At 31.0% G+C, this 40687-nt stretch carries 35 protein-coding genes (1 of these 35 running past the window's edge); 13 read left to right on the top strand and 22 right to left on the bottom strand.

All coding sequences use genetic code 11. From position 1 onward, the window contains the following. Nucleotides 1–242, bottom strand: the start of a protein-coding gene (locus ACWVCY_RS07415) for a methyltransferase (protein ID WP_455141636.1). 397 nt of this gene lie to the left of the window's left edge; 242 of the gene's 639 nt are visible here — the first part of the coding sequence; the start codon lies at nucleotides 240–242; the stop codon falls past the left edge of the window. Nucleotides 243–318: 76 nt separating this feature from the next. Then, nucleotides 319–3186, bottom strand: a complete 2868-nt coding sequence (locus ACWVCY_RS07420; RefSeq protein ID WP_455141638.1) for a hypothetical protein — start codon at nucleotides 3184–3186, stop codon at nucleotides 319–321. Nucleotides 3187–4122: 936 nt separating this feature from the next. Between ACWVCY_RS07420 and ACWVCY_RS07425 the strand changes: the two genes are divergently transcribed. Continuing rightward, the gene (locus tag ACWVCY_RS07425; RefSeq protein WP_455141639.1) at nucleotides 4123–4524 is read left to right on the top strand and encodes a hypothetical protein; all 402 of its coding nucleotides are present in this window, start codon (nucleotides 4123–4125) and stop codon (nucleotides 4522–4524) included. Between the two features lie 17 nt (nucleotides 4525–4541). Here the strand turns inward: ACWVCY_RS07425 and ACWVCY_RS07430 are convergent, their stop codons facing one another. Together ACWVCY_RS07430 and ACWVCY_RS07435 are read right to left on the bottom strand one after the other, a co-directional pair. Further along, the gene (locus ACWVCY_RS07430) at nucleotides 4542–5063 is read right to left on the bottom strand and encodes a GTP-binding protein (RefSeq protein WP_455141641.1); all 522 of its coding nucleotides are present in this window, start codon (nucleotides 5061–5063) and stop codon (nucleotides 4542–4544) included. An 18-nt stretch (nucleotides 5064–5081) separates the two neighbouring features. After that, nucleotides 5082–6086: a hypothetical protein gene (locus ACWVCY_RS07435; RefSeq protein WP_455141642.1), complete on the bottom strand. Its 1005-nt coding sequence runs from the start codon at nucleotides 6084–6086 to the stop codon at nucleotides 5082–5084. A 232-nt stretch (nucleotides 6087–6318) separates the two neighbouring features. On the opposite strand from ACWVCY_RS07435, the gene ACWVCY_RS07440 reads away from it, so the two are divergent. Together ACWVCY_RS07440 and ACWVCY_RS07445 are read left to right on the top strand one after the other, a co-directional pair. Further along, the gene (locus ACWVCY_RS07440; protein WP_455141644.1) at nucleotides 6319–6756 is read left to right on the top strand and encodes a PPC domain-containing DNA-binding protein; all 438 of its coding nucleotides are present in this window, start codon (nucleotides 6319–6321) and stop codon (nucleotides 6754–6756) included. Nucleotides 6757–6772: 16 nt separating this feature from the next. Then, on the top strand, nucleotides 6773–7132 hold the full coding sequence (locus ACWVCY_RS07445; RefSeq protein WP_455141647.1) for a RidA family protein: 360 nt from the start codon (nucleotides 6773–6775) through the stop codon (nucleotides 7130–7132). A gap of 8 nt (nucleotides 7133–7140) precedes the next feature. On the opposite strand, the gene ACWVCY_RS07450 is transcribed toward ACWVCY_RS07445, so the two are convergent. Both ACWVCY_RS07450 and ACWVCY_RS07455 read right to left on the bottom strand, forming a co-directional pair. Next, on the bottom strand, nucleotides 7141–8973 hold the full coding sequence (locus tag ACWVCY_RS07450) for an archaea-specific SMC-related protein (RefSeq protein ID WP_455141648.1): 1833 nt from the start codon (nucleotides 8971–8973) through the stop codon (nucleotides 7141–7143). Beyond that, a complete protein-coding gene (locus ACWVCY_RS07455) occupies nucleotides 8973–9215 on the bottom strand; it encodes a hypothetical protein (RefSeq protein ID WP_455141650.1) in 243 nt (80 codons plus the stop codon). The genes ACWVCY_RS07450 and ACWVCY_RS07455 overlap by 1 nt, the downstream gene beginning before the upstream one ends. 349 nt (nucleotides 9216–9564) lie before the next feature. Here ACWVCY_RS07455 and ACWVCY_RS07460 point away from each other — a divergent pair, with 349 nt between their 5' ends. Beyond that, nucleotides 9565–10116, top strand: coding sequence for a CYTH domain-containing protein (locus ACWVCY_RS07460; RefSeq protein WP_455141651.1), 552 nt, complete (start codon nucleotides 9565–9567; stop codon nucleotides 10114–10116). On the opposite strand, the gene ACWVCY_RS07465 is transcribed toward ACWVCY_RS07460, so the two are convergent. Beyond that, nucleotides 10068–10367 carry an RNA repair domain-containing protein gene (locus ACWVCY_RS07465; protein ID WP_455141653.1) on the bottom strand — a complete coding sequence of 100 codons (300 nt, stop codon included), beginning with the start codon at nucleotides 10365–10367 and terminating at the stop codon, nucleotides 10068–10070. The two genes, ACWVCY_RS07460 and ACWVCY_RS07465, sit on opposite strands and share 49 nt — an antisense overlap. A gap of 694 nt (nucleotides 10368–11061) precedes the next feature. Between ACWVCY_RS07465 and ACWVCY_RS07470 the strand changes: the two genes are divergently transcribed. Next, a complete protein-coding gene (locus ACWVCY_RS07470) occupies nucleotides 11062–12459 on the top strand; it encodes an ASKHA domain-containing protein (RefSeq protein ID WP_455141655.1) in 1398 nt (465 codons plus the stop codon). A gap of 20 nt (nucleotides 12460–12479) precedes the next feature. On the opposite strand, the gene ACWVCY_RS07475 is transcribed toward ACWVCY_RS07470, so the two are convergent. Further along, nucleotides 12480–13838: an FAD-dependent oxidoreductase gene (locus ACWVCY_RS07475; protein ID WP_455141657.1), complete on the bottom strand. Its 1359-nt coding sequence runs from the start codon at nucleotides 13836–13838 to the stop codon at nucleotides 12480–12482. A gap of 117 nt (nucleotides 13839–13955) precedes the next feature. Here ACWVCY_RS07475 and ACWVCY_RS07480 point away from each other — a divergent pair, with 117 nt between their 5' ends. From ACWVCY_RS07480 to ACWVCY_RS07495, 4 genes are all read left to right on the top strand, one after another. After that, nucleotides 13956–14678: an SDR family oxidoreductase gene (locus ACWVCY_RS07480; RefSeq protein ID WP_455141659.1), complete on the top strand. Its 723-nt coding sequence runs from the start codon at nucleotides 13956–13958 to the stop codon at nucleotides 14676–14678. Nucleotides 14679–14819: 141 nt separating this feature from the next. Further along, on the top strand, nucleotides 14820–16640 hold the full coding sequence (locus tag ACWVCY_RS07485) for an ABC transporter ATP-binding protein (RefSeq protein WP_455141661.1): 1821 nt from the start codon (nucleotides 14820–14822) through the stop codon (nucleotides 16638–16640). A 4-nt stretch (nucleotides 16641–16644) separates the two neighbouring features. Then, nucleotides 16645–18483, top strand: a complete 1839-nt coding sequence (locus tag ACWVCY_RS07490; protein ID WP_455141663.1) for an ABC transporter ATP-binding protein — start codon at nucleotides 16645–16647, stop codon at nucleotides 18481–18483. Between the two features lie 225 nt (nucleotides 18484–18708). After that, nucleotides 18709–18999 carry a hypothetical protein gene (locus ACWVCY_RS07495; protein ID WP_455141665.1) on the top strand — a complete coding sequence of 97 codons (291 nt, stop codon included), beginning with the start codon at nucleotides 18709–18711 and terminating at the stop codon, nucleotides 18997–18999. A 75-nt stretch (nucleotides 19000–19074) separates the two neighbouring features. Here the strand turns inward: ACWVCY_RS07495 and ACWVCY_RS07500 are convergent, their stop codons facing one another. From ACWVCY_RS07500 to ACWVCY_RS07515, 4 genes are all read right to left on the bottom strand, one after another. Next, nucleotides 19075–19788 (bottom strand): alanine--tRNA ligase-related protein, encoded by a 714-nt coding sequence (locus ACWVCY_RS07500; RefSeq protein WP_455141667.1) that lies wholly within the window; start codon nucleotides 19786–19788, stop codon nucleotides 19075–19077. 89 nt (nucleotides 19789–19877) lie between these two features. After that, the gene (locus ACWVCY_RS07505; RefSeq protein WP_455141669.1) at nucleotides 19878–20399 is read right to left on the bottom strand and encodes a hypothetical protein; all 522 of its coding nucleotides are present in this window, start codon (nucleotides 20397–20399) and stop codon (nucleotides 19878–19880) included. 117 nt (nucleotides 20400–20516) lie between these two features. After that, nucleotides 20517–20978: a metal-dependent hydrolase gene (locus tag ACWVCY_RS07510; protein ID WP_455141670.1), complete on the bottom strand. Its 462-nt coding sequence runs from the start codon at nucleotides 20976–20978 to the stop codon at nucleotides 20517–20519. 262 nt (nucleotides 20979–21240) lie between these two features. Continuing rightward, nucleotides 21241–22329: a CAP domain-containing protein gene (locus ACWVCY_RS07515; protein ID WP_455141672.1), complete on the bottom strand. Its 1089-nt coding sequence runs from the start codon at nucleotides 22327–22329 to the stop codon at nucleotides 21241–21243. A gap of 528 nt (nucleotides 22330–22857) precedes the next feature. On the opposite strand from ACWVCY_RS07515, the gene ACWVCY_RS07520 reads away from it, so the two are divergent. Next, a complete protein-coding gene (locus ACWVCY_RS07520) occupies nucleotides 22858–24600 on the top strand; it encodes an Eco57I restriction-modification methylase domain-containing protein (RefSeq protein ID WP_455141674.1) in 1743 nt (580 codons plus the stop codon). 4 nt (nucleotides 24601–24604) lie between these two features. On the opposite strand, the gene ACWVCY_RS07525 is transcribed toward ACWVCY_RS07520, so the two are convergent. From ACWVCY_RS07525 to ACWVCY_RS07540, 4 genes are read right to left on the bottom strand one after another with little or no spacing between them, the layout of a single operon-like run. Continuing rightward, nucleotides 24605–24943, bottom strand: a complete 339-nt coding sequence (locus tag ACWVCY_RS07525) for a cupin domain-containing protein (RefSeq protein ID WP_455141676.1) — start codon at nucleotides 24941–24943, stop codon at nucleotides 24605–24607. A 25-nt stretch (nucleotides 24944–24968) separates the two neighbouring features. After that, nucleotides 24969–25730, bottom strand: coding sequence for a DNA-methyltransferase (locus ACWVCY_RS07530; RefSeq protein WP_455141678.1), 762 nt, complete (start codon nucleotides 25728–25730; stop codon nucleotides 24969–24971). 21 nt (nucleotides 25731–25751) lie between these two features. Beyond that, a complete protein-coding gene (locus ACWVCY_RS07535; protein ID WP_455141680.1) occupies nucleotides 25752–27878 on the bottom strand; it encodes a hypothetical protein in 2127 nt (708 codons plus the stop codon). Nucleotides 27879–27890: 12 nt separating this feature from the next. Beyond that, entirely contained in the window at nucleotides 27891–28526 is a 636-nt protein-coding gene (locus tag ACWVCY_RS07540) for an HAD family hydrolase (RefSeq protein ID WP_455141682.1), read from the bottom strand. A gap of 81 nt (nucleotides 28527–28607) precedes the next feature. Here ACWVCY_RS07540 and ACWVCY_RS07545 point away from each other — a divergent pair, with 81 nt between their 5' ends. Next, on the top strand, nucleotides 28608–29408 hold the full coding sequence (locus ACWVCY_RS07545) for a DNA methyltransferase (protein ID WP_455141684.1): 801 nt from the start codon (nucleotides 28608–28610) through the stop codon (nucleotides 29406–29408). Between the two features lie 42 nt (nucleotides 29409–29450). Here ACWVCY_RS07545 and ACWVCY_RS07550 read toward each other — a convergent pair whose 3' ends face one another. Beyond that, nucleotides 29451–30638 carry a hypothetical protein gene (locus ACWVCY_RS07550; RefSeq protein WP_455141686.1) on the bottom strand — a complete coding sequence of 396 codons (1188 nt, stop codon included), beginning with the start codon at nucleotides 30636–30638 and terminating at the stop codon, nucleotides 29451–29453. A gap of 437 nt (nucleotides 30639–31075) precedes the next feature. On the opposite strand from ACWVCY_RS07550, the gene ACWVCY_RS07555 reads away from it, so the two are divergent. Continuing rightward, nucleotides 31076–32278, top strand: coding sequence for a hypothetical protein (locus ACWVCY_RS07555; protein ID WP_455141687.1), 1203 nt, complete (start codon nucleotides 31076–31078; stop codon nucleotides 32276–32278). A 16-nt stretch (nucleotides 32279–32294) separates the two neighbouring features. On the opposite strand, the gene ACWVCY_RS07560 is transcribed toward ACWVCY_RS07555, so the two are convergent. Both ACWVCY_RS07560 and ACWVCY_RS07565 read right to left on the bottom strand, forming a co-directional pair. Continuing rightward, on the bottom strand, nucleotides 32295–33281 hold the full coding sequence (locus ACWVCY_RS07560) for a PEP/pyruvate-binding domain-containing protein (RefSeq protein ID WP_455141689.1): 987 nt from the start codon (nucleotides 33279–33281) through the stop codon (nucleotides 32295–32297). A gap of 282 nt (nucleotides 33282–33563) precedes the next feature. Continuing rightward, the gene (locus ACWVCY_RS07565) at nucleotides 33564–36374 is read right to left on the bottom strand and encodes a heavy metal translocating P-type ATPase (RefSeq protein ID WP_455141691.1); all 2811 of its coding nucleotides are present in this window, start codon (nucleotides 36372–36374) and stop codon (nucleotides 33564–33566) included. Between the two features lie 379 nt (nucleotides 36375–36753). Here ACWVCY_RS07565 and ACWVCY_RS07570 point away from each other — a divergent pair, with 379 nt between their 5' ends. Further along, entirely contained in the window at nucleotides 36754–37362 is a 609-nt protein-coding gene (locus ACWVCY_RS07570; protein WP_455141692.1) for an AsnC family transcriptional regulator, read from the top strand. A 4-nt stretch (nucleotides 37363–37366) separates the two neighbouring features. Here ACWVCY_RS07570 and metK read toward each other — a convergent pair whose 3' ends face one another. The 3 genes from metK to ACWVCY_RS07585 form a co-directional block, all read right to left on the bottom strand. Then, nucleotides 37367–38530, bottom strand: a complete 1164-nt coding sequence (metK, locus tag ACWVCY_RS07575; RefSeq protein WP_455141694.1) for a methionine adenosyltransferase — start codon at nucleotides 38528–38530, stop codon at nucleotides 37367–37369. 126 nt (nucleotides 38531–38656) lie between these two features. Next, nucleotides 38657–39460, bottom strand: a complete 804-nt coding sequence (locus ACWVCY_RS07580; RefSeq protein WP_455141696.1) for an MTAP family purine nucleoside phosphorylase — start codon at nucleotides 39458–39460, stop codon at nucleotides 38657–38659. Nucleotides 39461–39464: 4 nt separating this feature from the next. Further along, nucleotides 39465–40643: a BMP family ABC transporter substrate-binding protein gene (locus ACWVCY_RS07585; RefSeq protein WP_455141698.1), complete on the bottom strand. Its 1179-nt coding sequence runs from the start codon at nucleotides 40641–40643 to the stop codon at nucleotides 39465–39467. Nucleotides 40644–40687: the final 44 nt, after the last annotated feature.

Here is a 40687-nt window from a genome sequence, read left to right on the forward strand (position 1 = left end):
GAGCTTAGAAAAATAGCTGTTTGGGAGATATCAATTCCAATAAAATGAAAATGAGGGAATTTTATGCTCAAAGCTATTGAAATATATCCTGTACCAACTCCTAATTCACACACTAATGAAGATAATTTTGAGGGACTAATACATTTTTGACAAAAATCTATTAAAGTATCTGAGAGGAACCAAGTATCCTCTCCTGGAGGATAAACATTCTGTCTTTCTTTCACCTTGATTGGGATGTTCATAACCCTTAACATTCGTTTTATACTTATAATATTATGGAAGGACTATTAAAGGTAATTTTTTTCTTTATTAAAACTTTTAATTCATGATTAATCGTTTTTCAATCTGAATAAGTATATCTTCAAATGATTCTTTGACCCGATTTGAATACAATCCTGCTGAATACTGCAATAAATTAACGAAGAATGAATTAGAATTTAAGAGTGAATTCCATGACAAAAAAATTAATACCTGTTTTAAATTCCATTCTTTGTTTTTCCAAACCTTTTGAAACTCTTTATAATCACAACCAAAGCTTGGGATAATAATAGATACCCGAAAAACCTCTTCTTCATCAATTTTCTCAGAATCAACATAGATTTCATCTATTAAAAGATTTTTAATTGCTTTGACTGCGTTTTCATTCTTCAAAAATCCAAGTTCCAAGGTAGGTGTCACAATTCCATTTAAACGGACTATTCTAATATCAGGAGCCATTTGTAAGTAATTATTTGCAATTGAATTTCCAATTCCATTAAAAAGTGAATCCACTAGATTTTTCGCATAAATATCTAGAACCTGTGCATAACTTGAATAAATATCAAGATTAGGATTTTCAGTCATATTATCAAGCGCGTTTTTCAGCAGTGGGAAATTTTTACGACCAACGAGGGAAGAAGATAAATCTTTTGTTAAATTAGAGGGTAAATTTCTATTTTTTGAGTAAAAATAGTAATTACCGATTTTATCCCAAGTTAATAGTTGTTCTTTAGCCATTATTGAATAAATTTTTTCATTTAATCGTTTAATAGTCTTACTAGAATCGGGTAAGAATTCTTTTCCCTTTTTTAAAAGATTTTTTCTATTTATATTCAAAAAGGAACATGCTTGGGTATATTGGTTGGTTATATCTTTTTGAAGATTCAATATCTGTTTTTCTACTGATCCCTCTAGCTGTTTATACTTTTTCTCAATGTTTTTCTCTAGATCCTGTATCAATTTATTAAACTCATCTCTCCCTTTTCTAAGAAATCCATGATTTACGGTAACATCATTCAACTTCTTTTCATCAATCTTACCATCAAGATAATCCTTGGCGAAATCTTGAATTTTCTTCATTTCATCTATAATTTTGTCTATTATTTTTTGATAATCTTGTATACCATCATCCATACAAGATCTAATGTCTTTAGCTGGACCAATCGATAATTGCAATAATTTTGAATCATTAGAGGGAAAAGAATAACCTTTAGCTATATCAGAAGGATTTTTCATTAGAAAATCTTCGATTTTAGCTATTTTCTTATTAAAGGCTTCCTCAAAATCTTTTATTCTTTTAAAGATCAACTGTTGTTCTTTGGGTAGATATTCTATATTTACAGAAATTATTGCTGCTAAAAATGTTTGAATATCAAATGAGTTAATATTATCGATCTTAGAAGGAAAATCAACCGTAAAATCAAGCTTTGATTTGATAGAATCAAGATATGAATAAACTGAAAAAATAAAATACATCTGATGAATCATAATACTAAAGTCATTAAATCTCTCGATTGTCCAATTTATTAGATTATTTGGGTTGTCTTTGTCTAATGCGATGTTATATAAAATCATGTTGACTCCTAAAGCGAGGTTTGAAAATAAGGCACGATAAAAGGGAAGAACATCACTAGCTTGATTGACATTAAAAGAAATGGGTTGAATTTTAGTTAATTTATACCTTGTCATATGTTTTTCAAGAGTTATAAAGTGGCTAGGTGGAATCTGATCCCGAAAAGATGGCAAAATATCAGTTATATCAACCAAGCTTATTTCAGATGCCAATTTGAAAACTACCTGTAAATATTTCCACGCTGTTCCTGTTAATCCAGTAGAAAAATGTTCACAAAAATTTCGAAGAAAAGGGATTAACATTTTTTCTTCGTGGGGATGCTTTGGTAATATGGCAGAACCAATACGTGTCAAAGTTCCTGCAAGATCATATTGTTCATTAATTTTTGTTGTTAATGCTTCGATCCTATTCTGAAAATCGCTTAAACGTGGATCAGTTAGAAGTAATAAAGGAACTTCACGTAAAAATTTATGAAACACCTCAGTTTCAATTCTAGATGTGAGATTTTGCTTTGTTACTTCGTGAAGTGCATAATCTTCTAAAATGTTATTTAGATCATTTGTTTCAAAATCAGAGATTATTTGAGTCAAAAATTCGTCAACTTTTAATTTTTTTATTTCATCATTTAAGAAGTTAAGAATATCCTTCTTTATTGTCTTTAATTTAGGTAACATGACTAAGGAATGAGGGTTTTCACTTGCAAGAAATTCTAATAGATCTTCCGCTAGCTCAGCGATTAAATCTCCCGATTCCTTTTTTATACTCTCAGAAACTTCCTTAAATTTTCCTTTCTCCTCTGCAATCTTCACTAATGTTGTAGAATATTCATAATCATGTATAGACTCATCTACCGTTTGTTTCAAGGCAGAAGAAAACAGCTTTTCATTTAAAGGAAGTGAATGGTTTTTCCTGGTCTTTTTTATACTCTCAAAGAAAATATCGATGACATCACTAATGCTAAAAGATGTAAATTCTCGTTCAGCACGATCATATAGATCAGTTTTCATTACTTCTTCTGCAAATGTTATCACAAGTTCTTCATAGAAATCTAGAAGAGCAGGAGCTACAGTAATATTTTGGGCAGAGATAAGAAGAAATTGGCCAATTAATTCCTTATCTCCACTTTTAGTAGTAAATCGGCCAGTTTTATTACTATGGCTCCCACCAACAAATCTCCTAGTATCTCCACCAACTTCACCTCCTAACATTTGCTGGACTGCTGTTAATCCTCCTGTATAGACTTGTTCATCCAAATCAGAACGCAAACCAGGTCTTCCTAGGCTAACCAAACTTAATCCAGCAACGGAGGCTAAACTTACCCATACAACTGGATTGAAATCTACATCACTTGGCATTCGTTCCTACACCATTTGCTATTCATAATGAATGATTATGATTTTGTCGGATTTAGTATTTAATATGTTAAAAATAATTTGAAAAAGCAGTGCATTAGAAAGAGAATGTCTCGAAGTTGTTGAAAATGAAAGTATAAAGTTTATTTAAAAGGACACCCGAACAAATGGTGAATAAGATGTATTAGATAAATTGAAAATCTAACATTCTATTTGAATATATTTCGGTTCAATATCTTATTCAATTGTTTAATGGAAATTATAATCCGTAAAAAGGTCGTTTATTTACATAAAATAACTTCTGAATGAGATAATTATAAATTATTTTGATAAATTTTAGAACGCGAAAAAAGCTCATATTAACAGCTACTTTGTTTTAATCCTTCTCTCAATTCTTTGGTTTCAACAATTAATACTAATAGTATTTTTACTAACTCTATTGACTATATACATAAATTTAAGTGAGTATTTAATTATAAAATCCCGACATTATCCAAAAACTGAAATAGATAATAGCCAAGAATTCAACGAATCCCAGAAATGGGATGAATATGTTGCAAAAACAGCTATGAGACGGACTAGAGGTGTATGAATCACCAGAAAAGAACATTATTACTGCAATAAAGATAATTTTTAATTTCGTTTTGGTATCAATAAAACCCTACATTTTCACGAATCCATTATTTAGGTGTAGAACTTAAAGAAAACGAAAAATCTTTATCCAATCATGTAAAAAAACTTGATTAAAAAGAACCTAGATCTAGGTTGGGGTACATTATCACCAATATGTATTTCAATAATCAATTATGAATTAATAAAAAAGGTATCCTTCACCTAAAAAAATACCTATATAATGGAAGGTTGAATAAACCATTCAAAGATAGTTTTAATACCAATTAGATTAAAAGATTTAATGTTTCAAAAAGTAGTGTAAACATTATGTTTCGTAAGAGAATTAAAGATATGTTGGAAATGATGGGAATTTCTGAGAATGTTGATGAAGAAATTTTAGATTCATTACAGCGTCAACTCTTCCAATTCTTAGAGTTTGATGACTCTTTAGCAGGTGGTATTACCTTTAAAACAGGTTCATTGGTCACAACTATACATGCACAAAATTATCAAGAAGTTCGAGATGAAATTTCTGAAGCTCTACAAAGAGGTGAGCCTTTAAGACGATTAAATCTAAAATTATCCTTAAGTAGTCTTTGTTTGTATCTAACGGAGGAAAAAATGTGTCAAGTGACAAATGAATCATGTCCTTTTCAAAAAAATTCAACCTGGTTTCAATGTGAGATTGTTCAAGATTCGTGTAAACCAACTAATGAGGAATGGAAATAAATCATCTTTAATGTAGCTTATATTTTATCAATAGTTTTGATAATGCTTTGTAAAATAAGTTGAATTCCTTTATTCTCTTTTACTGATATTGGATATATTTGAAAATTATTCTTTGAAATAAATGATATTAGTTGCTTTGGAATCTCTTTCTTTTCCTTTTCAAACTTATTTCCTATAATAAATATTCTCTCTGGAGGAAGATTATCTTTTACAATTTCGAATAACTGTTTAATTCTTTCCTGAGATTCTTCATTCTTATAATCAAAAATTAATAATACAATTGTAGCTGATTTTAAAATTGATGATAATAACTCTAAATATATCGAATTACCTGAAACATCACAGAATTGGAGATAATATTTCTTTTCATTTTGGGTAAAATCTAGATTTTCATAACGTAAACCACTTGTAGGGGAATAATCGTCTTCACTGAATGGTAGCTCAAACATTCGTCGTATTAATGATGTTTTACCCGTTTCCCGATCTCCCAAGAAAACTATTTTATAATAGGCAGCTTTTTTTACTTTTTGAGTACTCATTCAAACACCTATAAGCTTCTAGAGTACAATATTCTCAAAAATTATATCATATTTACTCATCGATGTCTTTTCTTGCCATAAATCAAAAAGTATAGTTCTCCTACTCTCCTCTAATTCATTTTCAACATTCTCTGATTCACTAACTACAATTCCTTTGTATTTTTTTAAAATCTGTTTTGTTACCCATGAAAACCCTTGAGTTACAAGAAAAATCTTAGAAACACCATAAAAGTTATCTGGATCTTGATTTAATAATGGCCCAACTATTTTTTCTATATCTATGGAATCAATTACTCCTGGTATACAGAACACCCAAATTCTCATGCCTTGAGAATCATATGCGATTAAATCAAAAGGCCCTGCTTCAACTATTTTTTGTGCTGGTTGAATAAAGATAAGTCCTGGAATATTATTTGCAAAAACAGAAAAACGTAAGGCCAAAGCTGATGCAGAATTATCTCCTCCTAAGAGATTAGAATGTAGAACTTCAATAAACTTTGGAGCAATGGTAGCTAGTGTTATAAGAATGGTTTCACTATCCCCTGATAGGTTATTGATTATATTTTCACTTACTCCAAACTCTCGTGCAAAATTACTGATCACTTGTGGAGTCAAGCCCGAAATACGTGACATTTCAGTGATAAGAGATCTATTAAACGCACTAATTGATTTAGTTTCATAAAGGAGTGATAACGATTCTGTGGCTCGAGGTTGTTCTTTTATGGGAAGAAGAGAAGCCCTAAATTTTCCACTTTTGCTTAATTTTGTATTATCCATTAGGAATTTAGCTTGTTCGAGTGCTACTTCATCGAGAGGTTTTCTTATTAATTGAGCTCCACAATCGATACATGAATGGAAGTTTATCTCATTGCTTATAGAAAAGTGTCTTACTACTCCGACTTCACAGAAAAATGCTGATCGACACGTAGGACAGAAGAACGCAATAAAATTATCAGTAATATCCCTACTTGGTCCTCCTTCAAGAACACAAGGACGACAATTACTATCACAATGTATTTTCAATGAAAAAACCTCTCATTCTCTTAAATAAACCTTGGGATACTACTCCTTTTTAAGGATATTTTTCTTTTTAGAATTATTCTGGTTTTATAAAAATATCTGAATATTTAACTGAATGGACACTAAAAAATATTTTATTGATATTTAGTTTATCTTGTTGAAAACAATAATTTAAATACAGTATTTTTAATAGACGACAAAGTTCAGTTTTCTAATTTTAGTCATGGTGAGAAAAATGGAATATATTGAACAAAATCTTCAAAAAATTTATTTAATACGTTTAATAAAAGGAGAAGATATTTTCAATTCAATTGAAACCTTTTGCAAACATGTATCTACAATTGAATCAGGTTTAATCCAAGGAATTGGAGCGGTATCCGAAATCCATATTGGATATTATAATGGTATGGAATATCAAAGAATAAACCTTATAGAAAATTTTGAAATATTATCTTTAACTGGTAATGTCGTTACTAACAATATAGTTCATATTCATGGCATATTTGGAAGATCTGATGGTTCAACTCTTGGTGGGCATATTTTTCCTGGATGTATAGTCTCCTTTACCTGTGAAATTCTAATATTTGAACTAAATCCTCCAGTTATCAGAAAAATGGACAAAGAAATAAGATTAAATTTACTTGACCTACCAAATAAAATAACATCTAATTAAATGGAAAAGGATTATTATGAAGAAAAGTATTGAATTTGGAAAAGTAGTTGGGCCATATAGTCCAGCTATTATTTCTTCGGGTAAAAATCTGATTTTTATATCAGGACAGCTAGCTTCTGATCTTCAAGCAGATATTAGAACTCAAACAAATCAAATAATGGGAAAAATAAAAGACATTTTAGCAAAAGTTGAAGTAAACATGGAAAATATTGTTAAAACTACTATTTTCTTGACTGACATGAGTGATTTTACTAGGGTAAATGAAGAGTATGCTAAATACTTTTCAGAAAACCCTCCAGCTCGTGCTACTGTACAGGTCGCCGGTTTACCTTTAAACGCTAAAATTGAAATAGAAGCAATCGCAATTATAAATTAGTTATAAATTTAAGCTAAGTATTCCACTTGAAGCTGTCCACTTCCCTCTTCAATGCTTTGAGCTAAAGTTACAATAATATACGGGACTTCACGTTGTGTGAGATAATCTAAAATCATTTCAAATCGCGTAGGATCATAATCAAGAGTAACCTTATCTAAAACGAATAAAGGATAATCTTCAATGTATTCCTCACGCCCAGCAAGCATAACAATTAAGGAAATGGTGATTCGCTCTGAATCACTTAATGATTGGATAGGTTGGTCAATAGTAACTCCACTTCGTTTTCGTTTAACAATAAGATTGAATTGAGGATCGATACGAATACTTTCAAAATCACGATAACTCATTAATTGATAAACTTTCTTGATTTGAGTGTTGAAGTTTTCAATTACTCCTAATTTTACCGCATTTTCACGATCTTGTAAATAGGGAAGAAAAACACTGTAAAATTCGTGTTCTGTTTGAATCATCTCTATTTGGCTCATACGTTCAGTTTTTTCTTTTATTTGCTTATCAATCTGTTCAATCTTTCCTTCTATTCTCTGAATTTTTGCATCTAATTGAGTGATTAGTTTAATAGAATCAGCTCGTTCTTGATCAATTGATTTTTCAAGTATTTTAAGTTCAACTTCTGTCTGTTTCAACTCTTTTTCTAGTGATTCTATCTCATTTGTTTTGTCAGAGATTTCCCGCTGTAATCTCCTGAGTTCTTGCTTTGACTTATTTATCTTAATTTCATTATCATTCTTAATCTTATGAATTAATCCTTCAGTATCCTCTTTTCGTCTTTCAAGGTCATCTATTTCAAATTCAATTTCTCGTAATCTTTTACTCAAATGTGAATCATCGACTAATAATTTATCCTCACGAGCCTTAGCATGTTTTTCTGTATAAGGTCGACCACAAATAGTACATTTAGATAAATCTTTCATCGTGTAACGTAAATTAATCCAATTTCGGACCTCTTTTATTGATTTTTCGACTTCATTCTTTTCATTTTTTACCTCTTGTAAAAATTTTCGATTTTCCTTAATTCGATCAACGATCTGTGCTATTTCTTGATCAACTTGTGGATGTTCTTGCATAAAATTCTTGATTTCTTCTTCTAACGCCTTGATTTGGTTTTCTGACTCAATAATTCGATCTTTATCTAATTTTATTGTATCATTAGCTTGTTCTATCCTATTATGGAGAGAGAGAACTGTTTTTGACAATTTATGATATCGAGATTCAATCTCAGAGTATGATTGGATCTCTTCTAAATTTATTTCAGGTAGAGTTTCTCGTTCAATACGCGATTCATCCAAATCATTATTCAACTTAACCTGTTCTATTTTCAAACTCTCGATATCACTTTCATACATTAAATAAATGCGAAGGTCCTTTTTTAGATTTGATAAACGATTTTGAACGTTTGAAATGAGAAATGAATAATATTTTACATCAGAATATTGAGTAATTAAACTTTCCAACCTCTTTCCGCTTGTGATAGCATTTATTAATTCATTTTGGGGAGTTGCAAGAGTGAATAGATTAACTTTAGAACCTTCAGGATGAAAAGCAGCTCCTTCAACTATAAGTCTGTTTCCTTTTACTGTTAAAGTCCTTTTACAACCTATTTTTCCATTTTCCTGTATCTCAACTTCACCTGATGATTTAAATAAATTTATATAGTGTCTTCGTTGTTCTATATCTGATTTAGACATGTTAAGAAGTTCAATACCCTTAACAAATGAAGATTTACCTGTTGCATTAGGAGCTTTTATCAAATTTTTTCCTTTTTTAAAAGTTAGGGCTATTTCATCAATTCCACCAATATTATAGAGCTTAACATGAAGCATTATTTCTCAGCTCCTCTTTTCCATTGATGTGCATATTTTTGAAGCATTATTGTAAGAGGATCAGATTCTTTAATTGAGGAGGAAGGAATAGTTCCTAACTCCTTGAGATACCCTATTATTGCAGATTCAGCTGAACTGAAAATCTCTTTCTCTCGAGTTGCTCTATTTTTTCCTGCAATTCCCTCTGGAGCGATTCCTTCTCGGTCTTCAGTATCTGGTGCCCTTCTTTTTCTTGGAGCCATGAAGCAATCTCCTTTATTCTATCATCAACTGTAACTTGTTCAATTCTTAGCGGTTCTGATATATATACTTCAATGTTTCCTTGCTCTATTTCCATCTCTGCTAAAACTAATGCAATCCCCTTTCCACAATTTTTAACAAGATAGACGCTTTCGAGTTTTCCTATAAACAATTCTGGGTATTGTTTTAAATAACGGTTAAATTTCCGTTTTACATTTGTTGAACGCGGATATACCATAAGCATTACTATGGTCAGAACCACCTATAAATCGATTAGTGAATAAACATATTTAATAGATAATGACTAAATTTATTTTAAAGAAAACCTAAAAACTATATTGATTGATAAAAATGAGTCATATTAATATCGAATTTAAAGCAAAGTGTCCAAACTCTAAAAAACACGAAGAAATCAGACACTATCTTGAAATGAAAGGTGCTGAATTTAAGGGGATAGATCATCAAAGAGATATATATTTCAAAGTCCGAAAAGGAAGATTAAAATTAAGAAGAGGAAATATTGAATCATCTTTAATATATTATGAACGAGAGAATATTAAAGATCCAAAATCATCAAATATTATTCTCTACCATGTTGATAAAAGTTCACAGGATACGTTAGAGAAATTATTATTAAAAATATTTGATGTTCTTGTAGTAGTGGAGAAGAAACGAGCCATTTATTTTCTAGAGAATGTAAAATTCCATATTGATTCAGTAAATAATCTTGGGTTATTCATTGAAGTTGAAGCTATTGATATTGATGGATCATTGGGAGTAGAAAAAATTCGTGAACAGTGTGATCAATATCTAGAATTGTTCAATATTGATCCAAGTAATTTAATTAAGGTTTCCTATTCTGATCTCTTATTAGCGAAAGATTCAATAAATTTGCACGAATGATTTTTTGAATCCTTTGGATATCCACAGTTTGAGCAAAAATTTGGTCGTGTATATACTACTTTACCTTTTTGTTTAATTTGTGAAATTCGATGAAGAGGAATATGATCCTCTTGTTGTTTTACTAGGAATTCTGTAAAGGAGATTTCGATATAATTTGATATCTCACGGTATACTAAAGAATATTCATGTGGATTTTCATTTCCATGAATTATCTTCGAGAACCATTCACGGATTTCACCTTTTTTAGGCATATGTATTCAATGAGAAAAGGAAATTTTAAATCTTTTTGGAGAATAGAAGGGGATGATGGCAGGTCTTTTCATCCCCTTTGATGTATAGCACTAGCAATCTTGGGTATTGAAATGAATATGAGAAAATTGATCAGCATACTTTGATTTCAATGCCTTGATTGCTAAGCTCAAACGGGATTTTGATGCTTATATATGCTCGGAATGAGGCAAGCCTAGGTATCAATATTTTGATAAATCTATTATATGACCTTAAGAGACACAGAAGGGATATACTATACCGTATGTTTTTATTAAAAATCTGAATAAAGAGATTAAATTTGAGCTCACAGGAAGGAATCTACTTCAGATTCTAAATCAGAATGAAGATAAACCTCTAATCACATCATTATGCAATGGAAAAGGAATTTGTGGGAAATGCCGAGTAGAATTCTTAAAGCCAGTTGAATTAGCTCCCTTTACTGAACAAGAAAGAAAAATTATAATTCCAGAGAATCTAGGCAAGATTAGATTAGCTTGTCAAATAATTTTAAAAAGTAACGCAGAGCTTTTAATTCTGGATTTAATAAATCAAAAAGATAGTTTATTTAAAAGTATTGACAGTTATAAAAATTTCTTGCTCAAATATCATTTTAATCCAAGAATGATACAAATTGAAGTTAATCCTCAGATTTATAATGAAAAAGAGGATTCTTCTTTGTTTTTTTCAACAAATTTATCGAAAACGGTAAAACAAACTATTTTAAACAGGTTAAAAACTATTAGAGATAAACAATTAATAGAAAAATTATTTTTTATAATTGATCAAGAAAACGACAAGATAATAGACATTTCTCCAAAAAAATACTTCCTAGCTGGAGTAGTTATTGATTTAGGTACCACATCAATTGTTTTAACATTAATAAATCTTGATAATGGTCAAATTATTAGTTCTGAATCAATCTTAAACCCCCAAACTAAGTATGGAAGAGACATAATCTCACGGATGTCATATTCAATGCTTAGTCTCCAACATCAGTCAGAATTGCAAAATTTAGTACTTGATGAAATATTCGAATTATTGAAACATCGCGTTAAAAAAGAAAAACTTAATCCAGATAACATACTAGAAATAATAGTCGTAGGAAATACTGTAATGCATCACATCATTAATTCTCTTCCACTATTTAAATTAGCAAAATCACCATTTTTGCCTGTAACTGTAGATATGATCTCAAAACAACTTGAAAACTTTACTGAAAACATTAAATGGAAAATTTTTAAGAATACTGTTATCACTTTTCCTCCATTAATAGGAGGGTTCATTGGATCAGATGCTGTGGCTGATATTCTGTATCTAGACCTAAGAAACTTAGGTGGAATACATCTCCTGATAGACTTTGGTACAAATTCAGAAATTATTCTTGTAAAAGATAGAAAAATCTATGTTGCTTCAGTTGCTGCAGGAGGAGCTTTTGAAGGACAGCACATTTCTTGTGGAATGAGAGGAATAGATGGAGCTATTGAAAGGTTCACAATTCATGATTCTAAATTTTATTTTCAGACTATTAAATCAGAGAAACCCAAAGGAATTTGTGGTTCAGGAATTATAGATGTTTTAGCTCAACTATTAATCTATGGTTATTTAGATGAACGAGGACGACTATTTGACCAATCTTCAAATAAGATCGAAAGATTAGTTCTTGTAGATAAAGAAGACAGTTATGCAAAAAAAGAGATTTTTTTATCTCGAAAAGATATTGAAGAAATCCAAAAGGCCAAAGCAGCAACGATGACAGCAATTCGTATATTATTAGATTATCTTCATATAAAATTAAAGGATTTGACCAATATCCATATCGCTGGGGTTTTTGGTTCAAACCTAAACCTTGGAAATGCAAAAAGAATTGGATTACTTCCAAACATCATGACTGAAAAAATGATAATTCATGGCAATATCGCTGAAAAAGGAGCTAGGTCTTATTTATTGTCATTGAGGGCTAGGCAGGAAGCTGAAACTATTGTCAGATGTGTAGAAAAGATAGAACTAACTAATTTCCCAAATTTCCAGGTCTATTTTGCTGAAGAACTCTTTTTTCCTAATTATAAAGATTAAATTAATGATAAATCCATAGTTCACGTACATTTTTTTCTGGCAATGTTAGCAGCAATTAAAATTGGATCCCAAACAGAACTAAAAGGAGGAGCATAGGCAAGATCTAGTTTTTGAAGATCTCTGATAGTCATTTTACATGCTAGGGCAGTAGCTAATGTATCTATCTTTTTAGCACCCATGGGACTTGGCGCGGTTATCTCAGCACCAAGTAATCGATGTGTTTTAGTACAAAAAACTAAAAGAACTGACATCTTAGTTGCACCAGGGTAATAATGAGCAATCTCATTATTCTCAATTAAAACATAATCCGCTTGGTATCCTAATTCTTTTGCTTCTTCCAAAGTGATTCCTGTTCTTCCACAATACAAATCTAATACTTTAAATATGGCCGTTCCGTACACTCCACTAAATGGATCTAGATCAGGAGTCCCAGCAATATGTGAACCTGCGATTCTTCCTTGCTTGTTTGCTGTTGGGGCTAAAGGTATAAATACAGGTTTTTCCAGAATGTTATGATATGAAGCAACACAGTCGCCTGCTGCATATACATTAGGAATATTAGTACGCATAAATTCATCCGTAATTATTGCTCCATTAGGTAGTAATTTTAACTGAGAATTTTTGAAAATATCAGTATTCGGGACAACTCCAATAGAAATTTGAACAAGATCAGTATTCATGCTTTTCCCATCTTGGAAATTAACTTTTATCTTTTCTTCTGAGATCCTATCTAAAGATTTTACCCGTTGATTTAGCATTAAGTTAATTCTATATTTTTCAGCGACATTTATGATGTAATCCTGTGATTCTGAATTAAAGACAAGCTGTGGGCTAATTACTGTTATATTTGATCCTTCTATGCTATTAGCTAGATAAGCTTCTAACATCTCTAATCCAATATATCCTCCACCAATAATTACCACAGATTTTATTTGGTGCGATTTTAGAAAATTCTTCAACCTTTTAGCGTCATATAGCGTATGTACTTTAAATACTCTAGGATGATCAATATCTAATCCTTTAACTAGTTTAGCTATGGCACCCGTTGCTATAACTAAATAATCGTACTTACTATAAAAACTCTTATCTGAATCCTTGTCATAAATCGCACACTTTTTTTTCTGAAAATCAACTGAAATTACTTCATGATTAATAAATACAGGAATTTTTCTTTTTTTCTCTAAATCATCCTTTGTGAGAGTTATTAAGTTATCTAGAGATTTCACTTTATCTGAAACATAGTAAGGAATCCCACAGGCCCCGTAAGAAACAAATTTATCCTTTTCATAAACACAAATTTCCCAATCTGCATGCTCACGACGAATTGCACTAGCTGCGGAGAGCGCAGCAGGATTTCCACCTATTAACAAAACTTTCATTCTCTACTTCATCCATATTTTGAAAACGATATTTATAGGAGTAAGCTTTTCTTACATTTAAAAATTTCGTTTAAATATTGAACGAGGAATAATTTTATAACAAATGGTGAAATTAAATTGAATCTTCAAGATAAAGTAGCAATCATTACTGGAGCATCAAAAGGAATTGGAAAAGAAATTAGCTTGAAGTTTGGAGAAAGTGGTATCAAACTTGTATTAGCTGCTCGTAATAAAGCATTACTTACTAACTTAAAAAATGAAATTGAATCGAAATTTACTACAGAAGTGTTAATAATTCCTACTGATATTACAAAAGAAAATCAAGTCACCAATATGGTGAATAAAACTATTGAAAAATTCAAAAAGATAGATATTTTAATAAATAATGCTGGAGTAGGTCGATTTTCACGAATTGATCAGTTTTCCATTGAGGATTATAATTTTATAATGGATGTCAATGTAAAAGGTGTTTTTTTAACCACTAAGTATGTAGTTCCTCATATGATTAGAAGAGAATCAGGTCACATTATAAACATTAGTAGTATAGCTGGAAAAAATGGTTTCAAGACAGGTACCCTCTACTCAGCATCTAAACATGCCATTCAAGGATTCACTTGGTCTTTACGTGAAGATTTGAAAGAATATAAAATTAAGGTGACGGCAATCTGTCCTGGTAGTGTTTTAACAAGTTTTGGAGGAAAAAGTCCAGATTATGTTGAATGGAGTATACAACCCGAGGACATTGCTCATGCATGTCATTATCTTGTAACCGAATCTGACTTTGTAAATACAGCAGAATTAATTATTAAACCTCGATTTAATCCTAGGAAAATCCAATAGTTTTAACCCCCCTTTTTTTCAATAATTGATTTAATTATTTTTAAGAAAAAGCAGATTCGTATTAATTCTATCGAATTTTTCAATATATAAGAAATTTTTCGCTTTCTATCTAGAAATAATGGCAGTAGGAAGAATTATTAGATGTATAATGTCCAGAATAGAAAAAAAGAATATTCAGCTGAAGCTTATGACGAATTTTCTGATGTTAGAAGTAAGGGTTCTAAGTATTGGATTATTTTTCATTTATTACATGGCTCAAATAAAATTATTGTTCTTTGGATATTTATAGGAACCATTCTTAATTCTATTCTATCTTCAAGTCTGATGGTAGTTATTGGTTATACTATTGACAACTTAAATAAAGGAATAATCTCAAATCTTTTCAGAAACACCTTATTGGTACTCGTAATAGGATTAGGATCACCTATACTGAGTTTAATTAATAGTTTAATTCGAGAAACACTCGCTCAACGAATGGAAAGGGATACTCGACATGAATTTTACTCCAATTTATTGGGAAAAAGCCAAAGTTTTCACGATAGGCAACAAATAGGAGACATTATGGCAAGAACCACTAATGATGTTCGAATGCTTAATTTCTTGGTTTCTCCTGCGATTTCGTTAATATTTGAGTCATTTACTGGTCTGATAACACCATTATTATTTATTTTTTTCCTTTACCCTAAAGAACTCCTCTTTGCACCAATACTATTCATTATTTTATTCATAATTACCTTAAGACGATATTTAAAGCAACTTGGTCCAGTTACAGATAAATTACGTAATGAATTTGGCAAAATGAATGCACATCTTAATGAAACCTTAACAGGAATCGAGGTTGTTAAAGGATCCTCCACTGAGGAAGGAGAAATTAAGAAATATCTGAAGAATGCTATAGGATATCGAGATGCCTTTGTAGAGCAGGGGTTGATTCAAGCAAAATATATTCCACTTTTACTAGTCGCTTTGGTAGTAACTATAGGATTAGGCCATTCTATTCGCCTAAATATGCTAGGAATTATGGAAATCGGTCAAATAATCGCATATGTAGGATTATTAGGAAATTTTCGCTTTCCCACATTTATCTCACTTTGGTCCTTTGCACTAGTAAGATTAGCTATTTCAGGAGCTGATCGTTTATTAGAAATCATGAATGATGAATCTGATATTGATGAGAATTTATCAGGCATTGAAAAGGAAATTTCTGGTGAAATTAGATTTAATAATGTTAACTTCACTTATCCAGGAGCTTCCCAACCAATTCTCCGTAATATTAATTTCTCAATAAAAGCAGGTCAAACAATTGCAATTTGTGGTACAACAGGATCTGGAAAGACAACTTTAACAAAGCTTATTTCACGACTATATGATGTAGAAATAGGAGAAATCATAATTGATGGAATTAATATTAAGAATTTTAATTTACAAAGCCTGAGATCCCAAATTTCATATATTGAACAAGATATCTTTTTATTTTCATCTTCAATATTAGATAATATTACATTTGGAAAAACTAGCTCCTTAGAAGATGTAATAGATGTTGCTAAAGAAGCACAAGCGCATGAATTTATTTCTAAACTCCCAAATGGCTATTATTCAGAGATAGGGGAGAGAGGTGTTCAACTTAGTGGAGGAGAACGACAACGAATAGCAATAGCTCGTGCTTTTCTTTCTGATCCAAAAATTCTAATTTTAGATGATAGTACGAGTGCTATTGACTCAGAAACAGAAGATAAAATACAAAATGCTATTTCAAATATTTTAAAAGGACGAACAACTTTTTTAATAACTCATCGTCTATCCCAAATTCGATGGGCAGACCTAATTCTAGTAATGAAGCGAGGAGAGGTTATTGCTCAAGGTTCTCACGAATATCTTATTAGAAATTGTGAAGAATATCGCAAAATTTTTGTAAAACGTTTTGATTTAACCGAAGAACAGATTATCAGAAATACAAGGTGATTTTATGGGTTTTGGATTAGGTTTAGCTGCTGAAGAGTACGATAGAAAATACAAAGATATCGACCTTTTAAGGCGGATAACAGTTTATTTCAAGGGATATCACAAAGAAATGGTAATCGTTATTGCTTTTTTAACCTTATACTCGCTATCGAATTCATTTGTCCCTGTTTTAACTCGTGAAGTACTTAATTACATTGAAGACTCATCTGGAAATGTTATTTGGATTGCATTTTCAATTTTACTCATATTTTTAATGAATTTTATTGCTTGGATTTCTAATTATTTTCGTCAAAAATATTCAGCTATTGTAATTGGAGACGTTGTACTAAATATCCGTCAAGATGTAAATAGAGCAGTTCTAAAACATGACTTATCATTCTTTGACAAATATCCAACAGGAAAAATCGTTTCTAGAATTAACACAGATAGTCGTGACTTTGGTCAGACAGCTTCTTTACTTGTTCAGACATTTGGGTCTTTTTTAGTTGTTATAATAATGTTATTATTTTTAATCATCTTAAACATCCAATTAACATTAATAATTTTTGGAATGGTTCCATTTATATTTCTAGTTGCTTTATCTTTTCGAAAAATCGCACGAAAAAGAACTTTAGAAGGTCAAAGAGCTCTTGCCACTGTGAATAGCTATGTTCAAGAGACAATATCTGGAATACAGATAGCTAAAACTTTTAGACAAGAAAAAAAGCTTTATACCGGATTTATAGGAGTAAATGATCAATCCTATCTAGCTAATTTGAAGCGAGCATATGTTTTTAATTTTATTTTTCCAACTTTAAGTATTATTCAAGGTATAGCATTTGGATTAATAATCTGGTTCGGTGGAATGACCACTTATAATAGTGAAATTAAAATTGGAGATTTATACTTATTTCTTCAAAGTTTAATTCTCTTTTTCTTCCCTCTATTCTCAATTGCTTCTTTTTGGCCTTCTTTTCAGGCAGGGTTAGCTGCTTCAGAACGAATTTTCGCTCTTATTGATACTCCTCCTCTAGTTTTACAAGAAAATAACCGAATTAATAAATTAAAAGGAGAAATCGACATTAAGAATCTAGATTTCTCATATACAGAAGGAACTTCATTTGATAAGACACGAATAAATGTTTTTAAAGATTTTTCCTTGAAGATAGCACCTGGAGAATCAATCGCTATTGTTGGTCATACTGGGGCTGGTAAGTCGAGTATTGCTAAATTATTAGCTAGATTTTACGAGTTTCAAGATGGGGAAATATTAATTGATGGGATCTCTATACGTGATTTCGATCTAAAGAAGTATCGTATGCAAATAGGTATTATCCCTCAAATTCCTTTTCTCTGGAATGATACATTGGAGAATAATATCAAATATGGCAGACCGAACGCCACTGAAAAAGAAGTATTATGGGCTTTGGAAAATGCAGGTGGATCCGATTGGATGGAGGACTTACCTCACGGTATTAAAACTAATATTCGTGAAAGAGGTTCTTTACTTTCCATGGGTCAACGACAATTGGTTGTTTTTGCTAGAACTTTACTTGAAAATCCCTCAATATTAATACTCGATGAAGCCACAGCATCAGTTGATCCTTTTACTGAGACACGAATACAAGAAGCATTGGAAAAAACAATCAAAGGAAGAACATCTATTATTATTGCGCATAGATTATGGACTGTCAGACATGTTGACCGAATTGTTGTTCTTGATAAAGGGAAAATTGTTGAACAAGGAAATCATGATGATTTAATGGCTAAAAAAGGATATTATTCAACGTTATATGATACATATTTTCGTCATCAATCTTTAGACTACATCTATCAAATTCGGGAAGAAGTTCCGGATAATTGAATTAGTAAATATCAACATCCCAAACGAATAAAAATTTTGTTTGTATGTTCAATGATTTTACCATTATCTCTCATATAAAAAAGCAATAAGTTGCATTTATATTCATTTTTTTATAGTTTAATACTAGTATTTCATTTATATTTCTGAAGATATGAAAGAATTGAAAATTAAGCCACACAATTGGAGTAAAGGAACTATTAGAGCTATTAGTGAACAAATAAAGAAATGATCCTTCATCCTTATTGCGCTCCAGATAATTATTCTAATACTATGAGATCGATAGGTAATGGCCTAATTAAAGGTACAATAAACGGAATTCTGAGTGCTGAGGAGCAATTAGTCATGTTACGGCTTATTACTACTGTTGATTCATATAGTGAACACAATCTCAATATTACCATAATAGACAATCGTTCACTATTCACTAGATTAAAAACTTGGTATAAACATCGAACTACAGACACACCATTCGTGGTCATTGGAAATCAGTGTATCAAAGGAACTCCGTCTATATAAGAACTCAGAAAAGTTATTAATAGCTATAATTAGAGTCTATTATTAATTGAACGAATTATTATGGATAACTTCAAGTTAAATTGCTTCTAGGTTGAAATAAAGACGACGGTTATCTTTCCCTTTATTAACTAATTTACGGATGGAGATTCTACCAATCTCTTTAAGCGATTTCACATGGCACCCACCATCGGGTTGACGGTCAAAGTTTTTAATATCAACAATCCTTACATTTTTGATCTGCTTAGGAAGCCCCATGCTAAGCTTAAGAAGGTCCGGATCATTATCAACCTGAGAGCGATCAAGATAATAAACCTCAACAGGATAATCTTTTTGAATAATTCGATTACTTAGATTCACTTGTTCTTCAATTAATGACCGATCAAAATTTACAAGATTGAAATCGATTCTACCATGGTCAATATTAATTTCATTTCCAGTTATTTTTGCATTTAGATTCTTGTAAAATGCTCCACTTATGACATGAGCTGCTGTATGATAACGCATTAATTTGTACCGACGTTCCCAATCAAGAACTCCAGTAACCTTATCACCTGCATTTAAACCTTCTTTATCCACTTCATGAGAAATTTTTCCGCCAAATTTACCTGCATAGACAACTGCATAACTATCCGAGCCTCGAATGATTTTTCCTTCATCATTTGCTACTCCACCTGATTTGGGGTAAAAAGCAGTCCGATTAAGAACAATAAATTTTCCCTCTTTTACTGATACCACTTCTGCTTCAAAATTTTTTAGAAACATATCATCTAGATATAATTCATCCGCCATAAGAAACCTCACCAGAATGATTTGAACTTATTAAACCAAATACATAAAATTACTCCTTAAGGATCATATAATCAAAATTCTGTAATCTATTAACGTGGCTTAATATGAAATGGTGAGAAACCAGGACACTCCCATGATGGAGAAAAGGAACAATCATTACATTCATCCATAACATTCTTACCAAAAACCCTTTTTAACCCAATACCTGTATATAATCCTATTCCCAACAGAAATTGTAACAATCCGATAAAAATATTTGAAGCCTTGAAAATAGAAATCAATCCTACCACAACTCCAACTCCTAAAAAAAAACGATAAAGAAAACGTAAACCTTTTTGAGTTGTATTGAAAATGGGAAATCGAAATAATCGAAATATAGTTGGTAAATATAATATTATTGCTATAATAACTAATTCCTCCCAGTTAAATCTGTTTAAGTATATAAAGATGATCAAAAGAAACCCGATAAAAAATGCAAAGTAAAATGCAGTACAACCTAGACAGAAAGAAAACCCTCTAATACGAATGGTATGATTTCTATATTGCCAGCATAATGGATGGTGAGAAAGGGAGAGCTTTAGAAATCCTTTTAGCCTTAACTTACTCAGCAACATTGTTCATCTTAATTTCTATGATTCATTACTTTAATAAAACGAATAAATTTCTATATAATTATTATTCTCTGATCTATTATTATCCATTATTATTTAAGCTTAATCTTTGGTTTTTTAGACAAATTGAGGTACAGGTAATAGAATTAAGACTACACCTAGGATTCTAAAGATTAAATTTCCCCAAAAAGAATCCCATTTTAGAAAACCCTTTATTTTTATACCTAATATATAAATCCCCGCATAATTAAAGGAATCAACAAAAGAATGGGCAAATAAAGCCCCGAATACAGATCCTATTAGGAAAATGAGAATAGTTTCGAATATTCCTATAGTTGTCAAGAAAAAAAGAGGAATTAAAGGTAATCCAATCAATAAATTATGGCTTAGCTTCCCACGATGAGGATCAATTTGATTAAAGGTTACATTAGCTATTGTTTGATCTTTATCTGGTAATCGTGAAAAGAATGGAGAAACTATAAAAACTCCTAAAAACCATAAGATAAAAGGAACCTTGAAAAAATAAAAAAAAATACTTACAAATCCCATTCCGAAAAGAACATGAGTAAGACCTTTCATTATTAAATCTGAGCTACTAATGGAACACTAGTTGAAAAGTCTATCGATTAACAAACTACTAAAGTCATCAAATCCTACATCTGATAATTTAATCAGAATAGAAAAAACTACGAAATAATTGAAAAATATTTTATTGAAAAGAACCATTGATTATTAATTAATCCTTCATTATTATCAAAATCTTAAGATTAGGGGGAGAATCAAGGAATAGGAGTTTAAATGATCGTAAAAAGCCTCTTTTAAAAAGTTAGGATAATCAATATCACTCTATCTGTTTTCTGCGAGTCTGAATTAAATAAAAAAATGTGAAAAATAAAAGAGATAATGAAATAAAATTAGTCGTTTCATTTGTTGTCTCTCGAATTGTTTCAGATGGTTTTGAAATATCATTACTGCTAGTAATTGTTAAAGAAGAAGTTGTCGAATATTTTTCAGTAGTTGTCAAACAAGTGGAGGTTGTCGAATGATTTTCTTCTCCAGAACGAAAATCGATTTTTATATTTTCACCTATAGTTGATACATCAACATATTTAGTTATTGATGTTGATAAGTCACCACCAGATACAGTAAGAGCAATAGTTCCATTTAGGGTGATGGGAATAGCATATCCACCAGAGCTACTAGTTAATGTCCAATAATCACCTTTATCTGGCATGATTTGTACTCCCCCTAATCCTTCCCCTATATCATAAAAATCATTTTCATTTGTATCATTATATATTACCCCTAAAAGATAAAGAGTATTAGATCTCCCATATAGTATATCACAATAGTAATTTTGATAATTTCCAATTCCAATCTCATTTCCTCTAGTGTTCGATGTTACTCCTAAAATAAATTCACGATGATACGGCTCTCCAAATGTTTCCCAACCTGCATCTTCCATTAACATTCTGAAAAGTAAAACGGGATTAAAAAAGCTAGCAACTGATTCTCCAAAAACAAATCCAGTATAATTAAAAAATGATGCTCTATCCTGAAAATTAGATCCATCAACGGAATGCCCAAGCATACCTAATTCATACATAATAGCAGAATAATTATCAGCAGTTTCACAAAGATTTTTCTGCATTGCTAAAGGCGGTTGAGGAGTTATATTAACTGGAATCCCATCTTGAAGATCTAATTCTAAACGGAGCGCTTCAGCATTTGGATCTTTTCTTGCACGATTATGGAGCTCGAGCATATACTGTTCTTCTGCTGTTGGGTTTCCATGATCATAAAAAATAGTGGGTGTATTTTCAAATAATTTATTTGTTCTTCTAATCGAAATTGAATTAGTCTGTGGAGAATAAAATCTCAGACAGATAGAAACAACCAGAACCATACAGAAAAATAAATTTCTTTTCATTTAATCTCAACCAGAATAATTTTCATGTTTGAGGATATTCTTTGGATGTGATTCATATCCCTTAAATTAAAAAACTTTGCATATTATTGTTGCTTTATTAAAAAAGAAGATCCTTTTATTACATTTAATTATTAAATTTATTTTATGAAGTATAAACGAATTAATTTTGTGAAACTAAATGTAAAATCATGAATTTGGGTTCATATAATACCATGACTACTAAAAGAAATATAAAAAATGTTAAAAAGTGATAATAAATTTCAAAAAATATTCTACAAATTCAAAATCTTTAGGAAAAGAATATGCTTTCTAGAAATCCTTCACATCAATGATATATTTTAAAAGGTAAATAAAATTACGAGTTCAATAAAATTGTGCTACTTGTCAATAATCTATCATAATCAGTAACCTTGTTTATTATTTTGCTTGTTTTCAAGCTTACATTAAGCAAAAGATCAGCTTAACATATTTAAACAAATTTTCCAAATTAAACAAACATCTTCTTCATAAAAAATAGGGATATTTAATATGAATTTAACTAGACAACAAAGAAGGAATCTAGGTGAATTTTATACTCCTAAATCAATATCCAACAAATTAACGAAAAGAACAATAATTCAATATATTCTCTCACAGTTAAATCAGACTTTATATGATTATAATAACTTAGATCAAGTGATTTATCACACATTAGAAGAATCACCAGAAATTATGGAAAATATAATCACAAATCTAAAGATTTTAGATTGTTCAACTGGAAATGGCAGGTTTTTGCAGAGTTCTCTTGAAATTTTAGCAGATCTATTAACACATTCCCACAAAAAATCAGTCTCTAATAAAAAAAACTTTAAGGAGTCTATTTCTTTCCAAATTTTGAAAAATAATTTGTATGGTATTGACATCAATCAAAAAGCTGTTTCTGAATGTATAATTAATCTCCTAAAAAATATTAATCAAAATTATCGGGTTGAATTAAAGAAAATATTAAGTCGTAATATTCTTATAGGTAATTTTCTAGATCTTTCTCTTCAGGATTTTGAAACTTTATATTCTGATGATAAGTTTCAAATAATTTTGGGTAATCCTCCTTGGGGAAGTAAGTTGAGTTATCAGGATAAGATTAAATATCACCAAATTTTCCCTCTTCAGAGCTCTAAACGGAATCTGAATATATTTGAACTATTTATCTATCAAAGTACTAAATTAATTGATAGTAAAAATAGAGGAATGTTAGCTCTTCTTCTTCCTAAAAATTTTGCTAGATCAAACCAATATACTCATGTAAGGAAATTCCTCTTGGATAATTACCAAATTTTAAATATAAATTTTTATGGGCTCTTTGAAAATGTTACTCAAGAATTTATTTCTTTAACAGCTCGTTATGGACACAGCGTGAACCAAGAGCATAAAATTTTGGTAGATAACAAGAATAAGATTGATCAATCAATTTATTATGAAAATTATGATTATATATTTACCCAGAACTATAATTCTAACGTTCAACAGACTTTAACTAGAATCAAAGAAAATTCCAGTCCATTGAGTAAATATATGACTATAAAGAGAGGAGAAGAGTTATCAAAACGGGGAGAAGTGATGTACTGTCCTAATTGTCAAAGCTGGGTTCAAAAATCAAGTCGAAAGAGAAGAATTATTTGTCCAGCGTGTCAGATAGTAATAGAAGAAAAAAATCTTGAAATACAATTTCTGATAAAAAATACATTTAATGAGATCCAAAACCAACCTATTTTAACAGGTGACGACTTTGAGGCATTTTTTATTAGGAACTCTCACTTTATTGATCCCTCTGTGCATTTTAGAAGTAAGAAAGATCCTAAGATATACTTCTCCCCAAAATTAGTTCTTCAGAAAATTAAAAGATATCCTTGTGCAGCTTTAGACATGAAAAGTGTTTGGACAACCCAAAATGTCTACATTTTACGATTGAAACCAGAATATGAGATTAATACTGATTTACTCTTTTATATCCTATCAATACTTAATTCAATCCTATATAAATGGTTTTATGAGACACAATTTAACCTTGGCTCTAATTTTACAAATGCTATCTCGATTTCAAATCTAAAAAGACTTCCAATTAAGAATCCAGACCCTGAAAATAAAATATATAGATCAATAGTTTTTAAAACAAAATTATTCCTTCAAAATATTTCAGCTGATAAAAGACACATCCTAGATGAGATAAATAAACATATCTTAGAGTATTATGGTTGTAAAACTTTTCCTCCTATAGGGAATCTGCATTATTGACTTTTTATTTTCTAATTTTGTATCGTTTCGCATCATCAAAGAAATCCATTGCCAAAACTCTTGTATGAAATTCCGCTTGGTGAATTTTACCCTCAGGAATGAAATAAGTCTCTCCCTTTGAATAATTTTTCTTTTTGCCGTCAACTGTTAATGACATTTCTCCTTCTAAAACCAAACCAAACTGTGTTGAATGACTATGTGGAGGTATCTTTCCAGTGGAATTTTTTTCGAAAAATACAATTTGAAAATTCTCACCTTGGGCAACCCATCCTTTAATTCCATGAATTGGGATATCCGCCTCTGGTAATCTTGTTATTACCTCAGGAAAATGCGTTTTATTCATATAATTCACTTCTATTCAATATTTATTATAAATAATCATCTAGAGAACTTTGATTGACCATAAATTCAATTGATTTCCCGAATCGGGCTTTATGATGTATAATTGATACATATTCTTTCCTAATTTCAAATCCAACCACGTCTCGTCCAGCTATTCGTGCAGCTAGAATTGTTCCTCCACTTCCTGAAAAAACATCACCTATTAAATCTGATGGTTTACTTGAGGTTCTAATTAATTTGTCTAAAAGTACAATAGGAAGTTGACATGGATGTCCTTTAATTCGATGTGGATCATTCCCACGATTGTATTCAGGCCAAAAAAAAACATCTTCATCATAATGTTTTTGCTTGAAGAAGGTATATTTTTTTCTATTCTTCACTAAAAGAAGAATATGATAATGACTTGTCGTAAATCTTCGCTTTGTATAAACTCCCCATGAAAAATGCCAAATAGCATGATTTAATAGATGAAAATTGGTTGATTTTATAGCATTTAGTATGAATTGTAAATTTGTCCAACCAGAGATTATATAGAGACTTCCATCATCTGTTAGAGCTTCATAACAGACATTTATCCATTCCTTTGAAAACTGAAAATAAGATTCTGGAGTAAAATTGTCCTCATAAAGATCGTAATCAATTGATCCATATTCATGACTGGATTTATTGAAAGAAATCCCAAAGGGAGGGTCAGCAATTATAAGATTAAATCTTCTTTCTAGGGCTTTTTTGGGAAGTGTTTCTATTACATTACCAATGATTAATTCATATGATGATTGTCTTACCATGGAAAACACGAATGGAAATTATTAATTTTGGGGAATATTGTTGTAACTAATTTCCCATATTTGAGTATGGGATAAGTTTTCTCCAGAGGGAGCCTTTATAATATATTTAAACTCTAATTCCATTAAAACACCGGCAAAGATTGCCAAATAATCCAAATCTTTGATTGTTATATTTGCTTTTTCTAACTCCTTCCTCCTTAGGATGTATAATTCTTGAAATTGTTTTATAAATTCTGAACAAGCTATCTCAGAATAGTTGTCCAAACTCTGAATTTTACATACAATAATCAAGTCAAAGCTAATAGATTTTTTATTACGGATATTAAGTACATTCCTAGCTTCACTTGGGATTGTATGAGTTTTTATAACTCTAAAACCTGAAAGTAAGATAATATCTGCTATTTGAACCCAAAAATCACGGTCTGAGTGATGAAAAGTAAAAATAAAGAGTCCACTTGGTTTCATTAATCTTTTAACGTTATTAAAAATGTTTAAAAGCTTTTTGAAATAATTTAATTCCCTATTTTTACTTGCTATTGCTTCTTCTCCTTTTGGAGTTTCCTTCAATTTAAACCATTGATATTTATCTGCTAAAACCAGTCTAATCCAGACATATAAAAAATCAGATAGTTCAGAATAATTTATATTGTCTACATAAGGTGGGTCTGTTATAATGAGATCAAAAGGAGCTATCTCGTCTATTCTCTCTCCAGAATCATGACAAAAGAGTTTAAGATTATTTGTGGATCTTAGAATCGATTTTTTAGGAATTTTTTCTAATTTTCCCTCTATTTTTCCAGAAAATATCTTTTTCGCAACTTTTTTTCCTTTTTTAATCTCATATCCCGAGTTGTATGGAGAAATATTATATTTCTTACCTAAATAAAGTCTTTTAAGACATTTAATCCAAGTTCCTCTCCCAAATTTAGTTCCCCAGACATTATTTTCAGCAAAAGAAGAAAGAGGATGAAAATCATGGCGTGCGAATATACCTTCAACTTTCTGACCATTCAAAGAATATCTCGTAAAAGTATTGTTATGGTTTAATAAATTAATAAATGTAGCAAGGAACATTTCTTGGATGATATCGTTACTGATGTCTGAAATATAACCAAGAATTTTGGATAAGGCTAGTAATTGCCTTTCATTAAAGAGATCACTCCAATAGAGATACTGGTGATTTAATAGTACTTTAGTCACCTCACCATCTGGAATTTTTTCCTTTGGCCACAGAAGAAAAGAAGATTCTATTTTCCATTGTTCTTTTGCATGTTCATATCTAATTAAATCATCTCTATCTGTAGCTTTAAAGAATCGTAATCCTGAGGATAATTTCTTTTTATTTGAATTACTAAAACAAGAATGACAGAAACCTTCAATTGCATACATTTCTGAAGAAATTTCAATGGAATTCGATTTAATTACTTTTAAGAGATTAAAATGGGTATTACATTGATAACATTTAACTTTTTGCCGTCCAATCCTATTTCCCGAACGAGGATTAAATTTGTAAAAACACTTAGGACATTCAATCGTTGTTGAGGGGAGTTTTTCACTTTCAAATATAAAAGAGCATTTTGGACACAATACAAACCATTTCTGAAGAATTTTTCCCACAATAAAATTTCTAAAAATTGGAATTTGTGTCTTGCATCTTACACATGACACAGTTTTTATCCAATGTGCATAAATTATATCAGCATTTCCTTGACATATTGGACATGTTGTTTGATAATAATTCTTGATTTCATCTTCAATTTGATTCACGCATTCAGAAATTGCTCTTCCTAATTCATGTATATCAACTAGTTCTGCTTCAGTTTTAGTTATAAACCATGCTATAGGATTTATATCAACTCCTACGCATTTTATTCCTAATCTTAATCCTTCTATAATAGATGTCCCACCCCCCATGAAGGGATCTAATAGGATTAGATCCTTAAAATTATGTTCAACGTAAAAATTATCCATTAAATTATCATTTGAGGATAGGACACAACCTAAGATGATAGCTCTAAACATAGATGAAGATCGACGAGCAAACCATTTAGAGATCTGATAAATTGGTTTATAACTACTTCGTTCAGGGACAGCTAATTGGCTAATTTCTTTGATAGGAAATGTCTCTTCAATTAGCTTAGGGGTCATTTAACTATACCTTTATTTATTTAAGATGAATTCTAAGAAATCATTTGGATTAGAAAACAAATAATCTGGATTTGAACTTAATAATTTCTCAGATTCCACTGAACCCCATAAAGCTGCAGCGGTTTTAATACCAGCAGCTTTTCCTGCAATTATATCTAGATAACTATCTCCTAAAAACATCACTTCCTCTTTATTAAGATTTAAAATTGATATAATTTGAAATAAGGCATCTGGATATGGTTTTGACCTTTCAACATCATTTCCAGTCATAACCAAGTGAAATAAATCAGCAAATCCAAGTTTTTCTATAGTAATTTCATAAGTTATTCTACTTTTACCAGTGAATATAACTAAAAATTTTAGGTGATCTTTTAGCCTTTGAAGTTCATCACGAGAAAAAAATCCTTTTGAGGGGGAAGAAGCGCGATATTTGTTTAGAAATTTATTCCAAGCTTCGACAAATAATGAATCTGGAAAAATTTTTCTGAATATTTCATCTCCAGGAGGACCCCACAGGGATAAAACTTCAGAATCACTCATGTTTTGTCCCAAATATTCGGATACGACATCTTGAAAGAGTTTAATGATGATCTGTGTATTTTCCACTAATGTTCCATCGACATCAAAGATAACTGTTGAGATTGGCATTGGAATTCTCCTAATTTAAATATACTCCTTATCCTTAAATATTTTTAAAAACGAAATGGTTATTTCTTTAAATGGGATAAAATGAGTGATAAAGAAACGGTTGATAAACGCAATAAGTTAAATGAATTAACAGGCCGTGAATGGATTCGTTTTACTAAATCATGGTTTATTGCTGATGGAAAATCTACTGAAATTACCCATGAAATTGATTCACATCCCGCTTCTTTTCCTCCAACAATGATTAAAGAGTTTATTGAATTCTTCACAAAACCAGGAGAAAAGGTTCTTGACCCCTTTGTAGGAACTGGATCAACTCTTGTTGCTTGTAACGAATGTGGTAGAGAAGGAGTAGGGATTGAACTGTATGAAAAATATGCACAAACTGCAATGAAGAGAACAAACTTACCTGTTTTAATTGGTGATATTAGAAAGGTCATAAAAACAGAATTACCTCAATTTGGTAAATTTTCACTTTGTATTACATCTCCTCCATATTGGAGGATATTAAAGAAATTTAAAGACTATAATCAACAAGAAAGATCAAAAAAAGGATTAGATTTAAAATATGGGGAAGACCCGAAGGATTTTGGAATGATTGAAACTAAAGAAAAATTTCTAGCTGAATTAGGCGATTTATTCATCAACATTATTGATCTTCTTGAAGAAAGGGGACATCTAGTTATATTCATACAAAATATCAGAGACAAAGGAGAAACAATCCCAATTGCATATGAGCTTACAGTTCAACTACGTAAGAGATATAAGTTTCTTGGTGAACGAATCTGGTTGCAGAATCAAAAAATATTACGTCCTTATGGATATCCCTATGGTTTTGTCCCTAATATTCATCATCATTATGCTCTTATTTTTCAAAAAAAGTAAATTATCAACTTATCAGGAAAACAAGATTAAAAACATCATAACCTAGATTATTAATCTAAAAAAATTCCCAAGACCCACAGTTATATCGATAAAATCAATAAGGCCTATAGCAAAGGTTATTAATAATAAAATAAAGAATTTTTTTCTTTCCATTCTAGGCAATATGGTTAAACACGGAAAAAACCACATCCAATACCAAGGAAAAGCAGTTGGATATACTTTTAAGAAGCTTAGGAGTAATACGAAGGGAATCCAATAGCTATGATCAAATATTCCATTTATTTGACAGAATTTAAAGATAATCCCTTCTCTAGATATTTTCCCACCTAACCAGTAAAATATTGCGAAAATCAAAACAATTGTTGACAATATAGAAGAAATAGATAGATGTGTAATTAATAGAGGGTTTGAAATGGTCTGTCCAGAATATTCACCTAGTTTTCCGAAAAATCCAAAGTATCTTAATACAAATAATGATACTATTAAAGGAGGAATTGACAACAGGAAAATTGATATAACTAAAACGAAGACTCCAACAATCATTGTCTTATATTCATTCCTATCTTTGCATAAAAGATAAGGAAGTATTAAGACTGATACATACTTCCAATGAAATCCGATTCCAATACTGAAATAGGATAGACCAACATTTTTTTTATGAATAATCATTGGAAGTAATAAAAAAAAGATAGTAATAGAGGTTCCCTGTCCTTCAATAGCAGAGAAGGGAATGGATGTTAACAAATAGGAAAATATAAAATATTTTTCAAATTTAGGAATGTTTAAATTCTTCTTTTGGCACTGAAGCATTATTAAAATCATGAAATTAATGTTAATTATATCAAAAATCGATAAAACCCACTTCACAAGGATTTCAGGATATGGTAGAAGAGACATAACAGCCCAGAACATTAATTGAATAGTAGGATAATCAAATGTAGTGTTTGGGTAAGAAAGAAGTCCTGTTAATGGATCAGTAATATTATATTCTGTTCCAGTAATATTTATTGGTCTCATGTCATATACTTCAAATCCATATTTCCAAAATGCTTTGCCATAGAATAAATTTCTTTTAAAATCGCTGGTCAATAACGGAGGAATAAATGCTCCAAGTAAGAAGTGTAGAAGAATTAAAACAACAAATATTATCCTCCAATTTCCTAACGAACGAAAAAACTCTTTTAGAGGCTGGATCCAGTTAAAAAGAATTTTCCCTTTATCTAGGGGCATTATTTATTATATCGTCCTTTTATTTAACAATTAATATAAATAATTACTTTTCTTCATTAAATTTTTTAAGAATCAGCTTTAACATTTTGGTGAGTATAGATTGGATTCTATAGTTCAAATATCTCATTTATTAGTTTTTTTATCCTTTTTATAATATTAGAACTACATTTTACGATTGTTATGGCTGTAAAGCCTTATTATAATCATTTAGATCAATAATTTTAATTTTTTTATTAATCAACGAAATATTTTTGTCTTATTCATTATTGAAAGAAATATTTTCAAATTACAATCCGACATCTTGAGATATCTTCTCATATTATGTAGAACTAGAATTATGTCGGATATTTCAAATTTCAAATAATTTAAAAACTTCAAATTTTTGATATCTAGTATCTAGTTGAGTTTTCTTCTTGAGAATAATAAAGGTTAGAATTATGCCTACTCTCTTTGATTCATTTCAAAAAGGCCAAAAGGAATCAAAGGACTGGAAATTACAATTTGAAACAAGTCGATCATTATCTAACTTTTTTGCAGACGAATTTCTTGATAATTACCCTTCTCTATTTGTAACGACTACAGAAGCTCTTCGATTGAGTCAACTCCTAGGGCAAATAACTGAAGCTTCAAAAAATATTAATGAAACCCCACAAATTAATGTTATTGGCCCACATAGGAGTGGTAAAACCGCAACAGTTAAAGAAATAATGAGAGAACTCAATAAAAATCAACATTCTAATTATGTGAAATATCTCAGTTATACTGATAATTTTTGGAGTCATTGGGAAGAAGAAAACTTCACATCAACTCAAATTGTCTTTTTAGATCATATTTACCCTATTTGGAATCACTTTACTCCTTACTCTCTCACAGATCTTAAAGACCGTTCTTCTAATGAACACATTATAGTTGTGGCATTATTAAGCTCATTAGAACATCATTGGCTACGAATTGCACAGAATTCCCCAATCATAAAACTTTTCGAGAAAGAACCTTATGAATATCTTTATAAAAGGCCATTAATTCAAGAAACTGGTCAAATAATTCAAAAACGTCTTCAAAATGCAGGAAAACCAGAATTATTATCTCAGGATGTTTTAAAAACAATATCAATTATATCTTTGGGCCTTCCTGGTCTAGCACTCTGGATTACACGAAATCTACTCTCTCAACCTGAAGAAAAAACAAAAACTCAAGAGATCAATCCAACTTACATTCATGATTTAGCTGCCTATTTAGGGTTTAAACCAGCATTAAAAATTGTATTGGAATCTAATTCCGAAATCTCAGGAGTAAATGAGGCACTTTCGAATTATAATTTCTGGCCTTTATTAGAACCTTTAAAAAAAATTCAAAAGCAAGGTTCTTCATCTCTCCTCTCTGAATTGGAAAATTTTAAACTCGCTACTAAGACTTCAAAATCTATACTAGAAGAAATCCTCATACTTGCTCGTGATAATGGAGAAATTAAAAGATCTGAACTTTTAGAAAGGACAGGGATTAAAGAATCTTCTTTAACTTATCAATGTCAAAAACTGGTTAAGGAGAGGATTGTTTCATATTCCAAAGCTGGTCGTGACGTATATTACCATATTGAATCACCAGTTAAAGAAGCATTAGAATTAATCCTTTTAAACTAACGAATTTTTATGAATTTTAATGATTTGAATTTCCAATTTTAATAAAGTGCTTTTTATGTGCCTTAGGGATCGCATCTAAAACCCAGAGGGTTCCTTTTTCATCAAAAACAAACTCTATATCATAATTTATCTCAAAATCTTTTCTTATCTTTTTAGCAAGCTGAACTAAAGTTGTAATATTTTCTTGAGTTAAAACGGGTTGATTTTTTCTTTCAGGAAGATTTTCAACAGTAATTGCATATCGATGATCAGGGGGGATTTCTGCTACTTTATCTTTGAATGAAACAAAAATTTCAGTTGGTTCTCCTATCTCTGAGTTTCTGACATTAACCAGATCGCAACTTATCCCCTCAGAACTTTCAAATACCCGAGAACCCCAGTTTGCATTAATAAAGACACCCCCATCCTTTTCAGAATCAAAGGAGAATGATCCACTTACTTTTGGAGTTATCATTTCTGCAATAATCACAGCTATACGGACTGTATCTGGAGGTAATCCAAGATTTAGTAAATCACTTAGAACATCAACGGAGAAAGCTGATGCCCAACAAAACTTTACCAAATTAATAATTTCTCTTGTTTCCTTTAGATGAAAATATGTCCCTCTTCCCCAGCAAATGTGGCGAGCGGTATCTTCTACATGTGCTGACGTTCTTACTACAACAGTTTCTGAATTTATACGATCCCATAACTTGTAGATTTCTTCCGCTATTTGATTTGCAATAGACATCGGTAAAGGAGAATACTTGATAATTTCTTGGATTTCTTCTGCAGTCTTTTCTAGGTTACTCTTATTTAAGTGATTTATTAAATAATCGATTCTCTTTGCCCCTGGGGTCACATTTAGAAATTTTTTAAAGACTTTAGTTGAAACAACGACTCCGAATGGTACATTATATCCTTTGGATAATAATCGTGACAGAGCACATGCTCTCTCTCCAAATGTATCACTACGTGAGTAATCAACATCAGCTAATTTCAAAATAGGGTCAGCTACATACATCTGTGAATCATCCTATTTCTAAAAGGAGACTAACTGAAATTACTCCAGATTAATCCTTCTTCACCCAGATCTGTTAAGAAAGTTGGTTGAAAGCTTAATCTCAAAGTCAGTGTGTATCAAGATCTTCTAGCATTTTTGTAGCTTAAATTTCTATCGTTTATTTAATATTGATTTATAAATTTTCAATAAATGGAAAAAAATGCGATTAGAGTTTAGATCTATTAGTTAACGTAAAGATTCCGTTTTATAAAAAAAGAGGAGGAACTCTCCTCTTTACGAATTTTATTTTGTAGGAGATATTTTCTGAATTTCGGGGGTATATAATCTAAGAAGAAGACTATTAGTAACTACAGAAACTGAACTAAAAGCCATTGCTAGCGCTGCAATCTCAGGTACTAATGTGATGCCGAAAGGAATAAAAAGGATGCCAGCAGCTATAGGTATTCCAATTACATTATAAAAGAATGCCCAAAATAAATTTTGTTTAATCTTACTGAGTGTTTTTCTGCTCAACTGAATCGCTGCAACTACATCTTTAAGATCTTCTCTAATCAATACAATATCTCCAGTCTCGATAGCAATGTCAGTTCCACTTCCAATTGCAAATCCTACATTTGCTTGAGCAAGAGCAGGAGCATCATTAATCCCATCACCAACCATAGCTACAAAATTACCTTTTGCTTGAAGATTTTCAATGACTTGAGCTTTATCTTGAGGAAGGACTTCAGCAATCACTTCAGTAATACCTACTTGAGCTGCTACTGCTTCGGCAGTTCTTTTATTATCACCTGTTACAAGTATAGTTTGAATTTTTAGATCATTTAATTGTTTTATCGTTTCACGACTGAATTTTTTCAACGGATCAGATATAGCAAGTATTCCGATTAATTTTTTATTCCTTGCTGCAATGACTGCTGTTTTACCTTGGTTTTCCAACTCAACAATTTGATTTTCAAATGCTTGAATAGAAATATCTTCTTTTATAAAGAGCTGTCTATTCCCAACAAGAATAATATCTCCATTAATTCTTGCGCGAATTCCCTTTCCTGGAATTGCTTCAAAATCTTTAGGATCATTTAAAGCTATTCCTTTGTTCTTTGCTGATTCGATTATTGCATATGCTAAGGGATGTTCAGATCCTTTCTCTGCAGAGGCAACTACTTGTAAGAGAGTGTCAGGGTCTTCATTTGAGATACTTTTGATATCTGTAACAAGTGGCTTCCCTTGAGTTAGCGTTCCTGTTTTATCAAACACTATTGTATTAATTTTATGCGCTGCTTCTAATGCCTCAGCACTTTTAATGAGAATACCTCTTTCTGCTCCTTTTCCAGTACCCACCATTATAGCTGTTGGAGTGGCCAATCCTAGAGCACAAGGACAAGCAATCACTAAGACAGCAATCATCAATTTAAATGAGAAAGTAAAGGAACTAAGATTTGGTGAGTTTATCAAAGACGGAGGAAAAATTTTAAATGTAAATCCTCCATACCAGATAATAAATGTAAGTAATGCTATTATAATTACAGTAGGAACGAATTTGGCAGAAACTAAATCAGCAAATCGTTGTATTGGGGCCTTAGACCCTTGTGCTTCTTCTACTAATTTAATGATTTGAGCTAAGGCTGTATCAGATCCTACCTTAGTTGCTTTAATCTTTAATAATCCATTTTTGTTGATTGTTGCCCCGATGACATTATCATTAACCTTCTTTTTAACTGGCATAGATTCTCCAGTGATCATCGATTCATCAACATAAGACTTCCCTTCAATTACATAACCATCAACAGGTATCTTTATTCCTGGTCGTACCATTACCTCCATACCCACTTGAACCTCTTCAACAGGAATATTCATTTCTTTTCCATTTATAAGAACAATTGCCTCCTTTGCCTGTAATTCAACAAGTTTACGGATTGCTTGGGATGTCTGTCCTTTTGCACGTGCTTCTAAATACTTTCCTAGTAACAGAAAAGTGATTAGAAGAGCTGCAGTTTCAAAAAAAACAACTCCTTCACGAATAATACATAAAGTTAAAACAGAATACCAAAATGCAGCATTAGTTCCCATGAAGATTAAAACATCCATATTAAATTTTCCATGCCTTAGTGCCTTAACCGCACCTTTATGAAATTGCCATCCTGAATATAGCATAACTGGAATAGTTAAAACCATTATAATAATTTCTTTTGCATTGTAACCAAAAATTGTCTCTTCAGAAATAGGTAAAGGTATTTCTAATCCTATTGCTTGTCCCATGCTATACAAAATTATTGGGATACTAAGTAAAATAGCTGTAATTAACCTAAACTTTAATGTACGTTGTTCTGAAGCACGTTCTCGCTTTTCACGATCATCCCGATTTTGAAGAGAGCTAATACGATAACCATCATATCCAACACCCTTGATTACGTTAATTATCTCCTTACTATTAATCAAAGTAGGATTATATTCAATTTGAGCTTTTTCAGTAGCAAGATTTACTGAAACATTAGCAATTCCTTGTTTTTTCTGAAGCGCGCTTTCAATTGTATTAACACAGCTAGCACATGTCATACCTGAGATTTTAAAGGTTGCATTTATCAATTCTGATTTGTCTTCGATCTGAAATGCATCGTAGCCTGATTCCCGTACACTTTCTATTAATTGTTGAATTGATGTTTGAGAGGTATCATATTCCACTGATGCTTTTTCTGTTATTAGATTAACTGTAACATTCTGAACTCCATTGACTTTTCTAAGTGAATTTTCTACTGAAACAGAACAAGATGCACAAGTCATTCCTTTTATTCCTAGTGTCATCTTAGTAGAGTCTCCCAAAAGTTTTGGTTCAGATTGGTTTTTATCCTCAATGATATTTAATGCCTGATCTTCATTATTACTTTTTTCTACAGGATTAATAGTGGTCGAACTTTCTGTAGGATTAAGTATTAGTTCCATACTAAGATTATGATGTATAGGTATCTCTTTAACTCCACATTCCGGCCCCATCCAGCAGACTAACATTTCTTTTCCTTCAACATGTTCCAAATGCATTGGTTGTTTACAATGATTAGGAACTGGTTGCGTATAATCGCATATTCTACACTTTAACATTGAATTCAACTGTTTTCACTATAAACTTCTTATTATTCATTACCTTAGTAGATTTGTACTTAAAAATTAAAGAAAAATATTAGCTGGGATTCCGTACTTTAAAAGTAAAGAGAATAAGAAAAACTATAAAACTATTTTTTCAGCATAAATAATCTTTATTTTAACTTTTTTTAAAAAAAAACAATTATTAGAATTTTATTTGAATTAATGAAAAGAATTTAGTCTTAAATTCCAAAATTTAATCCCGAGGATTTATTAAGTTGTTAATAATAGCAATAAAAGACTATAATTTTAATAATAAGCAAAATTGTCCTAAAATCGAACCTTTAAATTTTTAAATTTTTACACAAAACATCGTAATAAACGAAAAGGTGATAAATTGAGTATTGAACTAGATGAAATCGATATAACACTTCTTACACGATTAAATGAAGATGGAAGAGCAACTTATTCGAGTTTATCAGCTGAATTGGGAATAACAGTTCCAACTGTAAAATCTAGAATTGATAAATTATTGAAGATAGGAGTTATAGATCATATTGGTATCTATTTAAATCCTCACTCGCTTACTCAAGAAAGTTCAGCAGTTATTATGGTAAGAGTGAATAAAAAGAATATGTCTATCTTCTTGGAGTATATCAAAAATATTGAAGAAATCAAAGATGTATATGAAGTATTGGATGAATATAATATCTTGATTATAACACAACACCTTCCATTAAATATTCAACGAATGGTTTTTGAAGATTTAAGAGACCAAGAAATAGTAGAAAAGTCCCAAATTAAGGTTTTAACCAAAGAGATCCAATCTCACCCTCATATTGTACCCAAACACAGTATTTTACTAAATATTAGATGTGAATATTGTGGAAAAACCTTGTCAGAGAGTTATGAAACTGAAAAACTTGCAGATGTTCGACATTTCTTTTGTTGTCGAAGTTGTTTAACAAATTATAAAAAATGGTGGGAAAAACAGTTAAACATCTAAATACTTAAATTCCTGCCTCTTCACGAAGAATAGCAGCCATATCAGTCTTTTCCCATGTAAAGTCAGGATCATCTCTACCAAAATGACCATAAGCAGCTGTTTTTCTATAAATAGGTCGTTTTAAATTTAATCGAGTAATGATATTACCAGGCCTGAAATCAAAGTGTTTTTTTATTAAATGTACAATATCTATCTCTGGTATTTTATTCGTGTTCATCGTATCTAAATTTATACAAAGTGGTTTTGAAACTCCGATAGCATAAGCAATTTGCAACTCACATTCATCAGCCAATCCTGCTGCAACAACATTTTTCGCTACCCACCGTGCAGCATAAGATCCAGATCGATCCACTTTAGAAGGATCTTTACCAGAAAAACAACCCCCTCCATGAGATCCCACTCCTCCATATGTATCAACAATAATTTTTCTTCCAGTTAACCCGGTATCTCCATGAGGTCCTCCAATAACAAAACGTCCAGTTTCATTAATAAAGTATTCCGTTTCTTCAACGATAAGCTCCTCTGGAATTGTTTTTAAGATGACTTTCTCAATTAACTCCTCCTTAATTTCTTTGTGTGTTACATCTTCTGTATGCTGTGCTGCGAGTACAACAGTAGCTACACGAGTTGGAATCCCATTATCATAATCGACAGTTACTTGTGATTTCCCATCAGGACGTAACCAAGTAATCTCATTTGATTTTCTTACTTGAGCTAATTTCATTGTTAATCCGTGAGCAAGAACAATTGGAAGAGGCATCAGAGATGGGGTCTCAGTGGTCGCATATCCAAACATAATACCTTGATCTCCTGCTCCTTGATCCTCTATTCGCTCCCGTTCAACACCTTGTGCGATATCTGTACTTTGTTCATGAATGGTATTCAATACAGCCACGGATTGATAATCAAAACCCATCTTTGAATTCGTATAGCCGATTTCTTTTATAGTTTTTCGAACAATATCTTGAATATCTACATAGGTATTTGTAGTAATTTCTCCCCCGACTAGAACCATTCCTGTGGTAAGATAGGTTTCACACGCTACATGAGAATTAGGATCCTTCTCAAGAATAGCATCTAAAATCGCATCTGAAATTTGATCGGCCATCTTATCTGGATGACCTTCAGTTACAGATTCAGAGGTAAATAAGTGTCTAGCTGTTACCATTCTCTTAATTCCGTCCTTTGAGGATTCATTTAATCAATATTATTGACTGTTTTAAGTGACTTTTTCTTTCAAAACATGAATATATTTATGGATTAAAAAATAAATCTTGAAAGAATTTCCCATTATCTAATTTTTAATATGCCTAGCACAGTTACAGCCATGTTCAACTGGTAAATTCTTTATTATATCAAAAAATAAGATTTTTAATTCTTTCAATCGAGAATTAAAAATGTCTAGTACCTCTTGATGACTCAATTCTTTTTGTAGACCTGCAGCATAATTAGTAACGACAGCTATGGTGGCATAGCAGATCCCCAATTCACGAGATAAAATTGCTTCAGATGGATTTGTCATTCCAACTACATCAGCACCCCATCGCTTTATAGCTAAAATTTCTGCTTTAGTTTCAAATCGAGGCCCCATAGTTCTAGCATAAGAACCATTTGGATGACTATTTTTTGTTTCAATTGTTTTTAGTATTGAATTTCTAACTTCAGGGCAATAAGGTTCACTCATATCTAAATGAATTACCCCTGAAAGTTTTTTACCAGAATTAAAGGTTATTTCAAATCCATCCTCAAAAAATGTTATTGGAAAGGCAAAATCAATAAAATCATTTAAAATTACATAATCACCAGGTATCATTGCTTCATTGAGACTACCAACTGCATTAGTTGATAAAACTCTTTTAACACCTAATTTATAGAGGGCAAAAATATTAGCTTTGTAATTTATTTTATGTGGAGGGATGGAATGTTTACCTCCATGCCTTGGAAGAAAAAAAATTCTCCTTCCATTGATATCCTGCTCTAGAACATGTACTGGAATTTTATCAAAAGGAGTTGTTACCATAACTTCTTTTGGTGAGGATAATAGGTCATAAAAACCGGAACCACCTATAACACAAACCTTATCAAGAGGTTGATTCAAGTAGTCACTTCCGTCTCTTTCTAGTAAATATATTTAAAGTTATAATACAGAATATAGCGGAAAACAAGGGAAGTACTTCAAATCCAGAAGTATTTTTTGCATAAATCAATGCTGTTGGGATAAGGATACCTTTTTCGACAATATCAATATAGAGATCTGTAAGAGTTTCATTAATAATATTTTCATCAGATAACCAATCAGTGATCTCGTAGACGTCATCCGCAAATCTATATGTATAATAACCTGCGGGAAAATCGGATGATTTATTGATTGTTTGAAAAACTGAAAATAATGTCATGGAATTATTTTTATAAACGTTTCTTATCCTACTTGAGTCAGTACCAATAATCATATGTCCTGGAAGTCCACTTATAACGCCTTTTGTTTGATTATTTTGAAGAGCTGTAAAAATCATTCCATAATCTGCTGTTGAATAAGAAGCTGCAAGATTTTTTGCCAAAGTATAATTTCCAAGATGTTCCCAAAATGAATCAATATAATCTATTGTAATAAGAACATCAGGTTGATCCCGTAGAATTGCACTTTGAAATCCAGCAATTAAACTTTGAGTTCTAGGATCACGCCATGTTCCTTCTGGGGTTTGATAATGGTATGTTCCGATCATTAAAACCTTTTGAGGAAACGGAGAAATAGTAGCGACTGCAAGAGTCCCAGCTATAAATCCAATTTCGTTTTCTCCAAAACTGACAATAATAACATTGTTGGGTATTTTGTCAAAACTTGATATTGTCTCCGGAAGATCGCCTGCAAGATCATAATATAGGAACTTTGTATTAGGATAATTATTTGGATCAAATTCTCCACGACGTAATTCATAACCAATAAAAGCAACCATATCATAATTATTGACTAATGATTTGGCAAGTGTTGTATGATTAGTTAAAGAGTTATTGAATGTATAGGTTGCATTATATGGATATAGCCGTGTTGTTCTATAATTCTCCAATTGATAAATATCATAATTAATACCGTATGTATTATTTATCATTTCAAGACCTTTTAGGATATCATCATAAGATTGCTCATCATAGAACTCAGCAGCGTCAATTATTACGGCTACACTTTGAATTATCTCATTCGGTTTTCCTGTACTAGTTTCAGATGAATATAAACTTAAAAAAATCAAGATCAAGATTAAATATTTATAGAATGAAGATTTCACATTAATACCCCAGACTTAAATAATTATATTTGGATTATACTTTC

The sequence above is a fragment of the Candidatus Hodarchaeum mangrovi genome, from assembly GCF_975850365.1.

Excerpts from the sequence above, each read along its gene's own strand:
- ACWVCY_RS07420 (WP_455141638.1), bottom strand. The coding sequence starts at position 3,186 with ATGCCAAGTGATGTAGATTTCAATCCAGTTGTATGGGTAAGTTTAGCC.
- ACWVCY_RS07425 (WP_455141639.1), top strand. The coding sequence starts at position 4,123 with ATGTTTCGTAAGAGAATTAAAGATATGTTGGAAATGATGGGAATTTCT.
- ACWVCY_RS07430 (WP_455141641.1), bottom strand. The coding sequence starts at position 5,063 with ATGAGTACTCAAAAAGTAAAAAAAGCTGCCTATTATAAAATAGTTTTC.
- ACWVCY_RS07440 (WP_455141644.1), top strand. The coding sequence starts at position 6,319 with ATGGAATATATTGAACAAAATCTTCAAAAAATTTATTTAATACGTTTA.
- ACWVCY_RS07445 (WP_455141647.1), top strand. The coding sequence starts at position 6,773 with ATGAAGAAAAGTATTGAATTTGGAAAAGTAGTTGGGCCATATAGTCCA.
- ACWVCY_RS07450 (WP_455141648.1), bottom strand. The coding sequence starts at position 8,973 with ATGCTTCATGTTAAGCTCTATAATATTGGTGGAATTGATGAAATAGCC.
- ACWVCY_RS07455 (WP_455141650.1), bottom strand. The coding sequence starts at position 9,215 with ATGGCTCCAAGAAAAAGAAGGGCACCAGATACTGAAGACCGAGAAGGA.
- ACWVCY_RS07460 (WP_455141651.1), top strand. The coding sequence starts at position 9,565 with ATGAGTCATATTAATATCGAATTTAAAGCAAAGTGTCCAAACTCTAAA.
- ACWVCY_RS07465 (WP_455141653.1), bottom strand. The coding sequence starts at position 10,367 with ATGCCTAAAAAAGGTGAAATCCGTGAATGGTTCTCGAAGATAATTCAT.
- ACWVCY_RS07475 (WP_455141657.1), bottom strand. The coding sequence starts at position 13,838 with ATGAAAGTTTTGTTAATAGGTGGAAATCCTGCTGCGCTCTCCGCAGCT.
- ACWVCY_RS07485 (WP_455141661.1), top strand. The coding sequence starts at position 14,820 with ATGTATAATGTCCAGAATAGAAAAAAAGAATATTCAGCTGAAGCTTAT.
- ACWVCY_RS07490 (WP_455141663.1), top strand. The coding sequence starts at position 16,645 with ATGGGTTTTGGATTAGGTTTAGCTGCTGAAGAGTACGATAGAAAATAC.
- ACWVCY_RS07495 (WP_455141665.1), top strand. The coding sequence starts at position 18,709 with ATGATCCTTCATCCTTATTGCGCTCCAGATAATTATTCTAATACTATG.
- ACWVCY_RS07500 (WP_455141667.1), bottom strand. The coding sequence starts at position 19,788 with ATGGCGGATGAATTATATCTAGATGATATGTTTCTAAAAAATTTTGAA.
- ACWVCY_RS07510 (WP_455141670.1), bottom strand. The coding sequence starts at position 20,978 with ATGAAAGGTCTTACTCATGTTCTTTTCGGAATGGGATTTGTAAGTATT.
- ACWVCY_RS07515 (WP_455141672.1), bottom strand. The coding sequence starts at position 22,329 with ATGAAAAGAAATTTATTTTTCTGTATGGTTCTGGTTGTTTCTATCTGT.
- ACWVCY_RS07520 (WP_455141674.1), top strand. The coding sequence starts at position 22,858 with ATGAATTTAACTAGACAACAAAGAAGGAATCTAGGTGAATTTTATACT.
- ACWVCY_RS07525 (WP_455141676.1), bottom strand. The coding sequence starts at position 24,943 with ATGAATAAAACGCATTTTCCTGAGGTAATAACAAGATTACCAGAGGCG.
- ACWVCY_RS07530 (WP_455141678.1), bottom strand. The coding sequence starts at position 25,730 with ATGGTAAGACAATCATCATATGAATTAATCATTGGTAATGTAATAGAA.
- ACWVCY_RS07535 (WP_455141680.1), bottom strand. The coding sequence starts at position 27,878 with ATGACCCCTAAGCTAATTGAAGAGACATTTCCTATCAAAGAAATTAGC.
- ACWVCY_RS07540 (WP_455141682.1), bottom strand. The coding sequence starts at position 28,526 with ATGCCAATCTCAACAGTTATCTTTGATGTCGATGGAACATTAGTGGAA.
- ACWVCY_RS07545 (WP_455141684.1), top strand. The coding sequence starts at position 28,608 with ATGAGTGATAAAGAAACGGTTGATAAACGCAATAAGTTAAATGAATTA.
- ACWVCY_RS07550 (WP_455141686.1), bottom strand. The coding sequence starts at position 30,638 with ATGCCCCTAGATAAAGGGAAAATTCTTTTTAACTGGATCCAGCCTCTA.
- ACWVCY_RS07555 (WP_455141687.1), top strand. The coding sequence starts at position 31,076 with ATGCCTACTCTCTTTGATTCATTTCAAAAAGGCCAAAAGGAATCAAAG.
- ACWVCY_RS07560 (WP_455141689.1), bottom strand. The coding sequence starts at position 33,281 with ATGTATGTAGCTGACCCTATTTTGAAATTAGCTGATGTTGATTACTCA.
- ACWVCY_RS07565 (WP_455141691.1), bottom strand. The coding sequence starts at position 36,374 with ATGTTAAAGTGTAGAATATGCGATTATACGCAACCAGTTCCTAATCAT.
- metK (WP_455141694.1), bottom strand. The coding sequence starts at position 38,530 with ATGGTAACAGCTAGACACTTATTTACCTCTGAATCTGTAACTGAAGGT.